Annotated in this window: 42 protein-coding genes and 1 tRNA gene (1 of these 43 cut by a window edge); 16 read left to right on the top strand and 27 right to left on the bottom strand. The window is 54.6% G+C overall.

The window, feature by feature from the left end; genetic code table 11:
• The 3 genes in view from QK300_RS02860 to QK300_RS02850 are tightly spaced (at most 11 nt apart) and all read left to right on the top strand, a layout consistent with a single transcriptional unit that may run on beyond the window.
• On the top strand, positions 1–275 hold the final stretch of the coding sequence (locus QK300_RS02860) for a TIGR03087 family PEP-CTERM/XrtA system glycosyltransferase (RefSeq protein ID WP_281300065.1). 925 nt of this gene lie to the left of the window's left edge; the window shows 275 of its 1200 coding nt (coding positions 926–1200); its start codon lies beyond the left edge, outside the window; its stop codon occupies positions 273–275.
• An 11-nt stretch (positions 276–286) separates the two neighbouring features.
• Positions 287–1705: a mannose-1-phosphate guanylyltransferase/mannose-6-phosphate isomerase gene (locus tag QK300_RS02855; protein WP_281300066.1), complete on the top strand. Its 1419-nt coding sequence runs from the start codon at positions 287–289 to the stop codon at positions 1703–1705.
• 2 nt (positions 1706–1707) lie between these two features.
• Entirely contained in the window at positions 1708–4047 is a 2340-nt protein-coding gene (locus tag QK300_RS02850; RefSeq protein WP_281300067.1) for a right-handed parallel beta-helix repeat-containing protein, read from the top strand.
• A 23-nt stretch (positions 4048–4070) separates the two neighbouring features.
• On the opposite strand, the gene QK300_RS02845 is transcribed toward QK300_RS02850, so the two are convergent.
• The 3 genes from QK300_RS02845 to QK300_RS02835 all read right to left on the bottom strand — a co-directional run bounded on the left by QK300_RS02845 (position 4071) and on the right by QK300_RS02835 (position 8119).
• Positions 4071–5312 carry a pyridoxal-dependent decarboxylase, exosortase A system-associated gene (locus tag QK300_RS02845; RefSeq protein WP_281300068.1) on the bottom strand — a complete coding sequence of 414 codons (1242 nt, stop codon included), beginning with the start codon at positions 5310–5312 and terminating at the stop codon, positions 4071–4073.
• On the bottom strand, positions 5309–6916 hold the full coding sequence (locus QK300_RS02840) for an acyl-CoA ligase (AMP-forming), exosortase A system-associated (RefSeq protein ID WP_281300069.1): 1608 nt from the start codon (positions 6914–6916) through the stop codon (positions 5309–5311). The genes QK300_RS02845 and QK300_RS02840 overlap by 4 nt, the downstream gene beginning before the upstream one ends.
• 78 nt (positions 6917–6994) lie before the next feature.
• Positions 6995–8119, bottom strand: coding sequence for a GNAT family N-acetyltransferase (locus tag QK300_RS02835; RefSeq protein ID WP_281300070.1), 1125 nt, complete (start codon positions 8117–8119; stop codon positions 6995–6997).
• A 159-nt stretch (positions 8120–8278) separates the two neighbouring features.
• On the opposite strand from QK300_RS02835, the gene QK300_RS02830 reads away from it, so the two are divergent.
• Genes QK300_RS02830 through QK300_RS02820 form a run of 3 tightly spaced genes read left to right on the top strand, consistent with a single transcriptional unit; the run spans position 8279 to position 10249 of the window.
• On the top strand, positions 8279–8530 hold the full coding sequence (locus tag QK300_RS02830; protein ID WP_281300071.1) for a phosphopantetheine-binding protein: 252 nt from the start codon (positions 8279–8281) through the stop codon (positions 8528–8530).
• Positions 8531–8540: 10 nt separating this feature from the next.
• Positions 8541–9374: an alpha/beta hydrolase gene (locus QK300_RS02825; RefSeq protein WP_281300072.1), complete on the top strand. Its 834-nt coding sequence runs from the start codon at positions 8541–8543 to the stop codon at positions 9372–9374.
• Positions 9371–10249, top strand: coding sequence for a hydrolase 1, exosortase A system-associated (locus QK300_RS02820; RefSeq protein WP_281300073.1), 879 nt, complete (start codon positions 9371–9373; stop codon positions 10247–10249). Before QK300_RS02825 ends, QK300_RS02820 begins: the two co-directional genes overlap by 4 nt.
• Here QK300_RS02820 and QK300_RS02815 read toward each other — a convergent pair.
• From QK300_RS02815 to QK300_RS02805, 3 genes are read right to left on the bottom strand one after another with little or no spacing between them, the layout of a single operon-like run.
• Positions 10246–12027 (bottom strand): asparagine synthase C-terminal domain-containing protein, encoded by a 1782-nt coding sequence (locus QK300_RS02815; protein WP_281300074.1) that lies wholly within the window; start codon positions 12025–12027, stop codon positions 10246–10248. The genes QK300_RS02820 and QK300_RS02815 overlap by 4 nt on opposite strands.
• Before the next feature lie 12 nt (positions 12028–12039).
• A complete protein-coding gene (locus tag QK300_RS02810; RefSeq protein WP_281300075.1) occupies positions 12040–13251 on the bottom strand; it encodes a GNAT family N-acetyltransferase in 1212 nt (403 codons plus the stop codon).
• Entirely contained in the window at positions 13251–14378 is a 1128-nt protein-coding gene (locus QK300_RS02805; protein ID WP_281300076.1) for a DegT/DnrJ/EryC1/StrS family aminotransferase, read from the bottom strand. Before QK300_RS02805 ends, QK300_RS02810 begins: the two co-directional genes overlap by 1 nt.
• 412 nt (positions 14379–14790) lie before the next feature.
• On the opposite strand from QK300_RS02805, the gene QK300_RS02800 reads away from it, so the two are divergent.
• From QK300_RS02800 to QK300_RS02785, 4 genes are all read left to right on the top strand, one after another.
• Positions 14791–15480: a C-type lectin domain-containing protein gene (locus tag QK300_RS02800; protein WP_281300077.1), complete on the top strand. Its 690-nt coding sequence runs from the start codon at positions 14791–14793 to the stop codon at positions 15478–15480.
• A 13-nt stretch (positions 15481–15493) separates the two neighbouring features.
• Positions 15494–16531 (top strand): sulfotransferase, encoded by a 1038-nt coding sequence (locus tag QK300_RS02795; RefSeq protein ID WP_281300078.1) that lies wholly within the window; start codon positions 15494–15496, stop codon positions 16529–16531.
• On the top strand, positions 16532–18010 hold the full coding sequence (locus QK300_RS02790; protein ID WP_281300079.1) for an oligosaccharide flippase family protein: 1479 nt from the start codon (positions 16532–16534) through the stop codon (positions 18008–18010).
• A 1506-nt stretch (positions 18011–19516) separates the two neighbouring features.
• On the top strand, positions 19517–20896 hold the full coding sequence (locus tag QK300_RS02785; protein ID WP_281300080.1) for a putative O-glycosylation ligase, exosortase A system-associated: 1380 nt from the start codon (positions 19517–19519) through the stop codon (positions 20894–20896).
• Here the strand turns inward: QK300_RS02785 and QK300_RS02780 are convergent.
• Positions 20889–22001 (bottom strand): glycosyltransferase family 4 protein, encoded by a 1113-nt coding sequence (locus QK300_RS02780; protein WP_281300081.1) that lies wholly within the window; start codon positions 21999–22001, stop codon positions 20889–20891. The two genes, QK300_RS02785 and QK300_RS02780, sit on opposite strands and share 8 nt — an antisense overlap.
• Positions 22002–22219: 218 nt before the next feature.
• Here QK300_RS02780 and QK300_RS02775 point away from each other — a divergent pair, with 218 nt between their 5' ends.
• On the top strand, positions 22220–24259 hold the full coding sequence (locus tag QK300_RS02775; RefSeq protein WP_281300082.1) for a TIGR03016 family PEP-CTERM system-associated outer membrane protein: 2040 nt from the start codon (positions 22220–22222) through the stop codon (positions 24257–24259).
• On the opposite strand, the gene QK300_RS02770 is transcribed toward QK300_RS02775, so the two are convergent.
• The 11 genes from QK300_RS02770 to QK300_RS02720 all read right to left on the bottom strand — a co-directional run bounded on the left by QK300_RS02770 (position 24254) and on the right by QK300_RS02720 (position 38242).
• A complete protein-coding gene (locus tag QK300_RS02770) occupies positions 24254–25444 on the bottom strand; it encodes a glycosyltransferase family 4 protein (protein ID WP_281300083.1) in 1191 nt (396 codons plus the stop codon). The two genes, QK300_RS02775 and QK300_RS02770, sit on opposite strands and share 6 nt — an antisense overlap.
• On the bottom strand, positions 25441–26613 hold the full coding sequence (locus tag QK300_RS02765) for a glycosyltransferase family 4 protein (RefSeq protein ID WP_281300084.1): 1173 nt from the start codon (positions 26611–26613) through the stop codon (positions 25441–25443). The genes QK300_RS02770 and QK300_RS02765 overlap by 4 nt, the downstream gene beginning before the upstream one ends.
• A complete protein-coding gene (locus QK300_RS02760) occupies positions 26600–27937 on the bottom strand; it encodes a TIGR03013 family XrtA/PEP-CTERM system glycosyltransferase (RefSeq protein WP_281300085.1) in 1338 nt (445 codons plus the stop codon). The genes QK300_RS02765 and QK300_RS02760 overlap by 14 nt, the downstream gene beginning before the upstream one ends.
• Before the next feature lie 159 nt (positions 27938–28096).
• Positions 28097–30037, bottom strand: coding sequence for an XrtA/PEP-CTERM system amidotransferase (locus QK300_RS02755; protein ID WP_281300086.1), 1941 nt, complete (start codon positions 30035–30037; stop codon positions 28097–28099).
• Entirely contained in the window at positions 30009–31628 is a 1620-nt protein-coding gene (xrtA, locus tag QK300_RS02750; protein ID WP_281300087.1) for an exosortase A, read from the bottom strand. The genes QK300_RS02755 and xrtA overlap by 29 nt, the downstream gene beginning before the upstream one ends.
• A 68-nt stretch (positions 31629–31696) precedes the next feature.
• Positions 31697–32752: a FemAB family XrtA/PEP-CTERM system-associated protein gene (locus QK300_RS02745; protein ID WP_281300088.1), complete on the bottom strand. Its 1056-nt coding sequence runs from the start codon at positions 32750–32752 to the stop codon at positions 31697–31699.
• Positions 32749–33645, bottom strand: a complete 897-nt coding sequence (locus QK300_RS02740) for an XrtA system polysaccharide deacetylase (protein WP_281300089.1) — start codon at positions 33643–33645, stop codon at positions 32749–32751. Before QK300_RS02740 ends, QK300_RS02745 begins: the two co-directional genes overlap by 4 nt.
• A complete protein-coding gene (locus tag QK300_RS02735; RefSeq protein ID WP_281300090.1) occupies positions 33645–34787 on the bottom strand; it encodes an XrtA/PEP-CTERM system-associated ATPase in 1143 nt (380 codons plus the stop codon). Before QK300_RS02735 ends, QK300_RS02740 begins: the two co-directional genes overlap by 1 nt.
• A gap of 63 nt (positions 34788–34850) precedes the next feature.
• Positions 34851–35825 (bottom strand): XrtA-associated tyrosine autokinase, encoded by a 975-nt coding sequence (locus tag QK300_RS02730; RefSeq protein ID WP_281300091.1) that lies wholly within the window; start codon positions 35823–35825, stop codon positions 34851–34853.
• Between the two features lie 48 nt (positions 35826–35873).
• On the bottom strand, positions 35874–37562 hold the full coding sequence (locus QK300_RS02725) for an XrtA system polysaccharide chain length determinant (protein WP_281300092.1): 1689 nt from the start codon (positions 37560–37562) through the stop codon (positions 35874–35876).
• A gap of 71 nt (positions 37563–37633) precedes the next feature.
• Positions 37634–38242, bottom strand: a complete 609-nt coding sequence (locus QK300_RS02720; RefSeq protein WP_281300093.1) for an XrtA/PEP-CTERM system exopolysaccharide export protein — start codon at positions 38240–38242, stop codon at positions 37634–37636.
• A 477-nt stretch (positions 38243–38719) separates the two neighbouring features.
• On the opposite strand from QK300_RS02720, the gene QK300_RS02715 reads away from it, so the two are divergent.
• Positions 38720–39457 carry a PEP-CTERM/exosortase system-associated acyltransferase gene (locus QK300_RS02715; RefSeq protein ID WP_281300094.1) on the top strand — a complete coding sequence of 246 codons (738 nt, stop codon included), beginning with the start codon at positions 38720–38722 and terminating at the stop codon, positions 39455–39457.
• A 1-nt stretch (position 39458) separates the two neighbouring features.
• The gene (locus tag QK300_RS02710; RefSeq protein WP_281300095.1) at positions 39459–41471 is read left to right on the top strand and encodes a ThiF family adenylyltransferase; all 2013 of its coding nucleotides are present in this window, start codon (positions 39459–39461) and stop codon (positions 41469–41471) included.
• A gap of 90 nt (positions 41472–41561) precedes the next feature.
• Here the strand turns inward: QK300_RS02710 and QK300_RS02705 are convergent, their stop codons facing one another.
• The 3 genes from QK300_RS02705 to QK300_RS02695 all read right to left on the bottom strand — a co-directional run bounded on the left by QK300_RS02705 (position 41562) and on the right by QK300_RS02695 (position 45540).
• A complete protein-coding gene (locus QK300_RS02705) occupies positions 41562–42461 on the bottom strand; it encodes a PEP-CTERM sorting domain-containing protein (RefSeq protein WP_281300096.1) in 900 nt (299 codons plus the stop codon).
• Between the two features lie 364 nt (positions 42462–42825).
• Positions 42826–44937, bottom strand: a complete 2112-nt coding sequence (recG, locus tag QK300_RS02700) for an ATP-dependent DNA helicase RecG (protein WP_281300097.1) — start codon at positions 44935–44937, stop codon at positions 42826–42828.
• Positions 44938–44961: 24 nt separating this feature from the next.
• The gene (locus QK300_RS02695; protein WP_281300098.1) at positions 44962–45540 is read right to left on the bottom strand and encodes a GNAT family protein; all 579 of its coding nucleotides are present in this window, start codon (positions 45538–45540) and stop codon (positions 44962–44964) included.
• 195 nt (positions 45541–45735) lie between these two features.
• On the opposite strand from QK300_RS02695, the gene QK300_RS02690 reads away from it, so the two are divergent.
• A complete protein-coding gene (locus tag QK300_RS02690) occupies positions 45736–46029 on the top strand; it encodes a succinate dehydrogenase assembly factor 2 (RefSeq protein ID WP_042082806.1) in 294 nt (97 codons plus the stop codon).
• Between the two features lie 9 nt (positions 46030–46038).
• Complete coding sequence (gene mfd, locus QK300_RS02685) at positions 46039–49611, top strand: transcription-repair coupling factor (RefSeq protein WP_281300099.1); 3573 nt, start codon at positions 46039–46041, stop codon at positions 49609–49611.
• A gap of 49 nt (positions 49612–49660) precedes the next feature.
• Here mfd and QK300_RS02680 read toward each other — a convergent pair whose 3' ends face one another.
• From QK300_RS02680 to QK300_RS02660, 5 genes are all read right to left on the bottom strand, one after another.
• Entirely contained in the window at positions 49661–50536 is an 876-nt protein-coding gene (locus QK300_RS02680; protein WP_281300100.1) for a peptidylprolyl isomerase, read from the bottom strand.
• Between the two features lie 22 nt (positions 50537–50558).
• Positions 50559–53189 carry a valine--tRNA ligase gene (locus QK300_RS02675; protein ID WP_348651809.1) on the bottom strand — a complete coding sequence of 877 codons (2631 nt, stop codon included), beginning with the start codon at positions 53187–53189 and terminating at the stop codon, positions 50559–50561.
• 163 nt (positions 53190–53352) lie between these two features.
• Positions 53353–53910 (bottom strand): DUF2497 domain-containing protein, encoded by a 558-nt coding sequence (locus tag QK300_RS02670; protein WP_281300102.1) that lies wholly within the window; start codon positions 53908–53910, stop codon positions 53353–53355.
• A 160-nt stretch (positions 53911–54070) separates the two neighbouring features.
• Entirely contained in the window at positions 54071–55483 is a 1413-nt protein-coding gene (locus QK300_RS02665) for a TolC family outer membrane protein (RefSeq protein WP_281300103.1), read from the bottom strand.
• A gap of 257 nt (positions 55484–55740) precedes the next feature.
• Positions 55741–56445 (bottom strand): protein-L-isoaspartate O-methyltransferase, encoded by a 705-nt coding sequence (locus QK300_RS02660; protein WP_281300104.1) that lies wholly within the window; start codon positions 56443–56445, stop codon positions 55741–55743.
• 154 nt (positions 56446–56599) lie between these two features.
• On the opposite strand from QK300_RS02660, the gene QK300_RS02655 reads away from it, so the two are divergent.
• Positions 56600–56673: transfer RNA gene (locus tag QK300_RS02655), tRNA-Cys, on the top strand.
• 113 nt (positions 56674–56786) lie between these two features.
• Here QK300_RS02655 and QK300_RS02650 read toward each other — a convergent pair.
• Positions 56787–57521 (bottom strand): PEP-CTERM sorting domain-containing protein, encoded by a 735-nt coding sequence (locus tag QK300_RS02650; RefSeq protein WP_281300105.1) that lies wholly within the window; start codon positions 57519–57521, stop codon positions 56787–56789.
• Positions 57522–57671: the final 150 nt, after the last annotated feature.

The raw sequence follows: 57671 nt of genomic DNA, 5'->3' as shown, positions 1-57671 counted from the left end.
CCATTGCCCGGGGCATCCAGAACAAGGCTTTGGAAGCCATGGCCATGGAAAAAACCATCCTCGCCACCCCCGATGCCATGGCCGGGATCAGGGATTGCCCCGATGCGCCTGTCCATATTGCCCGCAATCGCGATGAGATGATCACGCAATCGCGTGTGATATTGGAAAGCCAAAATTTGCGCGCGCCAAAGGCCCGTGCCTTTGTCATCGAACATTATGGCTGGGATGCCAATCTAAAGCAGTATGAAACAGATATTTTGGGGTGGGGATCATGAGGGAGGATAGCATGAAAATCTGGCCGGTGGTCTTGTCTGGCGGCTCGGGAACACGCCTTTGGCCTTTATCACGGGCCCATTATCCCAAACAATTTCTGCCCATTCATTCCGATCAGGCGATGATCCAGGATACTTTGGCCCGTTTTGGCGATCCCGCGCGCTTTGCCCCGCCGCTGATCATTGCCAATGATGATCATCGTTTCATCGTTGCCGAAAAACTGGCGGAGATGGGTGTTGATCCGCTGGCCATCATTTTAGAACCGGGCGGCAAGGGCACGGCTCCGGCTGCGATCATGGCGGCCCTGCGGCTGGAACAGGAAGACGATCAGGCGCTGATGCTGCTGGCCCCATCGGATCATGTGATCACCGCCCTGCCCGATTTCATGGCGGCTTTAGAGCGGGCCACAACTGCCGCTTCAGGCGGAAAGCTGGTCACTTTCGGGATCAAGGCCGATCACCCGGAAACCGGCTATGGCTATATCGAAAGCGGCCCGGCACTGGATCAGATGCCCGGCGCTTTCGCGGTTGCCCATTTCCATGAAAAGCCCGATGCCCAAACCGCTCAGGGCTATCTGGATCAGGGCAATGTTTATTGGAACAGCGGGATTTTTCTGTTTCGCTGCGATCATCTGATCAAGGCTTATGAACGCCATGCCCCGGATATGCTTAAAGCCTGCAGGGCGGCACTGGCAGGCAGCCGCAGGGATCTGGCGTTCGAGCGCCCCGACAGCCATGCTTTCATGAGCGGACCTGAGGGCTCGATCGACCGGGTTTTAATGGAAAAGGCGGCCAATGTTGCCGTGGTTCCGGTCGATATGGGCTGGAGCGACCTGGGATCATTCCGCGCCTTGTGGGATCATCTGCCCAAAAATCAGGATGGCAATGTGCTGGAGGGGGATATCATCGCCCTCGACAGCCGCAATTGCCTGCTGCGGGCCGATGGCGCCTTCATCGCGGCTTTGGGGATCGAGGATCTGATCATCGTGACCACCAAGGATACCGTGCTGATTGCCCATAAAAGCCGGGCCGAGGAGGTGGGCAGAGTGGTAGACCAGCTCAAAGCCCAAAAGCGCGAAGAACATCTGATGCATCCGCGCGTTTATCGGCCATGGGGATCTTATGAAACGACGGATCGCGGGGATCGTTTTCAAAGCAAGCGGATCATCGTCAAGCCCGGAGAGAAATTATCCCTGCAAAAACATCATCACCGCGCCGAACACTGGATCGTAGTGGAGGGCACCGCCCTTGTCACCCGCGATGAGGAAAGCTTTTTGCTCAGCGAAAATGAATCCTGCTATATTCCTTTGGGTTCTGTGCACCGATTGGAAAATCCCGGAAAAATCCCCCTGCATCTGATCGAAGTGCAATCGGGAAGCTATCTGGGGGAAGATGATATCGTTCGCCTTGATGATACCTATGGCCGGGCCTGATCATGACTGATTTCTTTACGAAAGCCGCTCAAATAGCCCTGTTGGTGGCTGTCTCTTTTCTCGCGCACCCTGTGTTCGGAGCAGAAGGGGCAGAGACCGATCAGGCCCCCATTGCACAGATATGCCAAGCGGGTGCATCGGATCAAAAAACCCGGATGGCGCAGCTTTGTAGCCAGTGGCAAAGCGCCAAAACCACCGATAAGGCAAGCTGGGCCGCCAGCATCCGCGCCCTTCATGATCGGTTGATGGCTTTTGATGACCCGGCCTCAGACACTCTTGCAAAAACGTCAGAACCTGAGCCCCGCGCGCCGGCTGTGGCTTTGGCACCGGCTCCCGAGCCCGAGCCCGAACCGGCGGCCTCATCCGATAGGCTCCAAACACCTCCCGCCGGGGCGCATTCTCTGAAACCCGATTTCTCCGGTGGGGAAAAGCCTGCGGTGCCCGCCCGTGATCTGCCCGCATTGGCGCGCTATATCGAAGAAACCTGCCGGTTTGATGAACAGCTCTGGTGCAGGCTTCAACCCCGCAACAGCTTTAAATCCATAGCCTGGCCCGATGCGGTTCCCGGTGAACCTTTTTATCGACGGGCAAGCGATGCCATCCGGGCCTTCAATGGCGGGGTTTTCGATGGTCGCAGGCTCTATTTTTTCGGCGGGGGGCATGCCGCAAGCTATCAAAATGCCGTTTACGCCCTTGATCTGCAAAATCTTTTGTGGGAACGCCTCTATGATCCCGATCCCCTTGATGATGGCGGCGCCTTTTTAAAGGCGGCCTTCGATATCCCTTTGGACAAGAAATGTTATTTCCCCAAAGAAGGCGAGGCCCCGGCCGCAGGCCACACATGGGGCTCGCCCCTTTTGCTTGATGGCTTGTTTCACCTTTGGATATCGGCCTGGGGCTGTGATGCTTATGGCACTGCATCGGATGCCTATGTGCATGCCATTTTCGATATTGAACGCCGGGAATGGATCGCCCGCAGGCCGGTGAAAGATTTGAGCCTCAATGTTTCAGCCGCCAGCCCCATTGATGGCCGCGCGCTTATATTTTCGATCCATCGAGACCCTGCATTATTCGAAATCGACCTGAAAACCGATGCGATCACCAGAAAAAGCACCCGCTTGAAACATAATTTTGGCAAGCATGGCATTGCCATTCTTGTGGGAAATTCGGTTGTTCTGGTTAATCAGGACGAGATTCATGCCATCCCGGTCACCAAAGATGCGATTGGCGATGCCATTCACATGGGCACATTGCCAGCCACCGTCGAAGATGATGATGCTCTGCGTTATGTGAAGGGCCGCTTCATTTTATGGGCAGGCGGGGAAAATCTATATCAAAGCGCCGATCTCAAAAGCTGGAAAACTTATGGTGACGGCTCTGGCCCCCGACATTTAAAAAGCCTGTTTAACAAATTTTTTCCCGTGCCCGCCCTTGATGTGCTGATCGGCATCAGCAATGAAAATGAAATCTGGCTGGCCCGCATCCCGGATGATGAAAATACTTTCAGCCACGATCTGCCGGAAGGTTTTCGCTGTTCGGATTACATTGCCGGAAAAGAATGTGGAAATCTGCAAACCCTGCTGGCCGAAGGCGGCACCGTTACCTTGCCCAAAGGTATCTATGCCCAATGCGCCATCATCAATAAACCCCTGATCCTCGATGGCAATGGCTCGATCCTGCAAGATACCCCCTGCCGATCAAAAGCCGCCCTGATCTTAAACGCCGATGCCGAAATCAGCCATCTCACCTGCCGCAATATTGCGGTCAATGATGGCAATGGGGCCTGTATCCGCCAGCAAACAGCGCATCTGAGCGTTGATGACGTTACTTTCGAGAATGCCCAATCGGGTATTCTCACCGATCCCAAGGCCCAAAGCCTGACCGTCAAAAACAGCCTGTTTCAAAATCTGGGTGGCGATTGCCAGATCAAATGCGGGCGCGCCCATGGCATTTATTTTGCTGCAAAAGGCGGCACCATCACCATCCTGAACAGCCGCTTTTCAAAAGCCCGGCATCAGGGCCATCTGATCAAATCGGGGGCCGAAACCCTGATCATCAAAAATTCCGTTCTCGATGAACGGGGCGGCGAAGGCAGCCGGGCCATCGATGCCTTCAATGGCGGAGAGATCAGAATTTCCGACAGCGAATTGATCGCCGAACCCCGCGATGGCAATAAGGATGTGATCGGCTTTGCCTATGAACAACGGGTGCAATTTGGCGATCATCAGATCAGCATCGAAAACAGCGAGATCAATTGCGCTTATGGATCATTGATCCGGGGGCGGATCAATCCCAAAACAACGATCACCAACAGCACCATCACCCAATGCCGCGATCAATAAACGCCCGGCCTTTCATTACATGATCATATCAGGGCTTCCCGGGCTTCCGGGTGGCTGAGGAATGCCGAGGGGCTGGCGCTGCGGCCATAGGCGCCGGACTGGAAAATCGCCACCAGATCCCCCACATCGGCCATGGGCACCGCAATTTTATCGGCCAAAAGGTCAATCGGCGTGCATAAGCACCCCACAATGCTGGCGGTTTCCGCCACCGGCGCACCAAAGCGGCTGGCAATCGCCACAGGATAATTCCGCCTGATCCCCTGACCAAAATTGCCGGTGGCCGAAAGCTGATGATGCAAGCCACCATCGGTGACCAGAAACACCTGCCCGCGCGAAACTTTGCGATCGATCACCTTGCACACATAAACCCCGGCTTCCCCCACCAGATAGCGCCCCAGTTCCACGATAAGGGCGGCATCGGGCAAAGCCTTTTGCAGCTTATCCGCCGTGCCTTGCAAGCGTGCCCCCAAAAGCGTCAGATCAAGGGGGCGATCCTTGGGGAAATAGGGAATACCGAACCCGCCCCCGATATTGAGATGCCGCACCGCTGAGGGCGCATGATCAGCCAATCGAATGGCCAGATCGGCGATCTGATCTTCGGCATCGGCGATGGCCTCGGCATTGAGATTTTGCGATCCGCCAAAAATATGAAAGCCCTGGAAAGACAGCCCAAGATCGCCCATGGCCCGCAACAGATCGGGCACCGCTTCGGCATCAATGCCAAATTGGCTGGCACCGCCGCCCATATGCATCCCCGAGCCGCGCAATTTGAAATCGGGATTGACCCGCACCGCCACCCGTGGGGTGATCCCCAAAAGCGCCCCCGCTTTCACAGTGCGGATCATTTCCTGTTCGGATTCAAGCTCGATGGTGATCCCACCGGCAATCGCCCGCACCAGTTCGGCATCGCTTTTGGCGGGGCCTGCAAAGCTGATATGATCGGCCTTCATGGGGGTATCAAGGGCGAGATCAAGCTCATTGGCGGACGCCACATCAAACCCATCCACAAGCCCTGCAAAATGCTGCACCACAGCGGGCATAGGATTGGCCTTGATCGCATAATGAAGGCGCACCAAGGGCGGTAAAGCCGCCCGCAGATCCGCCACACGGCGGCTGATTTTTTCCCGATCATAGGCATAAAAAGGCGTTTGCCCCAACCGCGCCGCCAACAGGCCAACCGGCTGGCCACCGATCAAAAGCTCGCCATCCCGGCATTGCCAATCGGCAAAGGCGGGGTGATCACCGTGCAACAGTTCATCGGTCATGATGTCACCTGATTGGATGCTTCCAGAAGGCTTGCATGAAGCGCCTTACGATCAATCTTGCCATTGGGGGAGCGGGGCAATGCGCTATTGAGCTCAAAGCGCTGGGGCACCATATAGGCGGGCATAAGGCTGCGGCAGAACGCCACCAGATCATCGAGCGCGAAACCAGCCTCATCGCGCGGCACGATCATGGCAATGATGGCCTGCCCCAATTGCTCATGGGGGATGCCAAAGGCCGCCACCTCACGCACGAGGCCGCTTTCAAACAGCGCTTCTTCCACTTCCGTAGGGCTGACACGATAGCCCGATGTTTTGATCATCTCATCCGTGCGGCCAATGAAATAAAGATAGCCTTCCTCATCCATACGCACCATATCCCCCGACCACACGGCCAGTTCCGGCACCCTGATCTGGTCTGGCTGCCCCGGCACGGGCCGAAAGCGCTGAGCCGTGCGCTCGCTGTCATTCCAATAGCCCAAAGCCACCAAAGGCCCCCGATGCACCAATTCCCCTTCCTCGCCGGGTTTGGCAAGGCTGCCATCGCCCTTCACCACCAGAATTTCGGCATTGGGGATGGCTTTACCGATGGAATCGGGGCGTCTGTCCACTTCCAAAGGATCGAGATAGGTGGAGCGAAAAGCCTCCGTCAGCCCATACATCAGATAGGGAGCGGCTTGAGGAAACAGGGCGCGCAATTGCTTTAACACATCATGGGGCATCCGCCCGCCGGTATTGGCGAAATAGCGCAGGGATGAGCAGGCCTCATCCGGCCAGTTCGCGGCCAAAAGCTGCATCCATAAGGGCGGCACACAGGTAAGCCCGGTAATGCCAAAACGGGTACAAAGCGCCGGAACATCCCGCGCCATCAGATAATTATGCAGATACACAGCCGCCCCGGCATGAAAAGCCGTGGTCAATTGGCTGAAGCCCGCATCAAAGCTCAGGGGCAAAAGCGACAGGATGCGATCCCCTTGATGATTGCCCAGATATTGGGCCACGCTCTCAGCCCCCGCCACCAGATTGCGATGGGACAACACCACGCCCTTTGGCCGCCCGGTGCTGCCCGATGTATAAAAAATCGCCGCCACATCCTGATCGCAGGCAGGCCCCGCAGGCAGGCCCCGGCCCGCCGCCAGCAGATCATCAAGGGCCAAAAAACGCGGCGCAGTCTTTCCCGCCTCATTGCCATCATCATGATCAGCAAAACCATCGATGCTGATCACGAAATCAAGTGAGGATCGGGCAAGGACATCGCCAAGTGCGGCGATCCGGCTGCGGCTGGAAATCAGGACCCGTGCCGTGCTGTCGGCGATGATATGTTCGATCTGCGGCGGCTTCAAAACCGGATTGGCGGGCACGAAAATACCCCCCAGCCGGCTGATCCCCCAAAAAGCGGTGATCGTTTCGATCCGCTTATCAAGATACACCACCACCCGATCAAAGCGCTGCACGCCCAAGGCATGAAGCCCGGCGGCCATCCGGCTGATTTCATGCTGCAAATCCGCATAGGAAAGCATGGCCGAGCCGCTGCCCAAGGCCGTCGCCGATGCGCTCTCGCCGGTCTTGTTCAGCACAAGATCATGGAGATATCGGTTCACGTTCATTGTCCCCTGTCCCCTTTTCCACCTGAACCAAAATTGTATCTGATCGCCCCTATAGAACAAGGGCCATGGGGTAGCGATCTATGATCCGCCCATCATCTGGCGTCGCAGGCGGCTCAACCATCCCCGCAGGCGCATGGCCCGATAGCTGATGCGCCCATAAAGGCTGGCCCCATGATAAACCCGCATTCCGTATAAAGACCGCCGCTGGCTGCACCATCCCGCTTTATAGGCTTCATCGCCGATCCCGAAATCAAATGCCCGCACCCCATCATCATGATCGAGCACATGATTGAGCAGCCGAAAAATGGTCAGCGCCCCCAATGACAGATTGCGCAAGGCCGGGGCTTTTGTGGCGCTGTCATCATAGGCCATTTTATATTGAAACAATATATCCCCAGATTTCAGGCTCAATTGCGTGGCCAAAGGCTCATCCCCATAAAAAATAGTCCCCAGATACAAAGCCCGATGCTGGGCTGCCCTGCGGATCAAAGCAGGGATGAAACCGGGATAAAATTCCGGCTCCTTCCAGCTTTGGGCATAAACCTTTTCATAAGCGGCAATCGCTTCATCCAAGCCTTCAGGCCCGGTGTTGAGGCGATGTTGAAAGGCGGGATCGCGATCGAGCTTGCGGTTTTTCCAGGCCAATGTTTTGCGAATGAGGCCGCTGCGCTTTTCCAGATATGGGGCAAAACCTTGGGCATCGATCTTTTCATACCACACATCGGTGCGGGCAAAAGCGCTGAGCCGGGCACCATGGGCCTCAAAAGCCGCATAAAGGTCTTTGAAAGCCTGACTTTCGCCATCCAGATAATCGAAGGAAATCATATCCCAGGCCGGGCGCTCGGCCAGCAATCCGGCGGCCAAAACCTGCAGAACTTCACTGTTATCAGGAAAGGCGGGGTCCAGAACCGGCCCGGCCCTGATCGTGTAGAAATTGGCAAAGGCCGCCAATCGGCGCGGCTTCAGCCCGGATAAAAATCCGCCTTTTTGAGTGCGCGCCACCAGAATAGCCCGCGCCTGATGGGGGGGGTCGCTCTCTTCCACCCCATAGATGATGATCTGATCGCCGGGATCGGTGGTTTCGGCCAGCAGACATTCATACCACCACAGGCTTTGGAAAACACAATGCCTGCCCGCCTTTTGAAACAGCGCCACATAGCTTTGGGGCAAGTCGCTCAATGTGCGATAAACCCTTAATTTCAACAAAAGCCCCCTTCATCGCACTTCGGTTCTGGTGTTTGACGGCCAAAGCCAATCTTGTTTCACCAGTCTATAGTGTTATCTAGACAATTTCTTAAAGCCAAGCTACCACATCCTTTGTATCGATCAGATCATCCTTTGCATAATCACGGAGCCGGGCATATGGGAACGACACAGGCCATCGTGGACATTCTCACATCCACATTGGGACTTGGTAAACGCGGCCAATCTTTGGGCCCCGAAAGCCCGCTGATGGGCGATATCCCGGAATTCGATTCCATGGCGGTGGTCACTGTTGTGGCAGCCATCGAAGACCAATTCGATATTCTGTTTGAAGATGATGAAATCAATGGCAGCGTTTTTGAAACCGTCGGCAGCCTGAGCGATTTTGTCGATCGCAAGCTGGCCGCCTGATCCAGACCCGATGGCCCGGAAAAACCCCGATCATAGTTTGGATGTTTTTTTCCTCGATGGTCCATCGGGGCCGCTTTTCTGCCTTGATTGCCAGCCCGCAGATCTTGCACCCCGGGCCCGGTTTTTGATCATCCCGCCCTTTGCCGAAGAAATGAACCGCAGCCGCCTGATGATGCGGGGGCTCGCCTCTGCCCTTGCGAAAAAGGGCGTTCACGCCCGGATTTTCGATCTTTATGGCACCGGCGATAGTGCCGGCCGATTCATCGATGCCGATTGGTCGATATGGCTTGATGATCTGCGGATGATGATCCGCGATATGGCGGCCCTTGGCACCCCTTTATGGTTGTGTGGCATCCGCAGCGGGGCGCTTTTGCTCGCTGCCGCCTTGCAAAAGCAGGGTTGCACACCCGCAGGCCTGCTGCTGGTTCAACCGGTTGTGGCGGGGGATCCCTTCCTTACCCGATTTTTGCGCATAAGGGTGGCCCAAGCCATGGCTCAGGGCGAACGGGAAACCACGGCCGCCCTCAAATCCCGGCTTTTGGAACAAAACACCCCGGTGCGGGTGGGGGGCTATGATCTCGCCCCCGCTTTGGCCAAAAGCCTGTGTGGGCAATCCCTTGAAGCCCTGCCGCCGCCGCCCGATCTGCCGATCTTCTGGATTGAAACCGGATTGCAACCCATCGATGAAAGCCTTAGCCTGGCGCGTATTCCCGAAAGCTGGCAGGGCCCCAATCTGCATTTTTCCCATGTGCAAGAAGAGGCCGTTTGGGCGCAGACCGAACCCGATGGCGCGCCCCTATTGGTGGATCAGATCATCACCGCTTTTGAGACGGCATCGCCATGAACCGGCAGCAAAGCGCAAAACAGGCCCCACATCACATGCGGGAATGCGCCCATATCCTGATGTGCAAGGGCCAGCGCCTGATCGCCATCAGCCACCGCCCCCCCGATGAGCCATCCGCCATCGGGCTGATCATTGTGGTGGGCGGGCCGCAATATCGGGTGGGGGCGCATCGGTCTTTTGTGACGTTGGCGCGGGATTTAAGCGATCATGGCGTGCCGGTTTTGCGCTTTGATTGTCGTGGCATGGGCGATAGCGAAGGCGAAAATCCCGGATTCGAGGCCCTCGATGACGATATTCATCTGGCCATCGATTGGTTTTTCAATCATCAGCCCACCTTGCAATCCATTATTTTATGCGGCTTGTGCGATGGGGCCTCGGCGGCAGCCTTTCATGCCCATCGCGATGCACGGATTTCCGGCCTGATCCTGATGAACCCATGGGTGCGTACCGAAAGCAGCCATGAAACCGCGCTGATCAAACATTATTATGCCAAACGCCTGTTTCATCGAGAATTTTGGTCGCGGCTGATCCGGGGGCAGGTCAATCTGGGCGAATTTCCCGCCCTTCTCTATAAAAAGCTGCGCGGGCTCATGGGCACTTCGGCAGGCCATCAACCCCAAGATGACTTACCCCTGCCCGAACGCCTTGTGGCGGCGCTGGCCGCCTTCAGGGGGCGGATCATGCTGGTGAAAAGCGGCCATGATCTGGTGGCGCGGGAATTTGAAAAAGAGGCGGAAAGCCTGAAGCTTTGGCAATCCGCCATCAAGGGCCCGAGTTTGACCAGCCTTGACCTGCCCCAAAGCGATCACACCTTTTCCGAGCCCGGCGCGCTCAATGAGCTGATGGCCCATATCAAAGGCTGGATGAAGCCTTAAAATGATGTGGGATGGGATTTCATCCATAATTCCAGCATGGTGGCATCCCAGGCATTGCCCAAAAGATTGCGGGCCCCGCCGCCGCGCACCGCATGTTGCAAAGCATCGATATAAAGATCGGTAAACAGCCCGCGCTGACGCAGATCTTCCAATGTATCCAAGAGCTTGTGCGCCAGATCGGGATGATCGAGAACCCAGACCTGAAACGGCAGGCCAAAGCCGTGCTTTTTCTTCTCGATGATCTCGGTCGGCAACAGCGCGGCAAAACTGCGCTTGAAAAAGCCCCGCAAGCGCCCATCCGCCAAAAGCACATCCATGGGGATGCTGGCCGCCAATTCCATCAAGGGCCGATCCAGCATCGGATAGCGCACATCGATGCCCGCCAGGGCGCACATGCTGTTCACCTTCACCAGATCATTATCGGCGATGGTCAGATGCAGATCCAGCGCCATCATTCTTTGCACCGGATCGCCAGATTGCCCCGCCTCATAGATGGCATCGAGGCTTTTAAGGGGATTGGCGCGGCTGAAATGATCATAAAGCGCCGGGCCCGCCACATCACTTGCGGAAAAATTCTGAAAGGGATGATAATCGGCAAACATCCGCCGGGGCAAAGACAGATGATAGCGCTTCATCAGGCGATGCGCCTTCCCCAGAAAGGGCAGCGGATCAAGCCGGGGCGAGGCCAGCAAAGGATCAAGCAAAAACCGCCGCAAAGGGGCGGGGATTCTGCCGTAAACATCATAGCGCCGCACATCGATATAGCGCTCATTACCGGCAAAGATTTCATCCCCGCCATCCCCCGCCAAAAGCACTTTCACCCCCGCATCCCGGGCCGCAATGGCGCAATAATAGGCGGCAATGGCGGACGTATTGCCATAAGGCTCATCGGTGTAGGCTGCGATCTGATCCATCACCCCCACCACCTCATGGGGCTGGATCAGGCGTTCATGATGATCGGTGTGAAAACGCTGTGCCGCAAGCCGTGCATAAGGCCCTTCATCATAGCGCGGATCATCAAATCGGATGGTAAAGCTTTTAAACCCCGGATGATGCGCCGCCGCCAATCCGGTGATGGTGCTGCTATCAAGCCCGCCGCTAAGAAAGCTGCCCACATCGGGGGATCCGGCGCTTTCCAAAGATCGCCCCACCGCGCCATCAAGCCCATCATACAGCTTTTGGGCCAGATCCGCTAAACCCCGGGGCGATGGGTCGGCAAGGCTTGTGGCATAGAGCATCTGCCAAAATGGCTGGGGTTCGGCGCGGCCCTGATGAAAGCGGATGGCATGGCCGGGCAGCAGCTTTTCAACCCCGGCATAAAGGCTGTTGGGCGATAAGGTGGTATAGAAAAAAAGATAATCATGCAGGCTTTCCGGGCGCAGATTGGCGGCAAAATCCGGCAGAGATGACAGAACCGCAAGACGGGTGGAAAAAACGAACCCACCGCGATAGGGCATCCAGAACAGGCGATATTGCCCGGCATGATCGATGGCGATGGTTGTGCTGTTTTCGCGATGATCATGGAAAAAGGCGGCGAATGCCCCCTCCATATGGCGAAAAACCTGCGCCCCATATTGCCGCACGGCTTCAAGAAAGGCCCGGGCCTCTCCCTCGGCGCGGGCGCGGGCCTGAAGCTTTTGATCGGGCCAGATTACCCGGCCCACCAGCCCCACGCTATAATCATCGGCGCACGCCTGATCAAAAGCCGCCCCATCATGATCAAGCGCTAGAAGACCCCCAGGCCCCTCAAGACCATGAGAACCCGATAAAACATTCATAGCCTGTGCCTTTCATTCATCGGCTGTCTGCGGATCGGGATTTTTGCGATGGCCAGCCGATTGCGGCCGCAAGGATTTGGCTTTTTGCGATAGCCAGTTCAGGCGATTGGATAAAAAACCGGCCAGATGGCGATCATCATAAGCAATCAACCCGCAGCGCTCGATCCGCTCATCGGCCCATTTGCTTTTATGTGGCTCATCCCCATTGCCGAAATCCAGTTCCTCGATCCTTTCGGCATCGAGAATTTCGCTGAAAAACAGATGATTGATCACCGTGCCCAAACCAAAATGGGCAAAGGCGGGATCATAGGCGGTTTTATATTGCGCCAGAATGCCATCTTTCACAAAGGCAAGCTTGGTGGCCACCGGCTGATCATCAAGATAAAGGCAGCCAAGGCGCAAGGCCCCCGAAGCCGCCCCGATTTCCACCAAAGCCGTGACAAAATCCGGGCTGCCTTCATCGGGTTTCCAGCTTTTATCATAGACCTTGAGATAATCCTGAAACATCGCAGCCAATAAGGGATCATCGCCACACAGCAGCCGAAAGCGCATTTGCGCGGGATGATCTTCCAGCATTTTCGTATAGCGGCGGATATTCTTGCGGTGCTTCTTGCTGCGGCTGGCCATATAAGCCTCATAAGTCAGGCCGCCGATAGGATGCCGCCAATTGGCAAACACAAACTTTTCCCGCATCACCAGCCCGGCATTTTGAAAAGCCCGTCGCAAGCCCTGAAAAGCAGGCTCATCCCCGCGCAGCTTTTCGATCAGATAAATATCCGGCCCGATCATCTTTTTCAGGGTTGAGATCATGCCATCGCACACCGCCTGCGATAAGGCCCCATCACGCGCAAGCAGGCTGAATTCCGACATATAAGACGACGCCGGGGATTGCAAAATCCGCGCAAAACATTGCCGGGGGCCGCCGCGTATCAATTGAAAGGGCATCGCCGCCAACGCCACCCCCATCTGATCAGGGTCGCCATCATGCTTCCCTTCATGGGCGACCAGCCATGAAACATCCCCCCCTTCCGAAAGCCCATGATCAAACACCACATCATGCCAGACTTTGCTGCCGTAAAATCCCAATTTGGGCGTGGTTTCAAATAAATGGGCACAAGGGGCCTTGCAGAATTCGGCATGGGATAAAAGACTGAACACCAATGGTTTTGCCGGATCATCGGCCATTATGGATGGCGCGGATATGGGATCATGAGGCTGGACCATCAGGACCGCCCCCCAAAAAGCCGCCGCAACAGCCCCAGCAAATCGCCGAGCTGCCGGGTCGTCAGATCCTGATGACAGGGAATCTGGATCAGATGGCGCGATAGTCGATCAGCCGCCAAGCCTGGCTTTTGCCCCTCGCCTGACCATAAAAACTGGCCAAAGCGCTGCATCGGCAGGGCAGCATCTTCCATGGCCCGAAAGCGCTGCGATAAATCATCCACCAGCAAAGGCACCATATGGGGCACCATATCTTCATCCAGATGGGGCTTCAAAGGGCGAATGATCTTGCTGTCATAAGTAGAAATTTCCGCAATGATGGCCTGATAATGCGCCCGCCGCCGCCGATAAAGGGCGCAGCGATCCACCTGCCGCAACCAGAAACCCGCACCGAAATCAGCACCATCATCAGCCAAGCGGATATCGAATGCATAGGGCAAATCAGAAGATGCAGAGCCAGATGATGCAGACATTGGCGGCTGGTCGCTATGAGCGAAATCTTCATCAGGGGCCGCGCGAACATTCGGGATCAGGCGCTTCACCCCCGCCCAAGCCAGCCCGAAAACAGCATAAGCCCCCCGATTAGCGGGCGAGGCGGCATAAGATGCAAAAGACCGCAAAGCCCCCCCCCATGATGTTTTTGGGGCTGGGGGCAGATCGATGGGATGGTGCGCCGATGCCAAAAGCCCGCCATCCTGAACCGGCAAAAATTTGCGCATACTGCAAATGGAATAATCGCCAAAACTACCCAAAGACTGGCCATCGCTGCGGCCATAAAGGCTATGGGCGCAATCTTCGATCATCATCAGGCCATGGGCTCGGCATAATTCGGCACAGGCTGCAAGACGATTGGGAAAGCCAAAATAATTGACCACCAAAAGCGCCTTGCTCGCCTTGCTGATCTGCGGCCGAATGGCATCGGGCTGGGCCATCAATTCTGCATCGATGGCATAAAAAACCGGACGCGCCCCCAGGGCCAGAATCGGCACGATCATCGCGATACAATGATAATCGGGCACCAGAACCTCATCACCCGGCCCAATTCCGGCAAGACGCAGGGCCTGATAAATGGCGCTGCGGCCATCCTTCACAGCCCGTTTATGAGGGAAATCAAAGGGCGATGCGACCATATCACCGCGCCCGCCCCATAAAGGGCCAAGTCTTAATAAAGGGGCAAGCTTGGGCACCGGTGCCACAGGGATCTGAGGGCGCGGAATAGACCGCCCCTGCGCGACAAGTGAATACCCATCTTCCCCGGTCATCGATCGCATTCTGGCGTTTATCCCCTTCATGGCAGTTTGATCGCTTGTTCATTCGTACAGGATGACGAAAAACATCATCATGTTTTCACCATAGTCGGTTTATATCATCTGCTCATGACATGAGGGTAGACGCTATCCTCTTATTGTCTAATATTAAATGTGAAAATAAGGGCCAAAGGGAGACGGTTTCCTGTCTTGGCAAGGGAAATTCATGGGCTTGGCTTTAATCTGCAGATTTTACAGTGTATATTGCGCTAAACCTCTGTCATGGAGATGTCAGATGTCGCAAAAAATGCCGATTTATATCTTGATGCCCTGTCCCAAATCCTATCGCGTTCTGATCGCGCTTTCCTGCCTGTTTGTGTTGATCGGCCATGGCCTGCGCCCGGTTGAAGCACAGGAATGGAAGCAATCCCTTGATGCATCGATCCGCGCGGGTAAGGATTATTGGGAAGCAACGCCGGTGCAAAGCCCGCTCACGGGGCATTATTATCAGCTTGTGCGGGATCAAAGAAATCTGGATGGGCATAATGTTTCTTTTTGGAAACGCGCCAATAATACCGCCCGCAGCATGACCTTTCGCGGCAGGAACGGTCGCTTGGCGGTAATCGATTCGCCCGAATTATATGATTGGATATTGGAACAATGGGATGTTGGATCCATCCAATATGATGGCGATACCTGGATCGGGCTGCGCTATTGGTGCAATTTCAGAAAACTGACCTGGAGCGATGGATCAACCCACCCCTTTGGGGCCTTTGGGCCGTGGGATGCGCAATGGTATCGCAATGGTGATATCCGATGTGGTGTCAACGCCATGGATTACATGCCTGTTTATATTTCTAAAAACACCCGCCGCTGGAAAGCCGCCGGGCAAATGAAGGGCTATGCCTATTTCCTTGTGGAATATCCGCCCTCAAAAACCGCTGCCGATCAGGCCAAGGCCAGCACGGACGAAAGCCCCGAATAATGAGCCCTATGAAATGAGCCCAATTCCAGGGAATCCGGCGCAGCGGCAGCGCACGGTGATTTTTGCCGCGCCGCGTTCGGGTTCCACATGGCTTGGCAAGATTCTCGATAGCCATCCCCTGATCCATTATCTGCATGAACCGGAAATCGCCCATGCCCCGGGGGTTGATCAGTTTCCAGACATCACCCCATCCACCCTGAGCCAAATGACAGCCGATCTTAAAAACTGGAGCCATGCCCGGGATGTACGCACCACGGGCACCCGACCGGTTTTTGCCAAAGCGCGCGAAAATATCCTTCATTTCAATCTCAGGCGCGCCCAGATCTATGCCTTTAAGGGTATGGAGCGCCTGATCCCCCGCATGGCCTTTGCCGGGCCGATTATCCAGCCATCATCGCGCACATCGCCCCATCAATTGATCAAAACCGTGAATATGCTGGGGCGCGCAGGGCTTTGCCTGAATGCCGACCCAAAGCTTAAAGCCATTTTTCTGGTGCGCCATCCTTGTGGGCAGGTGGCATCGATGCTGCGCGGCATCGCCAAATATGGCAAGCGCCACGAACTCACCTATAGCGCTATCCTGCATTCGCCCTTGGGCCAGCGCGAAGGGCTGAGCGAAGAGCGCTTCAAAGCTATGGATGCCCTGGAAATTCTGGCCTGGAAATGGGCCGCTTTCAATGATGCCGCTTTTGCTGCCTTAGAAAGCCATGAGCGGGCCAAAATCATCCATTATGAAGCCATGACCATCCATCCCCATCGGGAAATCACCGCCATTCTCGATCATATGGGATTACCGCCTGCCGATCAGGTGGAACGCTTCATCGATAGCACCATCACGGATGAAAAGGTCAGCAGTCATTATAAGCTGCAGCGCGATCCCCAGGCGGCGGCAGCACGGTGGAAATCAGAATTTTCGGCCAACAGCATCGAAACCATTCGCGATATCTGCTGCACCACCCCCATTGGCCAGCGTTTTTTTACCGATGATGCGCCCCTCACAGCATCTGCCCCAGCCGACATGATGAAAGCGCATACCGCTCATGGTCATTAAATGAGCGGCGCGCCGACCGGGCCATCCCTCAAGCGCTCTTTGGCCACTGTTTTTGGCGGGCGTTTCATGCGTGCCTTCATTCAGTTGCTGAGTGCGGCAGCGATTGCCCGGCTTTTAACACCCGAAGACATGGGCATTTTCGCCGTGGCTTCAGCCGCCATTGCCATCAGCACGGCGATGGCGGAATTTGGCATTACCCCCTATCTCATCCAAGTCGATGATCTGGGCAGGAAAACAGTGCAAAAAGCCTTTGGCATCATCGTGCTGATCAACTGGTTTTTTGCTGCCATCCTGTTTTTCGGGCGCGGGGCCATTGGCGATTTTTATGGCAATGCCGCTATCGTGGATGTGATTGCTATTTTATCCCTCAATTTCCTGCTCAATCCCTTTGGCACCATTGGCATCGCCCTCATCATCCGTGAACGGCGCTTTGGTCCTCTTACGATCATCAATGTCGCCTCCGGTGCGGCCAGCGCCATCACATCGGTTGCGCTGGCCTTTTATGGTTTGGGGCCAATGGCTTTGGCCTTGGGGGCGGTGGTGATGAAGCTGGGCCTGATCATCGGCATTCTCATTTGCAAGCCGCGCCATCTCAGCTTTCGCCCACGTTTTCGCGGCTCGCGCGAGATTATCGGTTTTGGATCATGGGGCTTGGGTGCCAATCTTATTGAAAGTATCGGCAATCAATCGCCTGAATTGATCATTGGTCGCAGTTTGGGATTTGATGCCGCCGGTCTTTTTGATCGTGGGATGGCCTTAACTCGCCTCGTCAATCAACAGATCGCTGGCAGCCTCAGCGCCGTGCTCACCCCCTTTTTCGCGCAGGAACGTCGCGATAAAATCGATCTCAAATCCCGCTTTCTTGAACGCCTGCAAATCACCTCGGGGCTGATGTGGCCCCTGATGATGATCATGTCCGCCAGTTCATCTTCCCTCATGTTGTTTCTTTTCGGCCCGCAATGGACCGCAGCGGGCCCGGTAGCGGGCATTCTGGCCATCAGCTTCACTTTGCACATGCCCTTCAGCATTGGCCGCCAATTGATCCTCTCCTATGGCCGGATGCGGCAAATGTTTTTCATCGAAACCAATATGCAGATATCGCAAATCGTTGCGGTCGTTGCGGCAGTCCATTATGGGCTGCTGGCGATCACTGCAGCTCTGATCCTGCCAGCTCTGGTTTTTGTGATCCTATCAACGCGGGACGTGATGGCAATCCTTGATCTGCGGCTCGAGGATGTGCTCCGTAGTCTTTTGCCCAGCCTGCTTCTCAGCTTATGGGTGGGATCGGTAATGGGTGGGCTGGTCATGCTTTATGGCTATGCGCCGCCCGGCTCCAGCCTTCTCAATCTGATGCTTTTTGGGTGCATTGGCATGGCCGCCTGGCTTTCAGGATTATGGCTGTGCCGCCATCCGCTTCGCCATGAAATCAAAAACATGCTGCAAGCGCTACAGAAAAAATTAATAAAAAATGATAATTAATCTGTAATAGGTTTAAATTAGGAGTGATTATACATTAATGAATAAAAGAATACACTATATGGATAGCGCTAGAAGTATACTCATGTCTATGGGTATAATTTTGCACACAGCAAATGTTTACTCGATAAACGGTGATTGGATTGTTTCTGATATTAGTCAAAGTTTTTTATTTGATATAGTTACAAATTTAATACACACATTTAGAATGCCTGCTTTTTTTATAATATCTGGATTTTTTTGCGCACTCACGATTAAAAAATATGGAATATATAAATTTTCCAAGATAAGATTTAAAAGAATTTTAATACCTTTTTTATTTACATTATTATTTTTAAATATACCACAAACTATATACACAAATAATTTAAATATTACAGATATTAATCTATTTAATATTGACAACTTATTAAATGGAAGTATTATATATCATTTGTGGTTTTTATTGTATATTGTTATTTATTATATATTTATAATAATATTATATTATATATTTAAAAAAATTAAAATTTCTAAAATAAAAATCAATTATAATCATTATATTAAAAATATAATATTTAATGGTTTTGTATTTTTATCTTTTTTTATAAACTTAATTATAGCTTATTTATTTCCGTCTTCATATAATAATATTTATTTCTTAGGAAGTTTTTATAACATACTTTATTATTTTATATTCTTTGCTGCCGGTTATATTTTATACACATATCCGGAATTACTTAGATCATTTATACATAAAGGGTGGATGTTATGGATTTTTTTTATGATATTACATGTTGATAGTTTTTACTTATTAGATAAATCAGGAATTCTATTTCTATTAATTGATAATTTAAAATTTATATGTTTAGTCATGTGTTTAGTATATACAACATTATTGTTTTTCAAAATATTTTTTAACCGCCCTTCAAAATTATGGGTGTATATGTCTGAATCATCATATAGCATATACTTACTTCATCATTCGATAATTGTTTTTGGCGCAATAATATTGATTAATTTCAATTTATCTCCATTTATTAAATTTGGAATATTATTCACTATTACTTTATTCATTTGTTTATTTTTGCATGAATATATAATTAGGCGCTCAAAAATTCTTAGATATGCATTCAACGGCAAATAACTTGTCGCCTCATCCTCTATCAAACATTTTAAAAATGTCAAATGCTCGACAGGTGGCAAGCCTCGTGCAAAACTTTACGACCACCTCATGATGAAAGGGCGTCGCCACCATGATTGATCAGCTTTCCATCCTTATGGGCATCTGCGGGATTTTGTATCTCGTTTTCTGGATCGTAAAAAACGATGGCGCCCAATCCATTCAGGATCAAAAAGGCTGGCTGCGTTTACGGACGCATTCTGATGGCGAAAGCGATTCCATGAGCGATGAAAAAAGCGGTGCGATCAAAGCTGGCCGCATCTCACCCCATAAGGCCAGAAGGCGTTAAATCCTTTTGATCCTGTTATTTTGTAGCGAACCAAGCACGGCTTAGCCAAGGACCCTTCATGCCGATCTCCTCGATTTTACTTTTGGCAAGCCTCTTCGTCATAGTGCCATTGGTTTTCATATCCCCCGTAGTGGGGGTTTATGCCTATCATTGGATTTCTTTGCTCAACCCGCATCGTTTGGTTTATGGGGTCGCCTATAGCCTGCCTTTCGCCATGTTTTTAAGCGGTCTCACCCTTTTGGCGTGGCTGGTATCGAAAGAGCCCAAAAAACTGCCGATCACCGCCCCCACGGTGATTCTGCTGGCCCTCGCATTTTGGGTGACCTTCACCAGCTTTTTTGCTCAGGTTCCCGATGTGGCATGGGTCTATTGGGAACGCACGATCAAAATTTTTCTCATCACATTCATTACCATCGCCCTCGTGACCAGCCGCGAGCGCATCCACGCCCTTGTTTGGGTGATGGTTTTATCGGTTGGCGTTTTGGGGATTCGCAGCGGTATTCCCACCATTCTCACCGCAGGCGGCCATCATGCCTATGGCCCCCCGGAAAGCTTTATCAGCGATAATAACACTCTGGCTCTGGTTTTTGTGATGACCTTACCGCTGATGCGCTATCTGCATCTGCAATCGGAGGAAAAATGGATCAGGATCGGCATCCTGGCCACCATGGTGATGACAAGCTTTGCCATCATCGGCACCACATCGCGGGGTGGCTTTTTAGGGCTGGTGGCGATTGCCATTGCCCTTGTCTGGAAATCCCGCCAGCGCGCCGCCTTCATTGCTCTGGCGCTGGCTTTGGGCAGTGCTTTGATTTTTTTCGTTCCCCAGCAATGGGTAGAGCGAATGGAAACGATCAAGGAATATGATCAGGATGCTTCGGCCATGGGGCGCATCGATGCCTGGATTTTTGCAAGCAGGCTGGCCATCGAACGGCCCATCACCGGGGGGGGCTTCAGGCCCTATTATGATAGCGACCTGTTCATGCGTCTGGTGCCCGATGCTGCCATGCCGCGCGCCATTCACAGCATTTATTTCGAGGTTTTGGGCGACCATGGCTTTGTGGGGCTGGGGCTGTTTCTGGGCCTTTTATGGGCAGCATGGCGATCTTTTGCCCGCGCCAAAAAACTGGGCGAAATGAGGCCGGATATGAAATGGGCCGCCGATCTGGGCCAGATGGGTCAAGCCTCCCTCATCGGCTATATGGTTTCCGGCGCTTTTTTAAGCCTCGCTTATTTCGATCATATCTACACCGTCATCGCTTTGGCTGCCGCCCTTTCCATGGTCACGCAAAAACTCGCAAAAACCGATGTGGCCCCCGCAAGCAGCCCATCCCTGACCCCCGCCCCCAAGGCGCAAGGCGGCCGGCGACCGGCAATTCCCCGGCCTTTCCGATCACGACCGCCCTTAAGTTCACAGATCAAGGCCCCGACTAAATAGCGGCCCCACGCGCCAAGAGCTTTTCGGCGATGGCTTCCACCGTTCGGGCATTGCCATCCCATGTATAATCGCGGGCCGTGATCAGATCACAAGCCGCCGCCCCCAGTTTTTTACGCAGATCAGCATCGGTGGCAAGGGCTGTGATGGCCCGGCTCAGATCATCGGGGTGATCGGGATCGATCAGAAGCGCGGTTTTGCCATCATCCAGAATTTCCCGGATATTGGGGCGATTGGGCGCAATGATGGCGCAGCCTGCGGCCAGATATTCAAATAATTTCAAGGGCGAGGCATAATCATTCACATCCGGCTGCAAGGCAATATCCATCACCCCCAAAAGCGCCGGAATGTCTTCATGAGGGCGGGCGCCGGTGAAGGTGAGTTGATGGCCGATCCCAAGTTCGCTGGCAATGGCTTTGAGGCCCGCGCTGGCCGGTCCTTCGCCAATGATCAGAAAATGCAGCGCCGGATCGGCCAAGCGGGCAAAGGCATGGAGCACCCGATCAAGAGCATGCCATTCCCGCACATAGCCCACAAAGCCAAACACGATCTTGTCAGCGAAACCCATCTCCTGCCGCAGGCTGCCGCGGCGCACAGATTGGAACAATTCGGTCCGCACGCCATTGGGGATAACCGTGATCCGATCATCGGGCACCTGTTCGCGGCGCACATAATCGGCCAGGGCATCGCTGACCGGCAAAACCGCATCGGCGCCTTGCCACACCGCCCGCTCCATCCGCCGGGCCAGCCCCTTCAAAGCCAGATTGCCCAAAAGGCTGCGTTCATGACACAAAGGAGCATTCACCTCGATCAGATAGGGAATCCCCAAAGACCGCTTCGCCCACAAGCCCGCCAATAAAAAGGCATTATAGCGTTCATAAAGAATATCAGGCTGCTGCGCGCGGGCGCTTTTCAAAAGCTGCCGATAGGCTTTGAGATTATATCCGGCTTCCAGCATTTCATTGAAAGCCGCAGGCATATGGGCCCGGGCATCGCCCAAAAAACCAGTGAGACTGCGGCCCCCATCGGTTTTTTGCGCCTTTGGGCCCACCATATCGATCAAATGATCGCGGCGTTTCAAGGCTCCCACCAGCTCCTTGATATGCACCTGCATTCCATCGGCAGCCAATATTCTGTGGTGATAAAGAATTCGCATGTTTGACCGCGCGTTGAATCAGGTTAAAATTCACCTTAAGGGAACAGTGGAATCAAGGGCAAGGGGGGAACGATCTTTATATGGCTCATTATTTCAGCACGGGCAGACCATCACAGCATAGTGCCAAAGGGCCAGCGTTAAAGCGGGGCCATCGCAAAATTGGAAACCCCATGCGGCTTTTGACCGGGGCGCTGACCCTAGCGATGCTGATGAGCCATCATCCGGCCTTCGCCCAAAGCCCGGCTTTGGCCACGATCATCCAGACAACAGCCCCCGATATTGTGGGTTCGGGCAATGCGGCAGCGGATTATATCTATAAAATCGGCCCCGAAGATCGCCTGCAAATCACCATCAATGGCGAAGACGATCTGAGCGGAGAGTATCGCGTGCGCCCCGATGGCCGGATTGCCCTGCCGCTTGTGGGGGAACTCGTGGTCACTGGCCTTAGCACCGATCAGATCGCCCGAAAGCTGGAACAGGCCCTTTCGGATTTGATGACCACACCCCGGGCCACGGTGATGGTGATTGCGGCGGGGGGCACCTATCAAGACCGCATCCGCCTCATCGGCGATGCCTTCCCCGCCCCGCGCACTTTGCCTTATCGCCAAGGGCTCACAAGCCTTGGGGTACTGACAGAAATCGGCGGCCTGCCGGAAACAGCGGCGGCCAATCGCGCCAGAATCATCCGCACGGAAAATGGCCGTACGCAAAAAATTCGTCTGCGCCTTGGCGATATTCAATCGGGGCGTGCTTTGGGAGCTGATACGCTTTTGCAGCCCGGTGATGTCATTTATGTGCCGGAAAGCTTTTTTGCGGGCAGCCGAACGATCGAGATGTCGGTTGGCGCCGCCCAAAGCTATAGCGACAATATCAATCTGCAATCGGGCGATCTGAAACGCGACAGTGCGGTCAGCGAACTGTTCCCCGCCATTCGGATCGATTATGATACCGCCCGATTGCAGGCGCTGCTCGATGCCGAAATACGCCTGCAGCATCGCACAAATGATGATGACAGCTTTTCCGTTGCCCCCGAGGTGCAAGGTTCGCTCAATACCGAATTGATAGAACGCCTGTTTTTTCTCGATAGCGCCGTCTCGATCTCGCGTCAGCTTGTGGATACCCGTCGCGGTCAATCTTCATCGATCACCAATATCGCCAATACGCAAGTGGTTCAAACCTATCAGATCAGCCCGTATCTGAGGCATCGTCTTGGCGATCTCGCCACGATGGAACTGCGCTATGAAAGCGGTCTTGTTCTGATCAGCGAAGCCGAAATCGACCCCCTCAATCCCATCTTTTTCAATGGCCAGCAGGGCACCGATACTTGGGAGAATGCGGGCAGCCTGATCCTCCGCTCTCCTGTTAATGGTTCTAGGCTCAATTGGTCGCTCACCGGCAGATTTGCCCATTTCGATCAAAGCGAGCGGGAAAACCGGGAACGCACCGAGGCCATTGCCGAACTCACCTATGATCTGACATCAAGCTTTCGCCTGATCGCCCGGGGCGGCTATCAGAAATTCACGGGCCAGACCTTTGATCGTGAAATCGATGATCCCCTTTATATGGCGGGCTTTCGCTGGCAACCCAGTGATCGCACGTCTTTTGAATTTACCGCTGGCCAGCGGGATGGCAATACCGCCTTCAATGCCACTTTCCTCAAGATGATCGGCCAAGACCTGCAATTCACCGCCAGTTTCAATGAAAATGTACGGATCGATCAGGAACGCCTGCTTGATAATCTGCCCGGCACCCCGGGGGCGGTCGATCCCACCCTGCCCCCCGACCTGCCCTTTTCCCTGCGCAATAATTCAACGAAAAATGAAACCGCCAGCCTCAATCTTAGCGGCCAGCTTGCCAACCTGTTTTTTGTGCTGACCGGAAGCTGGCAGCGCAATGAAATCAATCTCAATACCGGCACCACGAATGAGGAAAGTCTGATCGCCCGGATCAATCTATCACAGCCCTTGAGCCGCCATTTCACCGCGCGGGCATCGGGCAGCTTCACCGAGCGGGATTTTTCCGCAGCCCTTTTGGGGGGCACGCTGCCGCGCGAAGATCGTGATTATCGGGCCACCGCAGGCCTTGATTATACCGGCTTTGAACGCCTGCTCATCTCGCTCAGCTATGGTTTTTCCACCCGCGATTCATCCCTTGGCATTCAGGATTTCACGGAAAACACCGTCACCCTCTCGGCACGGCTCAGATTATGAGCCTTTTCTTTGTTGCAGGATCGAATTGAACAGCGCCATCTGCCCGAGGCTCGTGGCCTGCCATGAAAAATCTTCCGCATAGGCGCGCACGGCCTCAGGCGATGGCGGATCGTTCAATATATCTTCAGCCGCTGCAGCAAGGGCCTGGCCGCTGCGTTCGGCAACGATGCGGCCAGCAACCGGCTTTGTCACCACTTCGGGCGAACCATTGACTGCGGTGGCCACCACTGGCGTTCCGCAGGCCATGCTTTCCAGCAAAACATTGGGCCAGCCTTCTCGGCTCGATGCCAGAATGAAAAGATCAGCCGCACTATAAACGGATGATAAATCATGATGCGGCACCAGACCCAGAAAATGTACCCGATCCGCAAGCCCCAAGGATTGCGCCAGATCTTTCAAAAATTTTTCCTGCGGCCCCTTTCCGGCAATGATCAGATGCCCGCGCCCCAATGCCGCCAGGGCCCCGATTACCAGATCATGGGCTTTGCGTTCGATCAGATGCCCCACCGATAAAAGCACCGGCCCATCTTTGATGCCCAGCTTTTGGCGTAGGAGAAGGGCACCCGCCTCATCCCTTTGAAAGGCTTTGAGATCAACCCCATTGCGCAGCACCGTCACCCGATCGCGCGGCACACCGATAGCGGCCAGATCCTCGGCCAAGGCGGCACAAACCGTGATCAGCCCATCGGCTTTATTGGCGGCAAAGCGGATCAATCGGCGTGGCAAAGCATGACGCGGGATCAGATTGAGATCGGTGCCCCGCCCGGTGATGGTGAAGGGCAGATCAAATTCCCGCGCCAAAAGGGCGGCGGCCACCCCATCGGGATAAAAATAATGCGCATCCATCAGATCAAAGCGATGCCCTTCGGCCAAAAGCCGTGCCACCACCGGGCGGGCCGCCAGATAAAGGCTGAAGGGGGTGACCAACATGCCGATTTTGGGGATCACCAGATAACGCGGATGGTCGATCATCAGGCCATGGCGCTCATCATGCCTAGGGATTTTGGCATAATCGGCATAAGTGCCAAAATGCGGCGAGGCACTCGGAAACCATGGCACAGGGGCCAGCACATGGGCTTCATAGCCGCTGTCTTCGCGCAGATGACGCAGGCGATTTTCCACGAAAATCCCGTGATGGGGCTGCTGGGGATTGGGAAATAATGTTGAGAAAACAAGAAGTTTCATGAGACATCCAAAACCTGAAGCGCCAAGGCCTTTTGATAAAGGGCATCATAGGCCGCGACCATGATATCCAGATCATAATGCGCCACTACCCGGCGCCGGTTTTCCGCGCCCAGATCATGGCGCAGGGATGGATTTTGGGCGAGATCAAGAAGAGCTTTACCAAAGCCCGCATCATCATTTTGGGCAAAAACCAAAAAGCGCGCCCTGGGCGGCAGAATGGCGGCGATATCCCCCGCCGCAAAAGCCAGAACCGGCAGCCCCGCCGCCATGGCCTGCAAAAGCGCATTGGGCATCTGTTCGGTGATCGAGGTCATCAAAAACAGATCGGCGCGATTGAGGGCCGGGCGAATATCGGTGACATGCCCTTCCAACACAACCCGATCCCCCAAATCCAGCTCCGCAATCCGGGCTTCCAAAGCTGGACGGCACGGCCCTTCGCCCAAAATCCTCAAGCGCGCCCGAGGATCAATATGGGCAAGGGCTGCGAAATGATCGATCAGACGGTCCAGCCGTTTTTCTGCGCGCAAGGGAGCGATGGCCAGGAATTCCAGATTGTCATCCGCCGCCCTTTCAGGCTTTTCGCCGGGCTGAAACCATTGGCAATCAACCGCATTGGGGATATGGCGAATTTGATGGGGGGCCACCCAATGATGGCGGCTGGCTATCTCCACCAAAGTTTGTGATGGCACCACAAGCGCCTTGATCCGGGCCAGGGCAAATTGCCGAAACAAAGAGCGCCGCCGCAAAGGCCTGATGGCCTCATCCGGGCCAAAACCACTTTCAAAATGCAGATGCGGCAAGGGGCCAAAACGGGCGGCCATTGCCCAATCCATCGCCCCCCAATTATAGGTGCATAAAAGATCGGGGCCGACCTTTGCCAAAGCCCGGCGGCGCTGCATCAGGCCGGAAAGCCCCGAAGATGTTACATCCTTTAAGGGGCCCTGATCCTGATCATAAAAATCGAGATCAGGGAGATTGGGGGCATGAACAGCGGCACGATAATTCTGATCCAGCGCCAATATCTGATGCTGATAGCGGCCAGCCTCCAATCGTTCGATCAGCCTGATGATCCGCAATTGCACCCCGCCGGGGGCAAATGTGGGGAAAATATGCAGGATTTTTGGCTTGCCACCCATGCGCAACACGCTTTCGGGCCTAGCGCGCGCCATCAGACCAGATCACCACGCGGAAGGTTTGCAAAACGATGGAAAGATCGAAGATGATGCTGAAATATTTGATGTAATAAAGATCATATTGCAGCTTTTGCCGGGCATCCTCGGCCGAGGCACCATAAGGATAATTGAGCTGTGCCCAACCGGTGATCCCCGGGCGTACGCTGTGGCGCTCCTGATAAAAGGGAATTTCCGCCGCCAGCAGGTCGACGAAAACCGGACGTTCAGGGCGCGGCCCCACAAAGCTCATATCGCCTTTCAAAACATTGATCACCTGCGGGATTTCATCGATCCGGCTTTTGCGGATCAGGGCCCCGATCCGGGTGACCCGGGCATCGCCTTTCTGTGCCCATTGCGCTTCGCCATTTTTTTCCGCATCATTGCGCATGGAGCGGAATTTGACCAAAGTGAACGGCTTACCGCCCAGCCCCACCCGCTCTTGCACATAAAAGGCCCCGCCCGGGCTTTCAAGGCGGATCAGGATCATGGTCAAAAGCAAAAGCGGCATCGTGAAGATCAACAAAACAAGGCTGAGCACAATATCGACCGTGCGTTTGATCAGCCGGTGAAAGCCGCTGCGGCGAAAGCCATCCGATTGAAAAAACCAGCTCGGCCGCAGGGCATCAAGATCGATCCGACCCTGCACCCTTTCGCAAAAAGTTTGATAATCGGTCACACTCACGCCCCGCAGGCGGGTATTGATCAGAGGGGCTAGAGGCACCTGGCCACGGCGCTCTTCCAGCGCCACCACCACTTCATCCACATCCTGTTTCAGAGCATAATCCGCCAGATCATCGGGCATATCGATGATGCGATTCTGATCCACTCGTGGCTTGACGGATTCCAGATTAACGAAGCCCGTGGTCACAAAACGGCTGGCATGGCCAAGCTGCTCTAATTGCACGATCCGCGCCGCCTGCTTGCCGGTGCCCAAAACCAGAACCCGGCTTTTCAGATTAGACCATTTGGTAAGCCGAACGAAAATAAGACGAAGGATCAAAACACCAATAAGGGAAAAAATCATCCCGAACAAAATAACGGTTGGTGGCAGCCGGATATAGCTGATCACATAGACAAATGTGACATAGGCCAGATAACCAATAACAAATGAAGAGATGATTCTAACAGCGATATCGGAATATCCGGTTGATATTTTCCAGTTATACAACCCAACAGAAAACATAACCGTACCAATTATGATACAGATACTTATAATCCCTACACTTATTCTTACAATATCATTAGAGAATAAATTATTGTCATGAATGAAAACGCTTGCCAAAAAGCATCCATAAATGATCAGGCACTCTAGAAGCGCCATAAAAATTAATGGTTTATTACTATTTGTGACAGACATCGTTCCCCCGAACAATTATTTATTCTGAATGTGCATCTATATCTGTTTATTTTTAAATTTCATTTAACATAAAAATATGGATCAAAATGAGATTTCATGATCATTCAATCCACAATATCTCAATTAAATTGAAAGCCCGGCCAATTCCCGATGCGGATCATCTCCTTGCTGCATCTCGTGCACCTGTTCCAAAAAGCCGGAAAACATCATCAGCGCCCACAGGGCCTGGCTATGATCGCGCATCCCGCTCATATGTTGATCAACGATCCGGGCCAGCGCACTGCGCTTGAAAAAGCCGCTATCGGCCAAAGCTCCGTGCAGAATGGCCTTTTCCACAGAGCTTTTCAGCGGCCCGCGAAACCATCGCGCAAGGGGGACGGCAAAGCCCATTTTCGACCGATAGAGAATGTCATTGGATAACAACGGCTCCAATGATTTTTTGAACAGATATTTCCCTTCCCGCCCGTGCAATTTGCGGCTCGGCCCCACAGTGCCCGACCATTCCACAAAGGGATGATCAAGCAAGGGCACCCGCACTTCCAGGGAATGAGCCATGCTCGCCCGATCAACCTTGGTTAAAATATCGCCCGGCAGATAGGTTTTCATATCCACATATTGGGCTTTCGACAGATGATGATCGGTGGGCGCCCGCTCCATATGATGCTCGATCAGATCCACAGATCGATAGCCCTGCAGGTCGCGTTTAAACCCATCGCTATAAAGCTCTTCGCGCAGGGCATCAGGCAGGATCGAAATGCTGTGAAAATAGCCCTCAGCCGAACTGCGGGCCAGTGCCTGCAATGTGGATTTGGCGCGCAAGGGCTTAGGCGCCCAATCCATTTTTGGATAAAGCGAACCCGTTAGACCAAAAAATGGCTGGCGAATTCCCGGCGGCAAAAGCCCCCGCACCCGTTCTTCATAATGATGCCAGCGATAGCGCCGATAGCCGGCAAAGACTTCATCCCCGCCATCTCCCGACAAGGCAACGGTCACATGCTTGCGCGCTTCTTCGCATACCCGATAGGTGGGCAGCGCCGAACTATCGGCAAAAGGCTCGTCATAAATCCGTGGCAGGATCGAAAGCAGGCCGAAATCTTCGGGATCAACCCTGCGCTCATGATGCGCCGTGCCGTAGCGTTCCGCCACCTTGCGGGCATAGATGGATTCGTCATAATCCTTATCGCCAAAGGAAATGGAGCAGGTATTGACCGGGCTTGCCTGGCTTTTGGCCATCATCGCCACCACCGCGCTGGAATCCACCCCGCCCGATAAAAAGGCCCCCAAGGGCACTTCGGCGATCATCCTGATCCGCACCGCTTCTTCCAGCTTTTCGCGCAAGGCTTCGGCCTGATCGGCAAAGGCCGTGTTTTCATCCTCGGCGAAGGTCATATCCCAATATTGCTGCGGATGGGCCGCCGAGCGTCCCCGCTGCTGATAAAGATGATGGCCGGGTGCCAGCTTTTTCACCGATTGATAGATCGAGCGCGGATCGGGCACATAGCCAAAGGCGAAGAAATTTTCCACGGCCACCGCATCCAGATCGCGCCCCAAACGAGGATAGTGCAAAAGCGCTTTCAACTCAGAGGCAAAAACCAGCATGCCATCATCGGTTTGGGCATAATAAAGCGGCTTGATGCCCAATCTGTCGCGCGCCAGAAACAGGCTGTTTTGATTGGCATCATGAATGGCAAAGGCAAACATCCCGCGAAAGCGCGTCACACAATCCGCGCCCCATTCTTCCCAGGCGTGAACGATCACTTCGGTATCGCTGCGGGTTTGGAAATGATGGCCAAGAGATTGCAATTCACGGGTCAGCGCGGCAAAATTATAAATCTCGCCATTATAAACCACGCTCACAGTGCCATCTTCATTGAACATCGGCTGATGGCCGCCCGCCAGATCAATGATCGACAAGCGCCGATGGGCCAGCCCCACCCCGGGCCGAAACAAAAAGCCATCATCATCCGGGCCGCGATGGGCGATGGAATCGCTCATCCGCTTTAAAAGCCCTTGATCGATCGGCCGATCAGATCGGCTATCGAATATGCCTGCTATTCCGCACATCTGCGTTCTTTCCTGTGATCATCTCATGGCGCGCCACCCATGGGGCAAAGCCGCCTTTTTGCAGTGTTTCATCAAAACCCGTGCTGCGCAGAAAATCCTGCAAACGGCCTTGTTCATCAGCCAGTTGAAGCCCGGGGGCCGAAATGGCCAGCACCATCGCCGGGGCCCGCGCCCCCCGGAATTTAGCCCACAAACCCTTTAATTTAACGGATGAGCGGTTCGCCGTGGCATCGGATGGCAGAATAAACCAATACCACACAAGGCGCTGACCATCGGGCCCGGACAGGCGCATAAGATTGGCGGGTGGCAGATCTGGCCCCATGAAATCGGGCCTGGTCACCCCCACCTGCACCACATCCAAGGCCTGGGGGCCGACCAGATCATTGCGATAGGATATGATTTCCTTTCCCGGCCCCTGATCGCCATAAAAAGCCATGAACACCGAAAAACGCGTGTCGTCCTTGGCATAAACCCAGGTTTCCTGCGCATCAGCAGCGGAAAAATCACCCACCCAATCGCCCGTCTCCGCCTTGCCCAACAGGGCCCAGCCATCCGGCCCGGCAGAACCCTCCGGGGCATAAAGCTGCACGAAGGGCACGGGCGCAATCTGCAAAGCATGGTGGCTATAGAAACGCACCCCCAAAGCCATCAGCAGCGCCAGAGTTGCGGCGGCACCGATAGGCATCAGATCAGGGCGGGAAAGGCCCGAGCTTTTCAGATCAGCCGTTTCGCTATCGGCTCGAGGGGCGGCAAAAAGAGCATCAGGCCCCACATCGCGCATCCACCATGCCGCCAGAATGAGGATCAGCATCACAAAGCTGAGGAAAACAAAGCCATAAATCAGATGATCAACACCCACGGCATGTTCAAAATTGCTGTAATGTGCAACCAGAACAATGCCATAGGCCCTTACCACATTGGCAATGATGGGAACCGCAATGGCCAAAGCCATAAAAACGACACGCTTCCACCAGCGCTTGAGGAAGGTGCCCGCGATCAATGCCCCCAAAGCCACACAGGCGATCAGAAAGCGCACCCCGGCACAGGCTTCGGCAACCAGAAAGGTGCCGCCGGGGATCACCAATGTCCAATTTTCATGATAAATCGGAATGCCGGTCCACCGCACCAGAATGGCGGTATAATGGGCGGTCAGATCCTGCAAGGGGGCAATGGCGAAATCGCCGAAGGGCGCCATGAAAAAAAGATAACCCAAAGGAAAAATCAGGGCCCGCGCCATGGTCACACCCAAAATCGCGAGCACAAGGCCGGGGATGAAGGCAACAAGGGCAAAATGGCTGATCAGATTGATCTGTGCCATATCCCCCAAAAGCCAGAGCAAGGCCGCGCCCAACAGCCACACAAACCCCCAAAATGATGCCTTGATCGGCAGAGCCGCCAGCCGGTGACGATTGTTCCAGATCAGATAAAGGGATATGGGGGCGATCAAAAGCCCATGGCCATAAGTGCTGGAATTGAGCCAGATCGAAACCATGCTCATCAGCGTTTGATGAAAGACAAGGCCCAGCAAAAGGATCGCCAGCCCACAGATGAGGACGGCAATCTGCCGGGGATGACCGAGCACCTTATCCATGGGTGATCCCTGATCCCCTGATGATGATTGTTTCCGGCCCGTTGTTCTTGCTCACACGCATCGCCCGATCATCCCAATGATCGCGAAAGATAAGGCCCGATGCGATTGGCCGCCCAGAGTGGCAGGCGCTGCCATAAAGCAATCGCCAAACGATATTTGGGATTGAGGGGATTGTTTGAAGGCACGGCATCGGCCCGGATCAGGCGATATTCATAGCTCAGGGGCTGCGGCTCGAAGCCCCAGTGTTTTTTGAAATCATAAGATCCCGTACCGCATTTCGACCGGCCAAAATCAAAAACCGTTTCGCCCCGTTCCACCGCCCGACGCAGGGTTTCCCAATACATGAAATCATTGGCGGCCACTTCCCGCGCTTTGGCCGTTCCGCCGCCATAATAGGGTAGGATTTCATTCCGAAAGCGAAATGATAGAACCCCGGAAACGGTTTCATCCCCATTTTTGATCAGGAGCAATTCGCAGCGATCCCCAAAAATCTGCTTCAAAAGCCGGAAATAGCGCTTCGAGAAAACCGGCGTCCCCAAATTCCGCACACTTTCGGCATAAACCGCATGAAGCGCATCGGGATCATCCGTTGCGACACCGGAAAGCCCGCATTTGATGCCCTTGCGCACCATCGCCCGCTGCTTGCGCGGGATCATTTTCAGATTCTCATCGGCATCCATCGTAAAAGATTTGCGAAAGCGCACATAAAGATCGGATTGGCTTTCCCAGCGTTCATCAAGGGCATGCAGCGGGGTGATCAATCGATATTCCAGATGGCCCACAGCCAATTTTTCGGCCAAAGCCACCGCCGCCGCATCAAGGGCAGCCAAAGCCCCCGGATCGCTCCATAAAGGGCCGCCTTCAACACAAAAAGCAGTTGAAACAAGGCTATCGCCAAAAAGCGCGCTTTTGATATGAACAAGGGGCAGAACAGCCCGGACCTGCCCGCCGGATTGGGCCATCAGATAATGCGTTTCATGGCCAAAAGCCTGCGAAATCACCTGTTGCCATCCCGAAAGATGAAAAAAGCTTCCCGCTTCATGCGCCATCACAAACGCATCCCAGCGATCATGATCGCCCGGCTCTAAAGGCGTGATGCTGATGGGCTGGGTTCCGTGCATCATAAAGCCTTTCCAACAGCAAATCGGCTATCGAAGCGATCCCATCGCCCCTTTTGCAAAAGGCGTTCAAGCTTCATTTTCATGCGCGACAGATTGGTATAATGGCGAAAGCGGGTTTTCGCCCCCAGCCCCTCGATCCGGGGCTGATCGGGATCGATTTCCCAGGGATGGAAATAAAAAATCAGCGGCATGGCATCATGCGCCCGCACACGCTCCATCATCCAGTTTGAAACGGCAAAGGGCAGCAGCCGGAAATAGCCCCCGCCCCCACATGGCAAGCGCCGCCCGCCCAGCATCATCGTGCTGATCGGAATTTCCAGAAAATCCCTATCCGCCATCGGTTGATAGGCAGACCGCGGGGCATCGGGGATCCCATAATGATCATGCTTGATCGGATAAATGCTGGAACTATAGCGATAGCCTTCCTCGGCCAGAATACCATGGGCCCAATCGGTCCCGGGGGTGAGGGAAAAGCTCGCCGCCCGATAACCCAGAACCGACCTGCCCGCAATATCTTCCAACAGGGCCCGGCTTTCGCGCACATCACTGCGAAAGGCTTCCGGGTTTTGGGACGACACCCGGATATGTTGCATGCCATGACTGGCAATTTCATGGCCACGCTTGGCGATTTCGCGGATCAGATCGGGATAGCGGCGGGCAATCCAGCCCAAAGTGAAGAAAGTGGCCTTGGCCTGATGGCGATCGAATAAATCCAGAATATCATGAACATTCCGCTCCACCCGGCACGCCATCGACGGCCAATCGCGCCGATCGATGATGCCCTCCATGGCCGAGACCTGAAAATAATCCTCAACATCCACGCTCATCACATCAGCCAGGGATGCGGGCGGATCTGCGGGCCTCAATGACGCCTGTTCCCGATTTAAATCCATCATCAAACCCCACGATTCTTTATCTGCTGGCCCAGCATCAGCTTCAAGCGTGACAATCGTGATTTATGGAGATCCATTTTTCGCCGCAGCCGCCCCATATGCTGCAAAAGCGCCTGTTGCTGGCTCATCTGCGATGCCAGATACTGCCGCACCTGTGGCGCGTTTGATGCCTCCAGCCGGCTCATCGGATCCGCCAAAAGGGCAAGACCGCTATCACCGGTGAGCGGCAGATCCAAAATATCCTGCTGATCCGCTACAGCCGGTAAGGGTGCCTGAGGTGCCGCCAAGCTGATCGGCTTTGGTTGCTCAGGGGAAGATGGCGCAGCATCCATAAGATTTTCCCCCCGCATTTCCGCCGTTACATCATCAACCGCAGAACCGGTGATCTTGGTCAGTTCCTCAAGAAACCCATAAAGCAACAGGCGATCACATAAGCGGTTGATTTTGCGCGGAACACCGCCGGTTTCAGCAAAAATGCGCTGACAGGCCCCATAGGTGAACAGGCTTTGATCGCGAACCCCCGCCTGCTGCATCCGATGAGCGATATAAATCGGCACGTCTTCAACGGTCAGGGGGGCGAGATGATAGGATGCAATCACCCTTTGCCTGATCTGCTCGCAAGCCGGGCTGGCCAAACGACTGCGAAATTCCGGCTGGCCCACCAGCAATTGCTGCACCAGCGGCTTTTCCTGATTTTGAAAATTCGAGAGCATCCGCAGTTCTTCAAGGGCACCCGCAGATAGATTTTGCACCTCATCAACGATCAGCAGAACCGATTTCCCCGCCTGCCCCAAACGCAGAAAAAAACTGTTCAGATCGCGCAGATAAGAAGCCTTGCTCGCCCCGCTTTTGCGCAAATTCAGTTCGCTGGCAATCAATTCCAGAAGATTTTCCGCCTCAAGCTGAGTGGTGCTGATCCGGGCCACCACAACATTTTTGAGTTGGCCGTTTTTCAATAGATAATCGATCAGCGTCGTCTTGCCCGCCCCCACATCGCCGGTGACGATGACAAAACCTTCAAGCTTGCTCAAGCCATAGCTGATGGTGGCCATCGCCCGTTTATGCACCCGGCTGTCATAAAAGAAATTGACATCCGGTGTCAGTTGAAAGGGGTGCCGCTTTAATCCATAATAATCAAGATACATCTGATCCTCCCAGCCATGAAGGCTGAGGCCGCGCGATCATATCTCGATATTCAGAATCGCCGCTCATATTTGGTTCCGATAGCTGCGATCACCATAATAGCTATAGGTTGTATCACCGATCCCCGGCACCATCTTGTTCAAAACCAGCCCCAGCTTGCAATCAGCAGGCAAAAGCTGCACCGCCTTTTCAAGGGCTTCGCGCTGGGTTTTGTTGGATTCCACAACGAACACAACCTGCCCCATCAATTCTGCGAGCACCGCCGGTTCCGAACAGGATAACATCGGCGGTGTATCAAAAATGATCAGCCGATCAGGATAGCGATCCGCCATTTCCTGCGCGATCTGCTGCATCCGTTGGCTGGCCAGCAATTCGGTGGACATATCATCCCGCCGACCCGGCCCGATCAGCGACAGGCGTTCGATATTGGTGCGCAATATAATTTCGCTCAGATCGGTATCAGGGTTTTTCAGCATATCCATCAAACCCAAGCGACGACCAAGCCCCAACCGATTAAAAACAGCCGGGCGTTCAAAATCTGAATCCACCAAAAGCACATGAAAATCCACCTCGCAAGCAAGGCTGATCGCCAGATTGAGCGCCACGAAACTTTTACCTTCGGATGGAAAGGCGCTGGTCACCATGATCAGATTGGATCGCTCCACATCCCGAAACCAAAAGGCCTGCACCACCGAACGCTTGATCAGGCGCATTTCCTCAGCCAATTGCGAGCGCATGGTTTTGGGTGTGAGATAGCCATGGGCCGCCAGCATATCCAGATCGATCATCACATCGACAATGTCATCCTCGGGCGCTATTTCATGTCCGGATTTCCGCCGGGCACCGCGCAGGCTGTTCACATGCACGCCTTGGCCGGATGGCTGTTTTTCCGGCATAGTGGCATCAGCTTTTTGAACAGAGGCAGTCCCCTCGCGCAGTCGGGCGGCGGCCCGCTCGATCAAGGACGCATCTTCCAAAGGATCGCCAGCCAATTCCTTGCCAGCGCGTTCTTTTTTAGGGTGTGAACCACGATCAGACATCAAAAACCCCGCCTGGTGGCCCATAAATTGATACGCAAATTTTCATGATCATGTTCGTCCTGTATTCAAATCAAAAGAAGTGATCATGGGCGAACTTCTGAATAATGAAGGGCGCAAACGATCGATCACCAATATAATCAGCCCGAATATGAAAACGAATAGACACAAGCCATAGGCCAACATCTGGTGCATCGGGATGCCAAAGCGGCTTTCGATATATAAAAGACCGATGAAAACCGCCAATAAAACAGATAATGAAGCCCCAAGGCTTATTTTATCCTTAATCCCCTTACCCGGATCATCATGGCCAACAACGGTGAGAAAGCCGATGACAGGAAAATCAAAATCCCGCTTTAGATGATCAACACTGCCATAAGTGACCCGTGCAACAGCCAATAGCCAAGCCACAGCACCGCCTGCGACAAAGCTCATCATAAGGATCGCCGCCAAAAACAAAGCCCGGGGTGGGCCGCTCGGCATGAGCGGAACGGAGGCCGCTTCGATGATGCGAAAATTCACGCGGCTGCCCGCCTGCTCGCGATCCGAAGAAATCCGCGCCGATTCCCTTCGCGTCAGAAGGGTTTCGTAATTTTTCCGGATCACATCATAATCCCGGGTCAAGCGCTTCATTTGCGCTTCCACTTCCGGCACCTGAAAAACTTTTCGCTCCAGATCATCCACCGCCTGCCGAGCTCTGCCAACCTTTTCGCGCAGTGTTTCGGCATTCGTCCGTTCCCGCACCAATTCCATCCGCAAATCAGCATAAACAGGATTAGGAATGGTTACATTATTGGCAGAGGGGCCCGAGCGCAAATCATCGCTTTGCCCAAAATTATCAACAAAAGCCGCATGCTGGCTCATCATCGCTTCAAGCCTTCGGCGCATCACCACAACATCGGGATGCTCGCCGGTATAGCGTGATTCCAGTTCCTCAAGCCGACTTTGCAGATCAATGATTTGCACTTCCAGATTGGTTGGCGGGCCCATTCCGCCCGAAGTTTGTCCTAAAATCTGGGGGGTTTCGGCCAGTTCCCTCTCCAAAAGCCTTTGCCGGGCTTCGGTATCCTGAAGCTGCCCCAAAAGATCGGACAAGACCTCGCGGGCTTCGGCCAGATTACTTTGCAAGCCTGTTTGACCGGGCAGAAAAGCGGCATTTCCTTGCTGAAAGCGCGCCAAAGCGTCTTCGGCTTCATTCAGTTTTTGCTCATATTCGGCAATCTGCCGATCCAGAAAGCCCTGGGCATTATCCATATCGGCGCGATTGCGCCCCAAATTATTCTCAACGAATAGAGTGGTCAGTGCCTGCACCACATCCCGCGCCCGCTGGGGCGAGCGATCCACATAGCTGATATCGAAAAGATTATCTCTTTGTGCGGTCAGCGATATTCTTTTTTCCAGTTGATCGAGCATCACCTCCATCCCCGCCGGGGTGCTGGCCTCGATATCCATATCGGTCATTCTGGCGAGTTGCTCGATATTCGGACGACTCAGCAGGGTCCGGCGCATGATTTCGATCTGTCGATCCACATTTTCTTCAACCGCAACCCCTGCCAGCAGGGGGCTTAAAATCGTCGCCGTATCCACATAGATTTTAGCCGATGAACGATATTCATTGGGCAAGGAAGAAACACCCGCCCAGCCAAGGCCTGCAATCATCGCGGCAATCGCAAAGATCATCCAGCGCCGCCGCCAAAGCGCACCCATATAGAATAAAAGCTGTTGATAGATTTCGTTCACTTGCAATAAAGCCCATCAAAAATAAGAAACAGACAAAGGATCGCCATGGCGACACTCTAACACCCCCCTGATCACAGGAAAGTTTCCGGGATGATCAGAATATCCCCGGGCAATACCATTGTATTGGCTGAAATATTGCCTGATTTCAAAAGGCTATCGAGCCGCACGCGATATTCCTTTTGCTCACCATCCACCCAGCGCACCAGGGTGGCCCTGTTGCCAGCGGCAAATTCGGTCAACCCCCCCACCGCGATCATCACATCAAGCAAGGTCATATTGGCACGATAAGGAATGGCTGATGGATTGGCAGCCGCCCCCACAACCCGCACCTGTTGTTCGAACGTGCCCACAAAACCGGTCACCATCACGGTTACCAAAGGGTCTTGCACAAAAACACTCAAAGCGCCCTCAATATCGCGCGCGAGTTCCGTGGGCGTTTTGCCGGCTGCTTCCAGATCATCGATCAAGGGTAAAGTGATGCGCCCATCGGGACGAACCAGCGCATTGCTGGCCAGATCTGGATTGCGCCATACAAAAATATTGAGAGAATCGCCCGGGCCGATGCGATAAAGCGGCGCATCCAGCGCCGGTGCATTACTATCCACCGGCGGCAATGTGCTTTTGCTCGCGCAAGCCGCCACCAAACAAACAGCCAGCAAAGCCAGCGCCCTGATTATCATGCCCGTTCCCTTGCATCAAAGCGGTTCATTTTACGTACCCGTCAGCGGGTTTATCACAAAATGGTTACGCATTCTACATTACTTATGGTTTTCATAGTGTTAACATTGTTTGGATTGTGCCAAAACAGGAAAATCCTGATTTGATACAAATCGCATGAAATCAAATGTTATTAAACCAAAAAGTGTTATTCTTTAATAAAGTGAATATTTATAAAGATAGTTTTCTTGGGGTTTAGTTAATTAATATTTTATTTTATGCACAAAATTGCCCTATTTTATGGTCAGAACATAATATAAGAGCAATTCGCCTTATAATTTTAGGAAGAATTAAGGGACATCCCATATGCTGTGTACCGAGAAGAATGACTTAGTCATCACAGGGGCTTTTGGTCATAATAAAATTACGGTGTCCCAATGGTTTATCAGGTTAGAGAGACGATCCGCGCGGCCCAGTCTGCCCAGAAAGCGGAGCAGAGCTTGACCGATTTATATTATAAGTGGTTCGATGTCGTCCGTTGTGACACAAAAGAACTTATCAAGAAATCTCAACAACTTCGCTATCAGGTCTATTGTCTCGAAACGGGATTCGAAGATCCGGCAGCCAATAGCGATGGCCTGGAAAAAGACGAATCGGATGACCATGCCCTGCATAGCCTGCTGATTCATCGCCCCTCAGGCATGGTGGCGGGAACGGTCAGGCTGATCTATCCTGATCATCAGCGCCCCCATTTGGGCCTGCCGTCTTATCGGGTCTCCCCCATTTTAACCGATGGAACCGATCTTGATCTGCCCCGCGATCAGACGGCGGAAATTTCCCGCTTTTCGGTTTCCAAGGCCTTTCGCCAGCGGATGGATGATGGGCTTTATTCCACCGAGGTGAATGACAATACCCCCGAATTTCTGGGTCGCCGGGCTTTGCCCAGCATCACATTGGGCCTGATGCGAGCGATTGTGGAAATGACCCGGGATGCCGGGATGACCCATGTCACCGCCGTTGTCGAACCTGCCCTCATTCGTTTGCTGGGCAAGCTGGGCATCCGTTTCGATCGCACCGGCGAAACGGTCAATTATCATGGCATCCGCTATCCCGTTTATCGTGATATGTCAGAGCTTCTGGCCGGAATTTATCGGCAAAAGCCAGAGATCTGGCACGCCATCACCGATGGTGGCCGGGTCTGGCCCCTCACTGCGGCGCAAACACGTCTGCTCGCCTGAAATGGATCAGAATTTCGATTATGATACAGCCTTCAGCCGCACGCTGGGCTGGATCACCCACACGGAACAACAGATTCTGAAAGGCAAGCGCGTCGCCATTGCCGGGTTGGGCGGTGTGGGGGGCGGCCATGCCCTGATGCTCGCCCGTCTTGGGATCGGGGCCTTTCATATCGCTGATTTCGATCGCTTCGATCTCGCCAATATGAACCGACAGGCCGGTGCCTTTGTCAGCACCATCACCAAGCCGAAATGCGCCGTGATCAAATCGATGCTGCTCGATATCAACCCGGAGGCCGAGATTAAAGACTTCCCCCAAGGGGTTGATGACCGCAATCTCGATGCCTTTCTCGAAGATGTCGATCTGTTCATCGATGGGCTTGATTTTTTCGTGCTCGATATCCGCCGCGCCCTTTTTGCCCGCGCCCGCGCACTTGCAATCCCGGCCATCACTGTGGCGCCGCTGGGCCTTGGGGCCTCATTGCTGACCTTTATGCCCGATAGCTTGTCTTTTGATCGCTATTTCCGTTTTTCGTCCATCAAAACCGATGAAGCCTCACGACAAAACGAGACAGCCGCGCAAACCAAAAATTATGTGCGCTTCATGATCGGGTTGGCACCGGCGGCTTTGCATCGCTCGGCACTGGTCGATCAAAGCCATGTTGATTTTTCTAGAAAGGCCGGGCCATCCACCCCCATGGCCTGTGGCATGGCCAGCGCCCTTTTGGGGGCCGAAGCCATGAAAATTCTGCTCAAGCGGGGCCGCATCAAGCCCGCGCCCTTTGTCCATCAATATGATCCCTATCAACAACGCTTGCGCACCACATGGACAGCCGGGGGCAACGCCAATCCATGGCGACGGGTGAAAATCGAATTGGCCCGGCATTGGATCGAAAAGCTCATCGCAAAGGGGCCGCAAAATCATCTGGCGGATAGCGTTGCCGCCGATGCGCCGCGCCTGCATCAGATTTTGGATCAGGCGCGCTGGGCCCCTTCGGGCGATAATGAACAGCCATGGCGCTTTGAGATTCTGGATGAAAACAGCCTGCGCATCCATCTGATCTACCATCCGGGCAGCAATTTTTATGAATATGCCCATGGCCGCCCCATTCTGCTGGCTGCAGGTGGTCTGCTGGAAACCATACGCATTGCCGCCAGCCATCACGGCTTATCAATCGAATGGACGCTGGATGAAAACGCCAATCCATGGGCCATTCACGTCACCTTCCATGAAGCCGATGTCTCCCCTGATCGCCTGATGCCTTTCATCAAATCGCGCACGGTGGACCGCAGGCCCTATCGCAAAATCGGCCTTGATGCCAAAGAGATGGCCAGGCTGGAACAGACTCTGCCCAAAGGCGGGCGGATCATCTGGTTTCAAAGCCCCAAGGCGCGCTGGGCGATGACCCGGCTGAATATGAAGGCGACGCTTTTGCGCCTGACCATCCCCGAAGCCCATCGGGTGCATCAAAAAGCCGTTAATTTCTCAACGGATCACAGCCCATGGGGCATGCCCGCTCAATCGGTGGGACTTGATCCCCTGACCGTGCGGCTGATGCGCTGGGCCAATGCAAAATGGTCGCGCACCAAAATTCTCAATCGCCTGTTGGGGGGTGCCTGGGCTGCCAGCCTGCAATTGGATATACTGCCGGGTATGAACTGCGCGGCGCATTTTGCCCTGTGCTGGGATCAGGATAAGGCCGAAAGACCCGATCAGGACTGGATCATGGCGGGCCAGCATATGCAGCGTTTCTGGCTGACGGCTCATGCCATGGGGCTTTCGATCCAGCCATCCTATGCACCACTTATTTTCACCCATGGGGCAAGCCATGATCAGCGCTGGTCTGAAAGCAGAACCGATATCAAGGCGAAGGCCATCGGCCAGTTTTTTGATTCCGTGATGGCCTGTTCCAGCGATGCGGTGATTTTCCCCGGCCGCATTGGGCGGTCGCGCAGACCAGTCACCTCGCGCTCCGTGCGTCAGCCTTTATCCAGCTTATTTTACGAAAAAGAATGAGCGGCAGTTCCTGATTTAAGCGCCCATAGCAAAACCCCCCGAAGCCAGTTGCTTCGAGGGGTTTTTTACCAAGCTGGGTAAAAGCCGCAATCAGATGCTTTTGCGGCGACGCCCGATCAGGCCAAGGCCCAGAAGCCCAAGACCCATGAAACCAAGGGTGGCAGGAACAGGAACCTGAATGCTGAACTGAAGATCATCCTGCACCGGAAACACATTGCCGCCATTTTGCGTGGTGGGGAATTGCAGACTGCCGCTGCCGAAAATCTGATTGCTCAACAATTGACCGGGACCAAAATATTGAGTCACTTCCAGATTGAATAAAAATGTACCCAGTGAAGACACTCCAGGAATGGGGTTCCCCGTGATCCCAACACCGCCGAAGGTGGTGGTGTTCAAAGGCACATTATTGGATCTGAACACAGAACCATTGCCAAAGCCTGCGGTCAAAAAGGGCGTGCCATCAACAGCCGTAGCGATGGATCCTGCGATATTGCCGATATCATCAGCAAAGAATGAGAAATTATTGCTGGTGTCTTCGTAAAGCATCGTTGACGTGCCCGCAGCCGGAGCGGCAATCCCGAAAAGGGCGGTAAACAGATTTGGATCGACCGCTTCGAAATCAAAAGTGGCACTGGTAAAATCTTCAAACCCCGCCGTGGTCTGCACATCCGATATGCCAATTCTGCTGATGGCCTGAACCCGGGTCAAAAACACCCCGGTGATTTCGGTATTAAGGGTATCCAATGTCGTGCCACCGATACTGGAAATATCGATCACCCCACCAAAAATATCCCCGATTTGAACTTCGCCCAAAACCGGCGCAAAAGAACCATCCTGCTGCTGGCGCAGGACAAATTCGCCACTATCATCTTCAAAAACGGTGCTTCCACCAAAATCGAATAAAGACGTGGGAAGCGCATGCGCCGAACCAAAAGAAAGGGTGGCCATAAGCAGCGCAGGCACCCCTAATTGAGCTATTTTTTTCAACATCTTCTCTCTCCTTAAAACCACGTTACACACCCGCCCCACATTTGTTCCGACACGCCGAGGGGTCAGTCATGCCCGAATGGATGCACATCCCGTGCCAGAAATATAAATATATATAATTCAATGATTTATGCTGTAGGGACGATTTGAAAATCCGCAAAGTGATAAATATTCTGACAGCTTCACGACCTGCTTTCCGGGGTTTTCAGGCCATTTGGCCGGTGGGATGGCGAAATGATTAATTTTCTGTTTAAAAATAAGGCGCTTAGCGGGGCTATCTTGGGAAATTGACAAAGATCGAGCCTGTAAAAATATTTTACAGATCAACCCCAGATATCTTTTCCCACGCCATTATGATCCCAAATCTTCAGCCGCTTTTGAGATATTTCACCGCCGCATCGCGCTCGAATAAATAGAGCAACACCCGTAAAGCTTCGCCACGCGGGCCTTTCAGTTCGGGATCGCGGGTCATCACAAGGCGGGCATGATCGCGCGCCATCGCCATCAGATCGCCATGGGATTCCAGATCGGCCAAACGAAAATCCGGCAGGCCCGATTGGCGGGTGCCCAGCACATCGCCCGCACCGCGCAGGCGCAAATCTTCTTCCGCCAGCACAAAGCCATCCTCGGTTTCGCGCATGATATTAAGCCGGGTGCGGGCCACCTCACCCGCATCGGCGGCGCGCAAAAGCAGACAGGTGGATGCCGCCTCACCCCGCCCCACCCGGCCCCGCAACTGATGCAATTGCGCCAGCCCAAACCGCTCGGCATGTTCGATCACCATGATCGTGGCATTGGGCACATCCACCCCCACCTCGATCACCGTTGTCGCCACCAGAATTGCAAGCGCCCCGGCCTTGAAATCCGCCATCACGGCATCTTTTTCTGCTGCCTTCATCCGCCCATGCACCAGCCCCACTTTTGGTCCGAACATCTGCTGCAAATGGGCATGGCGATCTTCGGCAGCGGCCAGATCGCTTTTTTCCGATTCTTCAACCAAAGGGCAAACCCAATAGATCTGCGCCCCCGCCTGCATCGCCCGCCCGATCCCATCCACCACCGCATCGAGCCGATCAAGCGAGATCACGCGCGTATCGATGGGCTTTCTACCGGGTGGTTTTTCAACGATCCGGCTCACATCCATATCGCCATAAAGCCCCAAAGTGAGGGTGCGCGGAATGGGGGTGGCGGTCATCACCAGCACATCCACCGCATGGCCCGCCTTTTCGGCCAGCGCCAGCCTTTGAAACACCCCGAAGCGGTGCTGCTCATCCACCACCACCAAAGCCAGATCATGAAACTGCACATCGGTGGTGAGCAGAGCATGGGTGCCGATGAGAATATCAATCTCGCCCCGCTCCAATGCCGCCAGAACATCGGCCCGCGCCCGGCCCTTCACCCGCCCGCTCAAAAAGCCGAGCCGCAAGCCTGCCGCTTCGGCCAAGGGGCTGAGGGCATCGAGATGCTGCCGCGCCAGAATTTCGGTAGGGGCGAGCATCGCCGCCTGCAAGCCTGCGCGATCTTTAATCCCTCCCACCCGCGCCCCCACAGCCGCCGCCATGGCCAGAAAGGCGATGATCGTCTTGCCCGATCCCACATCCCCCTGCACCAGCCGCAGCATGGCTTCGGGCCGTGCCAGATCAGACAGGATTTCATCCAGCGCCCGCCTTTGATCGCCGGTCAGCGGCCAGGGCAAGGCATCGAGGATTTTTTGCTGATCGGCGGCATTGGCCTCTAAGGCCCGCCCCTTTCGCCGCCGGGATCGATGCCGCACCAGCCCCAAAGCCAGTTGATGGGCAAACAGCTCATCGAAAGCCAGGCGCCGCCGGTTCGGGCTTTGGGGATCAAGATCATCCGTCGTTTGCGGTTGGTGCGCCTGTTTGATCGCCACCGGCCATGCGGGCCAGTTTTCACGATCCAAAAGTGCCGCATCCAGCCATTCAGGCACGTTTGGTATGGCATCCATCGCCCCGATCAGGGCTTTGCGGAGCTGCTTTTGCCCCAGCCCCTGGGTCAGGGGATATAAAGGCTCCAAAAGCGGCATCTGGTCGGCATCTTGCGGCTTTAGGATATAATCGGGATGGGTGATCTGGGGGCGACCCTGAAAGATCTCGACCCGGCCCGAAATCAGCCTCTCCTCGCCCACCGGCAGGCTGCGCGCCAGCCAATCCCCGCGCGCATGGAAAAAAACCAGTGTCAGAAAACCACTGTCATCGCGCACCAGCACCCTTTGGGTTTTGCTCTGGGCCGCGGCAGGTTGATGCTGATCGACCACCACATTGAGGGTGACGATTTCCCCCTCATTAATTTCAGCGATCCGGGGGCGGGCCCGCCTGTCCACCAGCCCTATCGGCAGATGCCACAATAGATCGATCACCCGATCCCCGCACAGGCGCTGATAGAGGGCCTGATTGCGCGGACCAATGCCGGGCAACCTGATCACATCGGCAAACAGCGGAAATAAAACGGATGGGCGCATAAACATTTCCCACGATCAGCGAAATCAGCCCCGTGGGACACGGGCCCCCCGCCATTCTTCATTGAGCAGGGCATAAAAATAATCATCCAGCCATTCCCCATCGCACAGGAAAGACTTTCTGAACACCCCTTCGCGACGGAAACCAAGCGCTTCCAAAAGCCTGATCGAAGGTTGATTGGGCGCTACCACCGCCGCCGTCAGGCGATGCAGCCCCATATCAGCGAACAGATGATCCACCATGATGCCCACCGCTTCACCCGCCAGCCCGCGCCCTTGAAAACTGTCGAGCAAGCGATAACCGATCTCGGCCTGTTGCGGCCCCGGAATGCCAAAACCCACCCCGATATCCCCCGCTGTTTCACCGCTTGAACGATCGACGATGGCATATTGATACCAGGTCCCCGAAGGTCCATCCTCCCCGGGCGATTTAGACTCCATTTCCGCCACCATCTCCCGCACCCAGCCTTCGGTATCGGGATGATCCCAGCCGGTATAGCGATTGGTTTTTTTATCCACGCGGGTACCGATCAGGGCCGGAATATCCTGCTTTGATACCGGCCTGATCAGAAGCCGGGCATTTTTCTCCAATGTCGATAGGGTCATGCGAATCTTCCCCCTTTTTTATCCAGAACTTTTTGGCGTCCATCCTGTGCTGACCGCATCTGGATGGCAAGCGCCTTTGATCACAGTTTCCACTGCTTTGAGGCTGGACCCACAGGCATCCGGCTTTTATAGTCCGCCGCCACGCCGCCAGAATAGCGCGGCGCATTTTTTCATCTTCAGCCGAATGTGAACCCCATGGCCGAAACGCTTCCCAATGATGATCTTGATCTGGAAACACGCAGAAAAAGGCTGGTTTTCCGGGCCTGGCATCGGGGCGTGAAGGAAGCGGATATCATTCTGGGCCATTTTGTCCGCGATCATGTAGCAGGCTGGGATCAGGAAACCCTTGCGTGGTTTGAGCGGCTTTTGGAAGAAAGCGACCGCGATATCCTCGCCTGGATCATGAAATCCGAGCCCATCCCGGCCCTTTTCGATACCAAGCTGATGCGGCTGATGCAAAAGCTCGATTATGTGAAAATCGGGGATTGATCCCAAGTCATGGCCGATTTTTCCTCATTATTGATTGCTGATCGCCGCAAAACCCTTGCCGGGGTGCCCGAAGGCTATGATGCCCTTATCTTAGCGGATCTGGCGCGCGTGGCCGCCTCCACTCTGGGGCGGGTGCCGATCCTGCACATCGCCCGCGAGGACAAACGCCTGTCCGAACTCGCCGATCAGATCGCCTTTTTTGCCCCCGATATTGATATTGTTAGCGTGCCCGCATGGGATTGCCTGCCTTATGATCGGGTTTCCCCCAATGGGGCGATCATGGCCCGCAGAATGGCCGCGCTCAGCACCCTTGCCCGGCAAACACAAGCTGAAGCCAAAAAGCAGGGCCAGCCTTTTCCCCCACAGATCGTGCTCACCACCATTGCCGCCGCCACCCAGCGCGTGCCATCGCGCAGCTTTGTCAGCGGAAAAAGCTTTGCCGCTAAGCTGGGCCAGCGCATCGATACCGAAGCCCTGATCGCCTTTCTCAGCCGCAGTGGCTATAGCCGCGCCAGCCAGGTAACCGAGCCGGGCGAATTTGCCCAGCGGGGCGGCCTGATCGATATTTTCCCGGCCGATGCCGAACAGCCGGTGCGGCTCGATCTTTTCGGTGATGAGCTTGATCAATTGCGGACTTTTGATCCCTTGAGCCAACGCACCACCGGAAATCTTGAGAGCCTTGATTTGCGGCCGCTGGCTGAATTTTCCCTTGAACCCGACACGATCAAGCGTTTTCGCCGCGCTTATGTGGAAAGCTTTGGGGCCGTGAGCGAGCATGATCCGCTTTATGAAGCGATCAGCGAAGGGCGCGCCTATCAAGGGGCCGAACATTGGCTGCCCCTGTTTCATGATCGCATGGAAACCCTGTTCGATTATCTGCCCGGCGCGCTGCTCACCCTTGATCATCAGGTTCCCGAAGCCGCGAAGCGCCGCTTTGAAGCCATTCGTGATTATCACCAAAGCCGCAAGGAACAGGCCGCCAGCAAAAAATCCGCCGCCGGCTCAGCCTCAATATCCTCGGCCCCGCAATCCCTGTCATCGCCCTATAAGCCCCTGCCCCCCGCAAAGCTTTATCTGGCCCATGATGAATGGGATGATCTGCTTGATGAACGCGCTGCCCGCCTTGCCTCGCCCTTTGCCGCCGAAGATGGCGCCGATCTGATCAATTTTCATGGTAAATCGGGGCGCGATTTCGCGCCCGAGCGGCTCAATCGCGAACTCAATGTTTATGAATGCCTACGCGATCATGTGCGCGCCTGCCTGAAACAGAAAAAGCGGGTGATGATCGCCGCTTATTCCGATGGGGCCCGCCAGCGCATGAAAATGGTGCTGGCCGATCATGGCATGGTGGAAACCGCAATCGCCGATAGCTGGCAGGATGTGAGCCGCCTGCCCGCCCATCAACTGGTGCTGGTGGTTCTGGCTTTGGAGCATGGCTTTGAAACCCCCGATCTGGTGCTCATCACCGAACAGGATCTTTTGGGGGATCGCCTGATCCGCAAGGGCCGCAAAAGCCGTCGTGCCGAAGATTTCCTGCGCGATGCGTCATCCCTTTCACCGGGCGATCTCGTCGTTCATTCCGATCATGGGGTGGGGCGGTTCATCGGCCTGCATATGATCGAGGTTTCGGGCGCGCCCCATGATTGCGTCGCCCTTGTCTATCGCGATGGCGATAAGCTTTTCGTGCCGGTCGAAAATATCGATGTGCTGACGCGCTATGGCTCTGAAGAGATGGGCGGTGAATTGGATAAGCTGGGCGGCCATGCCTGGCAGGCGAAAAAAGCGCGGATGAAAAAGCGCATCCGCGATATGGCCGAAGAATTGATCAAGATCGCCGCCGCCCGGGCCATGAAACAGGCCGAACAGCTTGAAGCCCCCACCGGCCTTTATGATGAATTTGCCGCCCGCTTTCCTTATGCCGAAACCGAAGATCAGTTGCGCGCCATCGAGGATGTCACCAACGATCTGCTGTCCGGCAAACCGATGGACAGGCTGATCTGCGGCGATGTGGGCTTTGGCAAAACCGAAGTGGCCCTGCGCGCCGCGTTCATCGCGGCCATGTCGGGCCATCAGGTGGCGATCATTGCCCCCACCACCCTCCTTGCCCGTCAGCATTATCAGGGCTTTACCGAACGTTTTCGGGGATTGCCCATCAGGGTGGAACAGATCTCGCGGCTGGTCTCTGCCAAGGATGTGAAGGCCACCAAGGAAGGCCTGCGTGATGGCACGGTGGATATCATCATCGGCACCCATGCGCTTTTAAGCAAAACCATCAGCTTCAAGCGCCTTGGACTTTTGATCATTGATGAAGAGCAGCATTTCGGCGTGGGTCACAAGGAAAAGCTGAAGCAGATCAAGGCCGATGTGCATGTGCTGACCCTGACCGCCACCCCCATTCCGCGCACTTTGCAGCTTGCCATGTCGGGCATCCGCGATCTTTCGCTGATCGCCACCCCGCCGGTGGATCGTCTGGCCGTGCGCACCTTTATCTCGCCTTTTGATGACATGATCATCCGCGAAGCCCTTCTGCGCGAGCATTTCCGGGGTGGTCAAAGCTTTTATGTGGTGCCGCGCATTGCCGATCTGGAAGAGGCCGCCGCTTTTTTGAAAAACAATGTGCCGGAAGTGAAATTCATCACAGCCCATGGCCAGATGCCCCCCGGCCAGATCGAAGATACCATGACCTCGTTCTATGAGGGGCGCTATGATATTCTGCTCTCCACCACCATCGTCGAATCGGGGCTGGATATCCCCCGCGCCAATACCCTGATCATCCACCGGGCCGATATGTTTGGGCTGGCGCAGCTTTATCAGTTGCGTGGCCGGGTGGGCCGCTCGAAAACCCGCGCTTATGCCTATCTCACATACCCCGCCAATAAAATGATGACCACAGGTGCCCAAAAGCGGCTTGAGGTGCTGCAATCCCTTGATACTCTGGGGGCCGGTTTCAGCCTTGCCAGCCATGATATGGATATTCGCGGGGCGGGTAATCTTTTGGGCGATGAACAATCGGGCCATATCCGCGAGGTGGGGGTCGAGCTTTATCAGCAGATGCTGGAAGAAGCGGTGGCCGAAGCCCGCACCGGCGGGGCGAGCGCGGAGGACGAAAGCCACGCGGCCCTTTCGCCACAGATCAATGTGGGGGCCAGCGTGCTCATCCCCGAACGCTATGTGGAAGATCTCAATCTGCGCATGGCCCTTTATCGGCGCATTGCCGATCTGGGATCGAAAGCGGAAATCGATGGCTTTGCCGCCGAACTGATTGATCGTTTCGGCCCGATCCCTGCAGAGGTGGAACAGCTTCTGGCGGTGATCGAGATCAAGATTGCCTGTATCCGTGCGGGCATTTCAAAGGCCGATGCCGGACCCAAAGGCATCACCATCAGCTTTCATCGCGATCATTTCGATAATCCCGCCGGTCTGGTCGAATTCATTTCAAAACAAACAATCACCGCCAAATTGCGCCCCGATCACAAGCTGGTTTATCTGGCCCGGGCCGAAGATGTGAACCGGCGGCTGAAGATCGTTTTGCAGCTTGTGCGCGGATTGGCAAAACTGCGCAAAACCAAGGCGGCCGCCTGAAAAAGCGGCTACTGATGGCCGCCAAAAATTCTGAACTTAATTTCCTCTTTTAATTTCCGGGGCGAATGCTGACCGGCACGGTGCAGATATCGATCATCCCCGATGGGCGGTGTTTCCAGAAATCCCCCGTACGATTGCGCAAGGCTTCGACCTGCGCCAGAAAGCGCGGATGGGAGGTATTGATCACTTCAAGCCTTGTGCGCTCGGCCGGTGGCAGATCAGCGGCGATAGCCATGGATTTGATCGGCGTTTGCAGCATGCGATCCGCGATCACCCCGCCATTGATATCACGATTGCCACGATGGGCCCCTTCGATGAAGCGCATCCCCATGAGCACCCGGCCAATCACCGTTAAATTGCGATCAAGATGGCGCGGCGCCTGCCCGATATTGATATAGAATTCCGATGTCGCCGAACCGGCTTCATTGCCCCGCGCCATGGCCATCACAGCAGGGCAATGGATCGCCCATTCCCGCGCCATCCCGGCATCCCGGCCCAGGGGAAAGCCTTTGTAAAAACCCGTTATGGGGGCGTAGGGATCATCAGTTTCTATTGGCGAAAAACCGTCGAGCCGGCCCACATCCCATTCAAATTCTGCCACCACCGGGGCGATATCATCCGCCCTGCCCTGCAGCCCGGCCTGCGCCACGAAATTTTCAATCACCCGATAAAAGCTGCTGTTTTCATAGCGGCCTTCGCGCACCAGCTTTTTTAACTGCGCCACATTTTGGGGGGCAAGATCGGGGGCAAGCTCGATGATCACCCGGCCCCGCTCCATTTCCAGATAAAGCGCGTTTTCCGGATCAAGGGGCCGCCACACATCATCCTGTGCCGCAGCGGGCATCATCGCGCCAGACACGATCAGACAAAAAGCGGCCAGAGCGCCTCTGAAGACGAGCCCTGCTTTAAACGCTTGAGCGACCATAAAGGCTGTCCTTTCCCGAAACTTATGCCAAACGGTTTTTGGCCGCACGCAGTTTATCAAGGGTTTCACGCTCCTGTTCCAATCGCGCGCGGGCCTCTGCCACCACCTCGGCCGGTGCATTGGAAACAAATTTCTCGTTCGACAGGCGACCGGACAAGGCCTTGATCTCACCCTCGATCTTAGCAATCGCTTTGGCAATCCGCGCCGTTTCTTCAGCAATATCGATGACCCCTTCCAGCGGAATGGCCCCGCTCGTCCCCTCCACAATGAATTGCACCGCCCCTTTGCCCGGCAATTCATCGCTGATGGCAATATCCGCCAGACGGCTCATCCGCATGATCAGATCGCGATGCAAGCGGAGCCAAGACAGCTTGCGCGCATCTTTTTCTTGCAACAGAACCTGCAGCTTTGCGCCTGCGGGCACATTGGCTTCGGATCGTGCGGAGCGAATGGCGCTGATCAGGCTGATCAGCCAGTTGATTTCGGCGAATGCCGCCCCATCCACCGCATCGGCCCCGATTTTGGGCCAGCGGGCATTGATCAGATCGCCACGCTCACCCGCAAAAAGCCCATGCCATAATTCTTCGGTGATAAAGGGCATGAACGGGTGCAACAACACCAGAATCTGATCCAGAACCCAGCCCGCCACCGCCCGGGTTTCATCCTTTTCCGGGCCATCATCCCCCAAAAGCACGGGCTTGATCAACTCCACATACCAATCGCAAAAGCTGCCCCATGTGAAATGATAAATGGCATTGGCCGCACCATCGAAGCGGAACGCATCCAAGGATTGGGTCACGGCCTGTGCGGTTCTGCCCACCTCGCCGATGATCCAGCGATTAACCGCCAGATCGGCCTTTGGCGGCAGGATATCCGCCGAGCCGCCAATGCCGTTCATCTCGCAAAAGCGGGCGGCATTCCACAATTTGGTGCCAAAATTGCGATAGCCTTCCACCCGGCTTTCCGCAAGCTTGATATCCCGGCCCTGCGTTTCCAGCGAGGCCATGGTAAAGCGCAGGGCATCGGCGCCATATTGATTGATGAAATCCAGAGGATCGATCACATTCCCCTTGGATTTCGACATCTTCTCACCCTTTTCATCGCGCACCAGCGAGGTGATATAAACCGTGCGAAAGGGTACTTCATCCATGAAATGGAGGCCCGCCATCATCATCCGGGCAACCCAGAAAAAGATGATATCAAAGGCGGTAACAAGGGTCGCCGTGGGATAAAAGCGCTGCACTTCCGGCGTTTCATCGGGCCAGCCCAGCGTGGAAAACGGCCAAAGGGCGGAGGAAAACCACGTATCGAGCACATCGGGATCGCGGGTCAGCGGCACATCCGGCCCGGCTTCGGCCTGCGCTTCGGCCTCTGTAAAGGCAACATAAATGCTGCCATCCGGCCCATACCATGCCGGGATCTGATGCCCCCACCAAAGCTGACGCGAAATGCACCAGGGCTGAATATTATCCATCCATTGATAATAGGTCTTGGTCCAGTTTTCCGGCACGAAGCGGGTTTTCCCCTCGCGCACGGCCTTGATCGCCGGTTCGGCAAGGGTTTTGGCATCCACATACCATTGATCGGTGAGCCACGGCTCGATCACCACGCCGGACCGATCACCATAGGGCATCATGATCCGCTTGGGCTCGATCTTGACCAGCACACCAAGCGCATCGAGATCGGCCACCACGGCCTTCCGCGCCTCTTCCCGGCTCAGGCCGCGATATTTTTCGGGGGCGTTTTTATTGATGGCAGCGTGCTCATCGAAAATATTGATCTGCGGCAAATCATGGCGTTTGCCCACCTCGAAATCATTGAAATCATGGGCGGGGGTGATTTTCACCGCACCCGAACCCTGCTCGGGGTCGGCATGTTCATCAGCAATGATGGGGATCAGACGATCGGTGAGCGGCAGGCGCACGAACTTGCCGATCAAATGAGCATAGCGGTCATCATCAGGATGGACGGCCACGGCGGTGTCGCCGAGCATGGTTTCCGGCCGGGTGGTGGCGACCGTGATGGTTTCATCCGTGCCATCGATGGGATAGGCGAAATGCCAGAAAAAGCCATCCACTTCGCGCGGCTCTACCTCGAGATCGGAAATGGCCGTGCGGAATTTCGGGTCCCAGTTCACCAGCCTTTTATCGCGATAAATCAGCCCTTCGCGATAATAGTGCACGAAAACCTTCAAAACCGCCTGCGACAAGCCTTCATCCATCGTAAAGCGCGAACGCGACCAATCCGCCGACGAGCCAAGACGCTTTAATTGATTGACGATGGTGCCACCAGATTCCTCTTTCCACTGCCACACCCGTTCGAGAAAGGCTTCGCGGCCCATATCCCGGCGATCCAGCCCTTCGGCGGCCAATTGGCGCTCCACCACCATTTGCGTGGCGATGCCCGCATGATCCACACCGGGCTGCCACAGCACATCCTTGCCCCGCAGCCGTTCAAACCGACAGAGAATATCCTGCAAAGTGTTATTAAGCGCATGGCCCACATGCAAAGAACCGGTGACATTGGGCGGTGGGATCACGATGCAATAAGGCTCGGCCCCCGGACGCTGCCCGCCCTTGAAGGCACCGCTTTCTTCCCAATGGGGGAACCATTTCTGTTCGATTTCGGCTGGATTATAGTGCTTGTCCATCAACGCGGCCCGTCCTGGTCATTGTGGCTTTCATGATCGGGGCGCACTCTAGCCAGCACGGCTGCCAGAGGAAAGACTTAAAGCACAAGAAAGACCAATGAGAGGCTATGAGGATCGCGGTTCATCGCCTTTTGAGCGGCACAAGCATGGCAACTGACGAGGATGCCTATTTGCGTCCACCGCGCGCGGCGATGCGCGCCACTTCCCGCTCGACCATATCCTCAACGATCCGGGGCAGATTTTCATCGAGCCAGGCCCGCAGCATGGGCTTGAGCATTTCCCGCACCAAACCTTCAAGGGTATTGCCCGCCCCTTCATAGCCACCCACCAGCATCGCCGATAATTCCGCAAAGCGGGCGCTAGTTTGCGCTTCGGTATCGGGTGAAACGATAGCGTCGTCTTCGGGCGGCGCATAATCGGTCAGCTCGAAAACATCGTCTTCCAGCTCGGGCTCGGGCTCGGGCTCATAATCTGGTTCGGGTTCGGGCTCCGGCTCATCATCAGCCTCGGGCTCGGGCTCGGGCTCGGGCTCGGGCTCCGGTTCATAATCAACTTCGGGCTCATATTCGATTTCCGGCTCGGGCTCGGGCTCATGCTCATCGGGCACATCAAGCTCCGGCTCCGGCTCCGGGTCGGATTCCGGAGCCAAGGCCGAAGACTGCTCCGCCTCTTCCGCTGCATCTTCTGAAATGATGCGGCGGATCGAGGCGAGGATCTCCTCCATTGTCGGTTCTTTTTCGACCGTTTCATTCATTGATGATTATCAAGGCCCCAGCAAGAATTCATTGTGAAAGACCGAAGGTGACTTATAAACACCTGCAAGAGTGTTAATGATCACAAAAAATTCTGCTAAAATCCAGCCTCAACAGAACTTGAGCATCAATTTAATCACCTGTTCCCCAGCCGATGATCTTCCATTTCACGTCGCTATAATATTCTTCCGGCTTGTAAAGGTCTACAGGCAATGCCAGTGAGGCGGCATTCAATCGGCCCACGGCTTCCAATACGGCAAAACCGGCAACATATTCATCCCGGCGCGCCGTTACCAGATTCACCCGGCTATCGAGCAGAATTTGTTCCGCATCCAAAACATCCAAGGTGGTGCGCGATCCAACAGACGCTTCCTGACGCACCCCTTCAAGGGCGATTTCATTGGCCCGGACCTGCGCTTCGGTGGCTTCGATGCTGGCCTGCGACGCCCGATAATTGGCCCAGGCAATGCGCACATTCTGCATCACCTGACGTTCGGCAGAGACAACCTGCAAGCGCCGCTGATTATTGATCTGCTTGGCCCGGCGCACCGCCGAATATTCAGCCCCCGATTGATAAAGGGGAATATCGATGGTGATGCCATAGCGGGTATTTTCATTGGTATTGCTTGCATCCACGAAGGTATTTGGCAAGGGGTCAAAGGTCAGGGTCGGGCTTTCCCGGCGCGCATAATCGGCAAAGGCGCTCACCGTGGGCAAAACCGCGCCCTTGGCTTCATTGACATCAAATTTGGTCGCCTTTTCGGTGAAGCGCGCCGAGACCACTAGCGGATTTTCCGCCAGCGCCACATCAACCGCTACATCTTCGCTTTGGGGCAAAGGCGGCAATTCCGGGGCATTTTCCAGAGTTCCGGGGAACATGCCGATGATCCGACGATAATTGGCCCGGCTGCCATCAAGGGTGGCCTGCGAGCGTATCCATGTGGACCGCGCCCCGGCTAGGGCCGCTTCGGATTGCGCCACATCCGTGCGCGTGACCTCGCCCACGCGGAAGCGATCATTGCTGGCTTCCAACTGACGGGTGAGCACGGTGATATTATTATCATTGAGGCGGACCACCGCTTCATCGCGCAGCACATCCATATAAATGGTCACGGCATCAAGCAGCACCTGCTGTTCCGTACTCAGAAGATCGGCACGGCCGGCCTCTACTTCGGCCTTTGCCCCTTTATACTGATTGAAATTGCGCAGACCGCGAAAGATCGGCTGATCAATGCGGGCACTATAGACATCATTGGATCCGCTAAAATCATTGTCGTTCACGATCGAGCCATCGGTAGAGCGGATGGTGGTGGATGAAATATCCGATTCAAACATCTGCACCTGACCGCTGATCGATGGCCGCCAGTTTGAAATCGCCGCAGGTACGGATTCATCAATGGAACGCTGAAACGCCCGGGCCGCCAAAAGATCGGGATTGCTGTTATAGGCCGTTGCCAGCGCTTCTCGCAGTGTTTCAGCCTGAACAGAGCCGGTCAACCCATAGGCCAAGACCGATGCTGCCAATAAAAAACGGGAAATCTTCATGTCGCTCAAATCCTCCGATTGGCCCTTCATTTTACGGGCCGCCTCGCTGCCATGCTTATTTTCTTTGCGATTTTGGTCCGGGCCCGTTCAAAGCCCGCCCTTCGCATTGTGCGCCAACCATATCGGAAAGAGATATCGCGAAACAAGCATCCATTTACGCATAAAAGGATAAAAGCCTAAAAAACCTGAACATAAAGACATGAAATCGACAGGTCATCACACTGGTCTTTTATCCCGCGCCATCAAGACATACCCCGTCATCCAATCTCATCGGATGAAAAGCGAAAGGCAGGTGCCTTGGAAAAGCCCGGCAAAAGCGGCGTGAAGGCATCAAAAACATCACGCCCGCCCACGGCATCGCCACTTTTGACCATCACATGGGCGCGGCTTAGGCCATCATGCATATGCACACACACCAAACGCCCGCCATCGGCAAGCTGGCCGATCAGCGCATCAGGAATATATTCAACCGCGCCATTCAAAACGATCACATCAAATGGCCCCTGTTCGGGGGCACCGGCTGTCAGATCGCCCTTGATCACCACGGCATTGTCGCAGCCCAATTCCGCAAGCTTCGCCCCCGCCCGTGTCAGCAGGTCGTCATCTTCCTCAAGCGCCACAACGGTTTCCGCAAGCTTTGATAAAACCGCCGTGGAATAGCCCGTAGCCGCACCCACATCCAGCACCACATCATCGGGCCTGATCTCGGCTTCCATGATCATCCGGGCGAAAACCATCGGCTCCATCAAATAGCGGCCATCGGCAATTTCCAGATCTTCATCAACATAAGCAACACCGCGCAGGGCTTTGGGCACGAAAGATTCCCTTGGGATCGCCTCGATGGCAGCCAGCACCTGATCATCGGACACACGATTGGGGCGGATCTGCCCGGCAATCATGGCCAAACGCGCAGCTTTGGACATATCGCCCTGAGAGGCGGCGGGAAAAGCGGATTGTCTCATTGTGGATTGATCCTTCATGAAGCACCTATGGCGAGGACTTATAAACAGTGCCGACAAATCTGACAACGCCCGCTCACGCCCTTTTGCTGCTTTTATCCGCTTATTCATTGCGCCGGGGCGATAGCTTTGCTATATGCCCGCCTCGCCCCCTGATGGCCCGGTGGCGGAGTGGTTACGCAGAGGACTGCAAATCCTTGCACGCCGGTTCGATTCCGGCCCGGGCCTCCATCTTTCAGGCGGGCACATCTCCCATCAAGGCGGCAGCATAAAAAACGCGAACCGGCTGACCGGTCCGCGCTTCATTGGCTCGACTATGCCTTAATGGCCGCGCTGTTGTTGCCTCAGGCCTGGCGGCGACGAAAGGCTGCACCCGCCGCCAAAAGGCCAAAGCCGAATAACAGCAGGCTGGCAGGCACCGGCACCGCCACAACGCGCACATCAATCCCCGCAACCACAGGGTCCACCTGCGTATTGCCCGATGTGTTCAAAGCCGTGAGGCTGAAGCTGTATAAGCCCCCGATAGTGGGATCAAAGGAACCCAAAGGCGGGAACACAAGCCCGGGGACACCATCACTGAGGAAAGAGAACAGCAGATTCTGGCTGCCTTGCACAACCGAACCCGTGGCGCCATCCAAAAGGATCGTGCCCGCGTCAACAGCATCAGATGGATCAAAATCAAAAGACAGAATGAACGAATAACCATCATTGACAAGATCTTCGATGGTTGCCCCCTCAACACCAACGAAAAAAGCGAAATTCCAAAGCGCGCCTTCAAGTCCGCCGGGGCTGAAACTGGTACCCGCGCCTGCGGTAAAGGTTCCGGCACCATCATGGCTCAGGGGCGGATTGAAAAAGCGCTGATGCGCCGTAAGGCCAAGCGTCAGAGTGAAAATATCCTGCCCCGATGTTATCCCCTGCCCGCCGGAAATAGCAACATTCTGATTGGGAATACCAGAGCCCCCAAAGGTTGCCTCATCCAAAGGACCAAATTCATCGAACACAGGCATGGCCTGAACAATCGATGAAAAGGCCAGGCCGCACAAAGCCGCAGCCGTCATTTTTAGCAAAACATGCATCTTTCCATCCTGATTTTGTTAAAACTTTATGAATGCAATGATGGTGCCAAGCCTATAAGGCATTCATAAATAAGTATTTTGTTGTTTGCGCCTATTTAAAATATGGTCTTTATGTCAAAAATCCTGACAAAAACCACGCCATAAAAGCCG

Source organism: Iodidimonas sp. MBR-22, from assembly GCF_029946565.1.
In the GTDB taxonomy this organism is placed as follows: Bacteria; Pseudomonadota; Alphaproteobacteria; order Sphingomonadales; family Rhodothalassiaceae; genus Iodidimonas; species Iodidimonas nitroreducens.
The sequence above is the reverse complement of the archived record's forward strand: the minus strand, read 5'-3'. Positions and strand labels throughout refer to the sequence as shown.

Coding starts and splice junctions, on each gene's coding strand:
- QK300_RS02855 (WP_281300066.1), top strand. CDS start 287: ATGAAAATCTGGCCGGTGGTCTTGTCTGGCGGCTCGGGAACACGCCTT.
- QK300_RS02850 (WP_281300067.1), top strand. CDS start 1,708: ATGACTGATTTCTTTACGAAAGCCGCTCAAATAGCCCTGTTGGTGGCT.
- QK300_RS02845 (WP_281300068.1), bottom strand. CDS start 5,312: ATGACCGATGAACTGTTGCACGGTGATCACCCCGCCTTTGCCGATTGG.
- QK300_RS02840 (WP_281300069.1), bottom strand. CDS start 6,916: ATGAACGTGAACCGATATCTCCATGATCTTGTGCTGAACAAGACCGGC.
- QK300_RS02830 (WP_281300071.1), top strand. CDS start 8,279: ATGGGAACGACACAGGCCATCGTGGACATTCTCACATCCACATTGGGA.
- QK300_RS02825 (WP_281300072.1), top strand. CDS start 8,541: ATGGCCCGGAAAAACCCCGATCATAGTTTGGATGTTTTTTTCCTCGAT.
- QK300_RS02820 (WP_281300073.1), top strand. CDS start 9,371: ATGAACCGGCAGCAAAGCGCAAAACAGGCCCCACATCACATGCGGGAA.
- QK300_RS02815 (WP_281300074.1), bottom strand. CDS start 12,027: ATGAATGTTTTATCGGGTTCTCATGGTCTTGAGGGGCCTGGGGGTCTT.
- QK300_RS02810 (WP_281300075.1), bottom strand. CDS start 13,251: ATGGTCCAGCCTCATGATCCCATATCCGCGCCATCCATAATGGCCGAT.
- QK300_RS02805 (WP_281300076.1), bottom strand. CDS start 14,378: ATGGTCGCATCGCCCTTTGATTTCCCTCATAAACGGGCTGTGAAGGAT.
- QK300_RS02800 (WP_281300077.1), top strand. CDS start 14,791: ATGTCGCAAAAAATGCCGATTTATATCTTGATGCCCTGTCCCAAATCC.
- QK300_RS02795 (WP_281300078.1), top strand. CDS start 15,494: ATGAGCCCAATTCCAGGGAATCCGGCGCAGCGGCAGCGCACGGTGATT.
- QK300_RS02790 (WP_281300079.1), top strand. CDS start 16,532: ATGAGCGGCGCGCCGACCGGGCCATCCCTCAAGCGCTCTTTGGCCACT.
- QK300_RS02785 (WP_281300080.1), top strand. CDS start 19,517: ATGCCGATCTCCTCGATTTTACTTTTGGCAAGCCTCTTCGTCATAGTG.
- QK300_RS02775 (WP_281300082.1), top strand. CDS start 22,220: ATGCGGCTTTTGACCGGGGCGCTGACCCTAGCGATGCTGATGAGCCAT.
- QK300_RS02770 (WP_281300083.1), bottom strand. CDS start 25,444: ATGAAACTTCTTGTTTTCTCAACATTATTTCCCAATCCCCAGCAGCCC.
- QK300_RS02765 (WP_281300084.1), bottom strand. CDS start 26,613: ATGGCGCGCGCTAGGCCCGAAAGCGTGTTGCGCATGGGTGGCAAGCCA.
- QK300_RS02760 (WP_281300085.1), bottom strand. CDS start 27,937: ATGGCGCTTCTAGAGTGCCTGATCATTTATGGATGCTTTTTGGCAAGC.
- QK300_RS02755 (WP_281300086.1), bottom strand. CDS start 30,037: ATGTGCGGAATAGCAGGCATATTCGATAGCCGATCTGATCGGCCGATC.
- xrtA (WP_281300087.1), bottom strand. CDS start 31,628: ATGGATAAGGTGCTCGGTCATCCCCGGCAGATTGCCGTCCTCATCTGT.
- QK300_RS02745 (WP_281300088.1), bottom strand. CDS start 32,752: ATGATGCACGGAACCCAGCCCATCAGCATCACGCCTTTAGAGCCGGGC.
- QK300_RS02740 (WP_281300089.1), bottom strand. CDS start 33,645: ATGATGGATTTAAATCGGGAACAGGCGTCATTGAGGCCCGCAGATCCG.
- QK300_RS02735 (WP_281300090.1), bottom strand. CDS start 34,787: ATGTATCTTGATTATTATGGATTAAAGCGGCACCCCTTTCAACTGACA.
- QK300_RS02730 (WP_281300091.1), bottom strand. CDS start 35,825: ATGTCTGATCGTGGTTCACACCCTAAAAAAGAACGCGCTGGCAAGGAA.
- QK300_RS02720 (WP_281300093.1), bottom strand. CDS start 38,242: ATGATAATCAGGGCGCTGGCTTTGCTGGCTGTTTGTTTGGTGGCGGCT.
- QK300_RS02710 (WP_281300095.1), top strand. CDS start 39,459: ATGGATCAGAATTTCGATTATGATACAGCCTTCAGCCGCACGCTGGGC.
- QK300_RS02705 (WP_281300096.1), bottom strand. CDS start 42,461: ATGTTGAAAAAAATAGCTCAATTAGGGGTGCCTGCGCTGCTTATGGCC.
- recG (WP_281300097.1), bottom strand. CDS start 44,937: ATGCGCCCATCCGTTTTATTTCCGCTGTTTGCCGATGTGATCAGGTTG.
- QK300_RS02695 (WP_281300098.1), bottom strand. CDS start 45,540: ATGACCCTATCGACATTGGAGAAAAATGCCCGGCTTCTGATCAGGCCG.
- QK300_RS02690 (WP_042082806.1), top strand. CDS start 45,736: ATGGCCGAAACGCTTCCCAATGATGATCTTGATCTGGAAACACGCAGA.
- mfd (WP_281300099.1), top strand. CDS start 46,039: ATGGCCGATTTTTCCTCATTATTGATTGCTGATCGCCGCAAAACCCTT.
- QK300_RS02680 (WP_281300100.1), bottom strand. CDS start 50,536: ATGGTCGCTCAAGCGTTTAAAGCAGGGCTCGTCTTCAGAGGCGCTCTG.
- QK300_RS02670 (WP_281300102.1), bottom strand. CDS start 53,910: ATGGAGGAGATCCTCGCCTCGATCCGCCGCATCATTTCAGAAGATGCA.
- QK300_RS02665 (WP_281300103.1), bottom strand. CDS start 55,483: ATGAAGATTTCCCGTTTTTTATTGGCAGCATCGGTCTTGGCCTATGGG.
- QK300_RS02660 (WP_281300104.1), bottom strand. CDS start 56,445: ATGAGACAATCCGCTTTTCCCGCCGCCTCTCAGGGCGATATGTCCAAA.
- QK300_RS02650 (WP_281300105.1), bottom strand. CDS start 57,521: ATGCATGTTTTGCTAAAAATGACGGCTGCGGCTTTGTGCGGCCTGGCC.